47 protein-coding genes and 1 tRNA gene (1 of these 48 running past the window's edge) are annotated in these 57,671 nt (G+C 74.3%); 18 read left to right on the forward strand and 30 right to left on the reverse strand.

Going from position 1 to position 57,671, the window contains the following annotated elements; all coding sequences use genetic code 11:
• The 8 genes from ACI792_RS01085 to ACI792_RS01120 all read left to right on the forward strand — a co-directional run.
• Positions 1 to 54, forward strand: the 3' end of a protein-coding gene (locus ACI792_RS01085; protein ID WP_456600943.1) for a FliO/MopB family protein. The gene continues 375 nt to the left of window position 1, outside the view; only the last 54 of its 429 coding nucleotides appear in the window; its start codon lies beyond the left edge, outside the window; the stop codon is at positions 52 to 54.
• On the forward strand, positions 51 to 884 hold the full coding sequence (gene fliP / locus ACI792_RS01090; protein ID WP_456600944.1) for a flagellar type III secretion system pore protein FliP: 834 nt from the start codon (positions 51 to 53) through the stop codon (positions 882 to 884). The genes ACI792_RS01085 and fliP overlap by 4 nt, the downstream gene beginning before the upstream one ends.
• Before the next feature lie 2 nt (positions 885 to 886).
• Positions 887 to 1,162, forward strand: a complete 276-nt coding sequence (gene fliQ, locus ACI792_RS01095) for a flagellar biosynthesis protein FliQ (protein ID WP_456579337.1) — start codon at positions 887 to 889, stop codon at positions 1,160 to 1,162.
• A gap of 5 nt (positions 1,163 to 1,167) precedes the next feature.
• Entirely contained in the window at positions 1,168 to 1,932 is a 765-nt protein-coding gene (gene fliR, locus ACI792_RS01100; protein WP_456579338.1) for a flagellar biosynthetic protein FliR, read from the forward strand.
• 11 nt (positions 1,933 to 1,943) lie between these two features.
• Positions 1,944 to 3,095, forward strand: a complete 1,152-nt coding sequence (locus ACI792_RS01105) for an EscU/YscU/HrcU family type III secretion system export apparatus switch protein (protein WP_456600945.1) — start codon at positions 1,944 to 1,946, stop codon at positions 3,093 to 3,095.
• A gap of 187 nt (positions 3,096 to 3,282) precedes the next feature.
• Positions 3,283 to 5,328 carry a flagellar biosynthesis protein FlhA gene (gene flhA, locus ACI792_RS01110; RefSeq protein WP_456600946.1) on the forward strand — a complete coding sequence of 682 codons (2,046 nt, stop codon included), beginning with the start codon at positions 3,283 to 3,285 and terminating at the stop codon, positions 5,326 to 5,328.
• Positions 5,315 to 7,996 (forward strand): hypothetical protein, encoded by a 2,682-nt coding sequence (locus ACI792_RS01115; protein WP_456600947.1) that lies wholly within the window; start codon positions 5,315 to 5,317, stop codon positions 7,994 to 7,996. Before flhA ends, ACI792_RS01115 begins: the two co-directional genes overlap by 14 nt.
• Positions 7,993 to 8,241 (forward strand): hypothetical protein, encoded by a 249-nt coding sequence (locus tag ACI792_RS01120; RefSeq protein WP_456600948.1) that lies wholly within the window; start codon positions 7,993 to 7,995, stop codon positions 8,239 to 8,241. Before ACI792_RS01115 ends, ACI792_RS01120 begins: the two co-directional genes overlap by 4 nt.
• A gap of 39 nt (positions 8,242 to 8,280) precedes the next feature.
• Here ACI792_RS01120 and ACI792_RS01125 read toward each other — a convergent pair whose 3' ends face one another.
• The 6 genes from ACI792_RS01125 to ACI792_RS01150 form a co-directional block, all read right to left on the reverse strand.
• Entirely contained in the window at positions 8,281 to 9,576 is a 1,296-nt protein-coding gene (locus ACI792_RS01125; RefSeq protein WP_456600949.1) for a PhoH family protein, read from the reverse strand.
• A 265-nt stretch (positions 9,577 to 9,841) separates the two neighbouring features.
• A complete protein-coding gene (locus ACI792_RS01130) occupies positions 9,842 to 10,600 on the reverse strand; it encodes an ABC transporter permease (RefSeq protein ID WP_456600950.1) in 759 nt (252 codons plus the stop codon).
• Positions 10,597 to 11,583, reverse strand: coding sequence for an ATP-binding cassette domain-containing protein (locus ACI792_RS01135; RefSeq protein ID WP_456600951.1), 987 nt, complete (start codon positions 11,581 to 11,583; stop codon positions 10,597 to 10,599). Before ACI792_RS01135 ends, ACI792_RS01130 begins: the two co-directional genes overlap by 4 nt.
• Positions 11,584 to 11,651: 68 nt before the next feature.
• Complete coding sequence (locus ACI792_RS01140; protein ID WP_456600952.1) at positions 11,652 to 12,074, reverse strand: hypothetical protein; 423 nt, start codon at positions 12,072 to 12,074, stop codon at positions 11,652 to 11,654.
• Positions 12,075 to 12,077: 3 nt separating this feature from the next.
• Positions 12,078 to 13,295 carry a DUF885 domain-containing protein gene (locus ACI792_RS01145; RefSeq protein WP_456600953.1) on the reverse strand — a complete coding sequence of 406 codons (1,218 nt, stop codon included), beginning with the start codon at positions 13,293 to 13,295 and terminating at the stop codon, positions 12,078 to 12,080.
• Positions 13,296 to 13,318: 23 nt separating this feature from the next.
• Positions 13,319 to 14,107: an isoprenyl transferase gene (locus tag ACI792_RS01150; RefSeq protein ID WP_456600954.1), complete on the reverse strand. Its 789-nt coding sequence runs from the start codon at positions 14,105 to 14,107 to the stop codon at positions 13,319 to 13,321.
• Positions 14,108 to 14,227: 120 nt separating this feature from the next.
• Here ACI792_RS01150 and trhA point away from each other — a divergent pair, with 120 nt between their 5' ends.
• Complete coding sequence (trhA, locus tag ACI792_RS01155; protein ID WP_456600955.1) at positions 14,228 to 15,040, forward strand: PAQR family membrane homeostasis protein TrhA; 813 nt, start codon at positions 14,228 to 14,230, stop codon at positions 15,038 to 15,040.
• A 200-nt stretch (positions 15,041 to 15,240) separates the two neighbouring features.
• On the opposite strand, the gene ACI792_RS01160 is transcribed toward trhA, so the two are convergent.
• Positions 15,241 to 16,491: a geranylgeranyl reductase family protein gene (locus ACI792_RS01160; protein WP_456600956.1), complete on the reverse strand. Its 1,251-nt coding sequence runs from the start codon at positions 16,489 to 16,491 to the stop codon at positions 15,241 to 15,243.
• A gap of 19 nt (positions 16,492 to 16,510) precedes the next feature.
• Positions 16,511 to 17,005, reverse strand: coding sequence for a hypothetical protein (locus ACI792_RS01165; protein ID WP_456579351.1), 495 nt, complete (start codon positions 17,003 to 17,005; stop codon positions 16,511 to 16,513).
• A 270-nt stretch (positions 17,006 to 17,275) separates the two neighbouring features.
• Between ACI792_RS01165 and ACI792_RS01170 the strand changes: the two genes are divergently transcribed.
• Positions 17,276 to 17,740 carry a Fur family transcriptional regulator gene (locus tag ACI792_RS01170; RefSeq protein WP_456600957.1) on the forward strand — a complete coding sequence of 155 codons (465 nt, stop codon included), beginning with the start codon at positions 17,276 to 17,278 and terminating at the stop codon, positions 17,738 to 17,740.
• Complete coding sequence (katG, locus tag ACI792_RS01175; RefSeq protein ID WP_456600958.1) at positions 17,737 to 19,959, forward strand: catalase/peroxidase HPI; 2,223 nt, start codon at positions 17,737 to 17,739, stop codon at positions 19,957 to 19,959. Before ACI792_RS01170 ends, katG begins: the two co-directional genes overlap by 4 nt.
• A gap of 59 nt (positions 19,960 to 20,018) precedes the next feature.
• Here the strand turns inward: katG and ACI792_RS01180 are convergent, their stop codons facing one another.
• The 3 genes from ACI792_RS01180 to mca are packed head-to-tail and all read right to left on the reverse strand — an operon-like array spanning position 20,019 to position 22,080.
• A complete protein-coding gene (locus tag ACI792_RS01180) occupies positions 20,019 to 20,837 on the reverse strand; it encodes a discoidin domain-containing protein (RefSeq protein ID WP_456600959.1) in 819 nt (272 codons plus the stop codon).
• A gap of 47 nt (positions 20,838 to 20,884) precedes the next feature.
• The gene (locus ACI792_RS01185) at positions 20,885 to 21,196 is read right to left on the reverse strand and encodes a hypothetical protein (RefSeq protein ID WP_456600960.1); all 312 of its coding nucleotides are present in this window, start codon (positions 21,194 to 21,196) and stop codon (positions 20,885 to 20,887) included.
• The gene (gene mca, locus ACI792_RS01190; protein ID WP_456600961.1) at positions 21,193 to 22,080 is read right to left on the reverse strand and encodes a mycothiol conjugate amidase Mca; all 888 of its coding nucleotides are present in this window, start codon (positions 22,078 to 22,080) and stop codon (positions 21,193 to 21,195) included. The genes ACI792_RS01185 and mca overlap by 4 nt, the downstream gene beginning before the upstream one ends.
• 246 nt (positions 22,081 to 22,326) lie before the next feature.
• Between mca and greA the strand changes: the two genes are divergently transcribed.
• Together greA and ACI792_RS01200 are read left to right on the forward strand one after the other, a co-directional pair.
• Entirely contained in the window at positions 22,327 to 22,830 is a 504-nt protein-coding gene (greA, locus tag ACI792_RS01195; RefSeq protein WP_456579357.1) for a transcription elongation factor GreA, read from the forward strand.
• Positions 22,831 to 22,837: 7 nt separating this feature from the next.
• Positions 22,838 to 23,170, forward strand: a complete 333-nt coding sequence (locus ACI792_RS01200; protein ID WP_456579358.1) for an RNHCP domain-containing protein — start codon at positions 22,838 to 22,840, stop codon at positions 23,168 to 23,170.
• Positions 23,171 to 23,174: 4 nt separating this feature from the next.
• Here the strand turns inward: ACI792_RS01200 and ACI792_RS01205 are convergent, their stop codons facing one another.
• The 5 genes from ACI792_RS01205 to ilvA all read right to left on the reverse strand — a co-directional run bounded on the left by ACI792_RS01205 (position 23,175) and on the right by ilvA (position 29,623).
• Positions 23,175 to 24,101 carry a DUF5996 family protein gene (locus ACI792_RS01205; RefSeq protein WP_456600962.1) on the reverse strand — a complete coding sequence of 309 codons (927 nt, stop codon included), beginning with the start codon at positions 24,099 to 24,101 and terminating at the stop codon, positions 23,175 to 23,177.
• 115 nt (positions 24,102 to 24,216) lie between these two features.
• Positions 24,217 to 26,280, reverse strand: coding sequence for a M3 family metallopeptidase (locus tag ACI792_RS01210; RefSeq protein ID WP_456600963.1), 2,064 nt, complete (start codon positions 26,278 to 26,280; stop codon positions 24,217 to 24,219).
• A gap of 180 nt (positions 26,281 to 26,460) precedes the next feature.
• The gene (locus ACI792_RS01215) at positions 26,461 to 27,267 is read right to left on the reverse strand and encodes an ABC transporter permease (protein WP_456600964.1); all 807 of its coding nucleotides are present in this window, start codon (positions 27,265 to 27,267) and stop codon (positions 26,461 to 26,463) included.
• Positions 27,264 to 28,262 (reverse strand): ATP-binding cassette domain-containing protein, encoded by a 999-nt coding sequence (locus ACI792_RS01220; RefSeq protein WP_456600965.1) that lies wholly within the window; start codon positions 28,260 to 28,262, stop codon positions 27,264 to 27,266. The genes ACI792_RS01215 and ACI792_RS01220 overlap by 4 nt, the downstream gene beginning before the upstream one ends.
• A gap of 146 nt (positions 28,263 to 28,408) precedes the next feature.
• Positions 28,409 to 29,623, reverse strand: coding sequence for a threonine ammonia-lyase (gene ilvA, locus ACI792_RS01225; protein WP_456600966.1), 1,215 nt, complete (start codon positions 29,621 to 29,623; stop codon positions 28,409 to 28,411).
• A 319-nt stretch (positions 29,624 to 29,942) separates the two neighbouring features.
• Between ilvA and ACI792_RS01230 the strand changes: the two genes are divergently transcribed.
• The gene (locus ACI792_RS01230) at positions 29,943 to 31,406 is read left to right on the forward strand and encodes a sigma 54-interacting transcriptional regulator (RefSeq protein WP_456600967.1); all 1,464 of its coding nucleotides are present in this window, start codon (positions 29,943 to 29,945) and stop codon (positions 31,404 to 31,406) included.
• 1 nt (position 31,407) lies between these two features.
• Positions 31,408 to 33,393 (forward strand): VWA domain-containing protein, encoded by a 1,986-nt coding sequence (locus ACI792_RS01235; protein WP_456600968.1) that lies wholly within the window; start codon positions 31,408 to 31,410, stop codon positions 33,391 to 33,393.
• Positions 33,394 to 33,499: 106 nt separating this feature from the next.
• Here ACI792_RS01235 and ACI792_RS01240 read toward each other — a convergent pair whose 3' ends face one another.
• Positions 33,500 to 34,825 carry a DUF2252 domain-containing protein gene (locus ACI792_RS01240; RefSeq protein WP_456600969.1) on the reverse strand — a complete coding sequence of 442 codons (1,326 nt, stop codon included), beginning with the start codon at positions 34,823 to 34,825 and terminating at the stop codon, positions 33,500 to 33,502.
• Positions 34,826 to 34,919: 94 nt separating this feature from the next.
• On the opposite strand from ACI792_RS01240, the gene ACI792_RS01245 reads away from it, so the two are divergent.
• Both ACI792_RS01245 and ACI792_RS01250 read left to right on the forward strand, forming a co-directional pair.
• Positions 34,920 to 35,960 (forward strand): SGNH/GDSL hydrolase family protein, encoded by a 1,041-nt coding sequence (locus tag ACI792_RS01245; RefSeq protein WP_456600970.1) that lies wholly within the window; start codon positions 34,920 to 34,922, stop codon positions 35,958 to 35,960.
• Between the two features lie 123 nt (positions 35,961 to 36,083).
• The gene (locus tag ACI792_RS01250) at positions 36,084 to 37,304 is read left to right on the forward strand and encodes an acetyl-CoA C-acetyltransferase (protein WP_456600971.1); all 1,221 of its coding nucleotides are present in this window, start codon (positions 36,084 to 36,086) and stop codon (positions 37,302 to 37,304) included.
• Between the two features lie 176 nt (positions 37,305 to 37,480).
• On the opposite strand, the gene ACI792_RS01255 is transcribed toward ACI792_RS01250, so the two are convergent.
• The gene (locus tag ACI792_RS01255) at positions 37,481 to 38,329 is read right to left on the reverse strand and encodes a Bax inhibitor-1/YccA family membrane protein (RefSeq protein ID WP_456600972.1); all 849 of its coding nucleotides are present in this window, start codon (positions 38,327 to 38,329) and stop codon (positions 37,481 to 37,483) included.
• Between the two features lie 214 nt (positions 38,330 to 38,543).
• Between ACI792_RS01255 and ACI792_RS01260 the strand changes: the two genes are divergently transcribed.
• On the forward strand, positions 38,544 to 39,779 hold the full coding sequence (locus ACI792_RS01260) for a MalY/PatB family protein (protein WP_456600973.1): 1,236 nt from the start codon (positions 38,544 to 38,546) through the stop codon (positions 39,777 to 39,779).
• Between the two features lie 6 nt (positions 39,780 to 39,785).
• On the opposite strand, the gene ACI792_RS01265 is transcribed toward ACI792_RS01260, so the two are convergent.
• The 12 genes from ACI792_RS01265 to ACI792_RS01320 all read right to left on the reverse strand — a co-directional run bounded on the left by ACI792_RS01265 (position 39,786) and on the right by ACI792_RS01320 (position 57,435).
• Positions 39,786 to 39,859 (reverse strand) — tRNA-Leu (locus ACI792_RS01265).
• Positions 39,860 to 40,095: 236 nt separating this feature from the next.
• Positions 40,096 to 40,860, reverse strand: a complete 765-nt coding sequence (locus tag ACI792_RS01270; protein WP_456600974.1) for a uracil-DNA glycosylase — start codon at positions 40,858 to 40,860, stop codon at positions 40,096 to 40,098.
• 62 nt (positions 40,861 to 40,922) lie between these two features.
• Entirely contained in the window at positions 40,923 to 41,870 is a 948-nt protein-coding gene (locus ACI792_RS01275; RefSeq protein ID WP_456600975.1) for a Ppx/GppA phosphatase family protein, read from the reverse strand.
• Positions 41,867 to 42,427 carry a DUF501 domain-containing protein gene (locus ACI792_RS01280; RefSeq protein WP_456600976.1) on the reverse strand — a complete coding sequence of 187 codons (561 nt, stop codon included), beginning with the start codon at positions 42,425 to 42,427 and terminating at the stop codon, positions 41,867 to 41,869. The genes ACI792_RS01275 and ACI792_RS01280 overlap by 4 nt, the downstream gene beginning before the upstream one ends.
• 1 nt (position 42,428) lies before the next feature.
• On the reverse strand, positions 42,429 to 43,019 hold the full coding sequence (locus ACI792_RS01285) for a septum formation initiator family protein (RefSeq protein WP_456600977.1): 591 nt from the start codon (positions 43,017 to 43,019) through the stop codon (positions 42,429 to 42,431).
• 10 nt (positions 43,020 to 43,029) lie between these two features.
• Entirely contained in the window at positions 43,030 to 44,307 is a 1,278-nt protein-coding gene (eno, locus tag ACI792_RS01290) for a phosphopyruvate hydratase (RefSeq protein ID WP_456600978.1), read from the reverse strand.
• A gap of 63 nt (positions 44,308 to 44,370) precedes the next feature.
• Positions 44,371 to 45,657, reverse strand: a complete 1,287-nt coding sequence (locus ACI792_RS01295) for a mechanosensitive ion channel family protein (protein ID WP_456579383.1) — start codon at positions 45,655 to 45,657, stop codon at positions 44,371 to 44,373.
• A 126-nt stretch (positions 45,658 to 45,783) separates the two neighbouring features.
• The gene (locus ACI792_RS01300; RefSeq protein ID WP_456600979.1) at positions 45,784 to 46,716 is read right to left on the reverse strand and encodes a MazG family protein; all 933 of its coding nucleotides are present in this window, start codon (positions 46,714 to 46,716) and stop codon (positions 45,784 to 45,786) included.
• 31 nt (positions 46,717 to 46,747) lie between these two features.
• Positions 46,748 to 47,716, reverse strand: a complete 969-nt coding sequence (locus tag ACI792_RS01305; RefSeq protein WP_456601167.1) for a peptidylprolyl isomerase — start codon at positions 47,714 to 47,716, stop codon at positions 46,748 to 46,750.
• Positions 47,717 to 47,773: 57 nt separating this feature from the next.
• Positions 47,774 to 51,328 carry a transcription-repair coupling factor gene (gene mfd / locus ACI792_RS01310; RefSeq protein ID WP_456600980.1) on the reverse strand — a complete coding sequence of 1,185 codons (3,555 nt, stop codon included), beginning with the start codon at positions 51,326 to 51,328 and terminating at the stop codon, positions 47,774 to 47,776.
• Between the two features lie 187 nt (positions 51,329 to 51,515).
• Positions 51,516 to 56,282 carry a PKD domain-containing protein gene (locus ACI792_RS01315; protein ID WP_456600981.1) on the reverse strand — a complete coding sequence of 1,589 codons (4,767 nt, stop codon included), beginning with the start codon at positions 56,280 to 56,282 and terminating at the stop codon, positions 51,516 to 51,518.
• A gap of 205 nt (positions 56,283 to 56,487) precedes the next feature.
• Positions 56,488 to 57,435 (reverse strand): hypothetical protein, encoded by a 948-nt coding sequence (locus tag ACI792_RS01320; protein WP_456600982.1) that lies wholly within the window; start codon positions 57,433 to 57,435, stop codon positions 56,488 to 56,490.
• Between the last annotated feature and the right edge of the window lie 236 nt (positions 57,436 to 57,671).

The following is a 57,671-nucleotide window of genomic DNA, read 5'->3' on the forward strand; positions in this document are numbered from 1 at the left end:
GGCTGGGGCACGCTGGTCGACGAGCTCCGCGAGCGCACGGTCCGCCGGTCATGACGGCCGCCGTGCGCCTGCCGGGCCACCGGACGCGGGGCCGCGCGCTCGTCGTCCTGGTGGCGCTGCTGGTCGCCGCGGTGGCGGCGGTCGTCCTCGCCGGCCCGGCCACGGCCGCACCGACCGCGCCCACCGCCCCGACGGCGCCCACGGCGCCCGAGGTCGGCGGGGCCGTGGACATCTCCATCGGCGACGGCTCCCCCAGCAGCTCGATCACCCTGATCCTGGCGATCACGGTGCTGTCGGTCGCGCCGTCGGTGCTGCTGCTGGCCACCTCGTTCACCAAGATCATCGTGGTGCTGGGGCTGACCCGGAACGCGCTCGGCATGGCGACCTCGCCGCCGAACCAGGTGCTCACCGGCATCGCGCTGTTCCTGACGCTCTTCGTCATGGGCCCGGTGTTCTCCGACATCAACGAGATCGCCGTCCAGCCGTACATGGACGGCGCGATGTCGGTGTCCCAGGCCTACGACGCCGGCGTCGTGCCGCTGCGCGAGTTCCTGCTCGCGAACACCCGCGAGGACGAGCTGAAGCTGATGATCGGGCTCTCCGGCGAGGAGGCCCCGGCGGATCCGACGCAGGTCAGCATGACGACGCTGATCCCGGCGTTCGTCCTGTCGGAGCTGAAGAGCGCCTTCATCATCGGGCTGGTCATCTTCATCCCGTTCCTGGTGCTCGACATGCTCGTCAGCGCCGCGCTCATGGCGCTCGGCATGATGATGGTCCCGCCGACCATCGTGTCGCTGCCGTTCAAGCTGCTGCTCTTCGTCGTCGTCGACGGCTGGGCGCTGATCACCACGGCCCTCGTGGGCTCCTACGTGGGGGCGGGGTAGCGATGAGCGACGCCGACGTCACCGAGATCGCCGCCCAGACCATGATGGTGGCGGCCAAGGTCGCCGCCCCGATCCTGTTGACCGCCCTGCTGGTCGGCTTCCTGATCTCGCTGTTCCAGGCGGCGACCCAGATCCAGGAGGCCACGCTCTCCTTCGTCCCGAAGATGATCGCGGTCGCGATCGCCATGCTGGTCACCGGCAACTGGGTGCTCTCCGAGCTGGTCACCTTCACCCACACGCTCTTCGACCAGCTGCCGGCACTGCTCGACCGGACGTAGCCGGCATGGACCTCTCGGTCCCGGCGGTCACGCTCGCGGCCCTGCTCCTCGGCACCGCGCGGGCCGCCGGCTTCATCCTGCTCGCGCCGCCGTTCAACTCCCGGGTGATCCCCGGCCCGGTCAAGGGCGCCCTCGCCCTCGCCCTGGCGGTGCTGCTGTCCACCCAGATCGCGCCCACGCTGCCCGAGCCGACGGCGGGGTTCCTGCTCGTCACCGCCGTCACCGAGGTCGTCATCGGCGCGGCGCTGGGCTTCGTCGTCCAGGTGCTGTTCACCGCGGTGCAGATGGCCGGCGACGTGCTCGACCTCGCGGGCGGCTTCTCGCTGCAGCCCGGTTACGACCCCATGGCGATGACGCAGAACAGCTCCCTGGGCAAGCTGCACTACCTGCTGGCCACGACCCTGCTGTTCACCAGCGGCGGGCACCTGCTGATGGTCAAGGGGTTCGCCACCTCCTACGAGGGGCTCCCCGTGGGCGGGGACGTGCCCACCGACCAGATCGCGGCGGTGCTGATCACCGCGTTCTCCATGATGTTCCTGGCCGCGCTGCAGATCGCCGGCCCGATGGTCGCCGTGCTCCTGCTCGCCGACGTGGCGCTGGCCCTCCTCAGCCGCGCCGCCCCCGCGCTCAACGTCTTCTCCCTGGGTTTCCCGGTGAAGATCATGCTCACCCTGGCGATGCTGGGGCTGACCTTCCCCCTGCTGCCGCCGGCCCTCGACCAGCTGCTCGAGCACGGCGCCCGCGCCATGACCTCGCTGCGCGGCGGCTGAGGGGGTGGGACATGGCCAAGGACGGACCGGGTGGTGAGAAGACCGAGGCGCCGACTCCCCAGCGCCTCAAGAAGGCGCGCAAGGACGGGCAGATCCCGAGGACCCAGGAGCTGGGGACCTGGCTGGGGGTGGCGGCGGCGAGCTTCCTGCTGCCGATGCTCGTGGGAGACGCGTACGACGCGGTGCGCCAGCTGTTCGTGCACGTCGGGACGGTGGTGAAGAACCCCGAGGTCAGCACGGTGACCGCGCTGCTCGGCACGGCGCTGATCGCCTTCCTGACGACGCTGCTGCCGACCGCGATCGCGCTCATGCTCGTGGGCGTGGCCTCGTCGGCGGCGCAGGGCGGGGTGCACGTGACGAGCAAGCCCCTGCAGCCCAAGCTGAAGAAGTTCAACCCGCTCCCGGGGCTCAAGCGCATGTTCGGCACCCAGGGGCTGTGGGAGATGTCGAAGGCGCTGATCAAGACGGCGGCCCTGGGCACCGTCGTGATCATCACCAGCGAGCGGGCCCAGGTGCTGGTCTCCTCGGCAGGTGCCCTGCCCCTGTCGGCCGTCGCCGCCGCCTTCACCGACTCGGCCGTGCTGATGTTCCGCGTCGTCGCGGTCACCGGCCTCGTCATCGCCGTCGCCGACTACGTCGTCGTGCGGAAGAAGATGATGAAGGAGCTGAAGATGAGCAAGTACGAGATCCAGCAGGAGCACAAGCAGGCCGAGGGCGACCCGTACATGAAGGCCCACCGCCGCGGGGTGCAGATGGCGATGTCGCGCAACCGGATGATGAGCGAGGTCGCCGAGGCCGACGTCCTGCTGGTCAACCCGACCCACGTCGCCGTCGCGCTGAAGTACGACGCCGCCAGGGGCGCACCGCGGGTGGTGGCCAAGGGCGCCGGCGAGGTCGCGGCGAAGCTGCGCGAGAAGGCCGCCGAGGCCCGGGTGCCGATGGTCCAGGACATCCCGCTGGCCCGGGCGCTGCACGCCTCCTGCGAGCTCGGCCAGGAGGTGCCGGCGCAGCTGTTCACCGCCGTCGCGCGGGTGCTCGCCTTCGTCATGCACCTGGGCGCGCGGGGCGTGCGCGGCGGCTTCCACCGTCCGGGCTTCGAGGCGCCCGACGTGACGGACCTGCCCAAGGCCGGTCGCCGCCGTCCCCCCGTCGCCGCCGCCTGAGAGAGGACCCCGGGTGGGCCATGATCAGGTTCCCTGATCGTGGCGCGTCCTCCCTCACGGTGGGCGGTGAGGGAGGACGCGGTACGGCGAGGGAGGACGGCCTCGGTGGCGCGGTACCGGGTGCCCGTCGGCCCGCCGATGAGGGAGGGGTGAGCCAGCGTCCCTCGTGCGAGCCCGGAGCGGGCGAGTGAAAGGCCTGGGCAAGGCCGCCGTCCCGATCGGCGTCGTCGCCATCGTGCTCATGCTGGTGGTGCCGCTGCCCGCGGGGCTGATGGACATGCTGATCGGGCTCAACCTGACCATCTCGCTCCTGGTGCTGCTGGTCGCGATGCAGATCAGGCGGCCGCTGGACTTCGCCATCTTCCCGTCGCTGCTGCTCATCGCGACGCTCTTCCGCCTCGCGCTCAACGTCTCCTCGACGCGGCTCGTGCTCACCGACGGCTACGCCGGCAAGGTGATCGAGGCCTTCGGTCACATCGTCATCGGCGGCTCGCTCATCGTCGGCCTGGTCATCTTCCTGATCCTCACGATCGTGCAGTTCGTGGTCATCACGAACGGTGCGGGGCGCGTGGCCGAGGTCGGCGCCCGCTTCACCCTCGACGCCATGCCCGGCAAGCAGATGGCGATCGACGCCGACCTCAACGCCGGCCTCATCAACGAGGCGCAGGCCCGCAAGCGGCGGCACGAGGTCACCGCCGAGGCCGACTTCTACGGCTCGATGGACGGCGCCTCGAAGTTCGTCAAGGGCGACGCCATCGCGGGCATCGTCGTCACCCTGGTGAACCTCATCGGCGGGTTCGCGATCGGCATGATGCAGCGCGGCATGGCGCCCGCCGAGGCGGTCAGCACCTACTCCCTGCTGACGGTCGGCGACGGGCTCGTCTCGATGATCCCGGCGCTGCTCATGTCCACCGCGACCGGCATCATCGTGACCCGGTCGGCCACCGAGGGCGACATGGGCACCGACCTGATCGCCCAGCTCGGCCGCTTCCGCCAGCCGGTCCGCATCGCCGGCGGCGCCGCCCTCGCCCTCTGCCTCATCCCGGGCCTGCCCAAGCTGCCCTTCCTGCTCGTCGGCGTGGTCTTCCTCGTCATGGCCAGCCGCATGACCGAGCCGGAGGAGGTCGACGAGGAGGCCGAGGCCGCCGCGGCCGCCGCCGAGCTGGAGCCGGCTCCGGACTCGCCCGAGGCGATCGCCGAGAAGATGCGGGTCGACCCGCTCGAGCTGGAGGTCGCCTTCGACCTGGTCGACCTCGTCGACGCCTCCCGCGGCGGCGACCTGCTGGACCGGGTCAAGGCGCTGCGGCGGAAGGTCGCCATGGAGACCGGCCTGGTGATCCCGCTGGTGCGCACCCGGGACAACCTCGACCTGCCGTCCTCGCAGTACGTCATCTGGCTCAACGGCGTCCCGGTCGCCAAGGGCAGCTCCCCCGCCGGCACGGTGCTCGCCATCGGCGACGCCCTGGACGGGCTGCCCGGCAAGCCCACCCGCGAGCCGGTGTTCGGCCTCGCCGCCAAGTGGGTGCCCGCGGAGCTGCAGCGCGCCGCCGAGATGGCCGGGGCCACCGTCGTCGACCGCTCGTCGGTCATCACCACGCACCTGGCCGAGGTCGTCCGGCAGAACGCCGCGGACCTGCTCGGGCGCGAGGACGTGCGCCTGCTCGTGGAGATGGTTCGCCGGTCGCACCCGGTCGTCGTCGAGGAGCTGACCCCCGCGCTGCTCACCCTGGGAGAGGTGCAGCGCGTGTTGCACGCGTTGCTCGCCGAGGGCGTGTCGATCCGGGACCTGGTCCGCATCTTCGAGGCACTCTCTGTGCGTGCCAAGCACTCGACCGAACTCGACGGTCTCGTCGAGGCGGCGCGGTCGGCGCTGGGGTCGGCGATCAGCCAGCCCTACGTCACGCCGGACGAGCGCCTGCACGTGTTCACGCTGGAGCCGGGGTTCGAGCAGCGCCTGCTCGAGTCGGTCCGCCAGACCGAGATGGGCGCCGTCCTGGCCCTCGACGCCGGCGCGGTGGACGCCCTCGTCCACGGCTGCACCGGCATGCTCGAGGACGCCGAGCGGCAGGGCCTGTCCCCCGTCCTCGTCTGCTCGCCTCAGGTCCGCGCGGCCCTCGCGCGGCTGATGCGCCAGATCCTGCCCCGGCTGCCGGTCATCTCCTACTCGGAGGTCTCCCGGACGGCCCAGATCGAGTCGCTGGGAGTGGTGAGCGGTGCCGTTGCGATCCGTTGAGGCCGCCACGCGCGACGACGCGATCGCGGCCGCGCGCGAGCAGTTCGGGCCGCACGCCCGGGTCGTCGGCGTGCGCCGCGTCCGGTCCGGCGGCGTGCTCGGCTTCTTCGCCACCGAGCGCTACGTCGCCGAGGTGGCACCGGACCAGTTCGCCCGCCCGGGCGTCCCCGCGCCGTCGACGGGCCCCGTCCAGGCGACGCCCGCCGCCGCGTACGACTCCCCGCTGGCCGCGGCTGCTCCGGCCCGTGCGCGCAGCACGGCGCCGGCCCGCAACGGCGCGGCCGCCTGGGCCGCCGAGGCCGCCCGCCCGGGCACGGCCGCGCCGACCGCCCCTTCCCGGTCGCCCGCGCCCCGCCCCGCGGAGGACGACGAGCGGATCGACGAGCTGGCCGGCCTGCTGGGGGGCGCCCCGGGAGGCGCTCCCGCCCCGGCCGGGCCTGCCCACGGGCGGCCCACCCCGACCCGCGCCACCTTCCCGAAGGCGACCCGCGAGCCCTCGCCTGCCTCGCGCCCGCAGCACGCCGCGGCTCCGTCCGCTCCGGTGGAGCAGACGCCCGCGGCCCGCGACGAGGCGGCCGTCGCCCCGTCCCCGTTCACGGCGGCGCTGGCCCGCATGGTCTCCGGGGACCGCGACGTGCGCCAGGCCGTCGACCAGGCGCTTGCCCGGCCGACCGAGCCCGCGAAGGCCTCCGCCCCCGTCTCGGCCGCGCCGGCCGGTGCGGCGGCGGCCCGGCCGTCGTTGGCCGCGGCCATCCGTTCAGCAGATCCGTCGATGCGGTCCCAGGCCGTGCAGCAGGAGGAGTCCACGGTGAGAGATCAGGCCACCGCGCCGCCCTCCACGTCGACGACCGGCGCCGAGGAGCTGCCCACCTGGGCGGCCGAGCCGCACCAGCCGGCCGCGACAGGCCCGTCCGCGCGCCAGGAGGAGATCGCGGAGGCGCTCCGCGACGCCCTCGCCCAGGGCCACTCCGACGAGGCGCTCGCCGGGATCCTGCGCAAGATGCTCGCCGGCGACTCCCCTCGCGAGGCGCTGGCCGAGCCGGAGCTCCCCCTCGCGGTGGCCGACGAGCCGGCCCTGCCGGTGCTCGACTCGCCGGTCCTCCCCATCGCAATGGTCGACGAGCCGGGCATCCCGGCCGAGCCGACCGCTCCGGTCGTCGACGTCCCCGTCCTCGATGCGGTGCACCCGAACGAGCCGGTGGTCGCCGACCTGCTCTTCGCGCCGGCCACCACGCTGGCCGCCGCGCCGGAGCCGGTCGTCCCCGCCCCGTCGTTCCCGCTCTTCGACGTCCCCGCTGCTCCCGCGCCGGTCTCCGCCGGCCTCGTCTGGGGCGGCTCCCCCGCCGACATCCCGCTGTGGGGCGAGCCGGTGCCCGCTCCCCCGGTCGCCGACGACGCCCCCGTCTGGGCCGACGTGCTCAGCCCGGCTCCCGCGCCGGTGCAGGAGCCCGTGGCCGAGAAGGCCGTGGCCGAGGAGCCCGTGGCCGAGGAGGCCGTGCTCGAGGAGGCCGTCGCCGACGAGCCCGTGCCCGACGAGGTGCCGGCCCAGGCAACCGCCGTCGAGGAGGCCCCCGTCGAGGAGCCGGGCATCCTGCTGGCCGAGGCCGCTCCGCTGCTGGCCCGCACCGCCAGCGACCCCGCCCCGCTCGCCATGTCGCTGGACGCCACCACCGTCATGCCCCGGATCTCCCTGCTGCCGCCGATGCCGGGCGCGCGGGGCCGCGGGCTGCCGCCCGTGCCGCCGTCTTCGGGCCGCCCGGCGGTCCCGCCGTCGCGGACGGACGCCTCGGGCCCGCGCGACGACGTCGCCCCCGCGGCTCCCGAGGTGGACGCTGCGCCGGCCACCCCCGCCGGCCGCGCCCTCGCAACGGTCACGCGGCTGCCGGTCGGCCCGCTGATGGGCGGGGACGACCACACCGAGATTCCCGAGCTCGGGAACCGCGTCTCCGAGCCGGCCGCCGACGCCCCCGCGCCCCGGACCGGGCGTCCCGGTAGCCCGCAGGAGGTCGTCGCCCGGCTGACCGAGCTGGGCGTGCCCGCGGAGCTGCTCGGCGGGGACATCGCCGACCGGATCGAGGCCGACGGCACCTACGCCGCGCTCACCCACGCGCTCGCCGCCCGGTTGCCCGAGGCGCCCCGGCTGCCCACCGGCGCCGGTGAGGTGCTCTTCGTGGTCGGCCCGGGCGTCGAGACGCTCCGCGCCGCCCGCGCGCTGGCCGCCTCCCTGCGGCTGGATCCCGACCGCGTGCAGTGGGCGACGCGCGGCGACCTGGCCGGCCTCGCGCCCAAGGGCAGCCGCATGACGACCATCGACGCCGCCGTCGACCGCCGGCAGGAGGCCGCCGACGCCGGCACCCTCACCGTCGTCGCCGTCGACGCGCCGCTGCGGAGCGACGTCTACTGGATGTCGCAGATGCTGGCGATCTGGTCGCCGGTCGCGGTGTGGGCCGTCGTGGAGGCGACCCGCAAGCCCGAGGACCTCGAGCTCTGGCTCGACGGCCTCGCCCGCGTCGACGCCCTCGTCGTCCAGGACACCGACCTCAGCGCCGACCCCGCCGCGGTGCTGCAGCGGCTGACCGTGCCCGTGGCCCTCCTCGACGGCGTCCGGGCGACCCCGCACCGCTGGGCCTCGCTGCTCTGCGAACGCCTGGACAGCCCGCAGGCATGAGCCCGTTCCGCTGGGACGTCCTCCTCGTCGGGTTCGTGCTGGCCGTCCCCGTGCTGGCCCTCGGGTTGCGTGGTGACTTCACCACCGAGGAGACGATCGGCCGGCTGCCGTGGTGCCTGCTCGCCGGCTGGGTGGTCGTGGTGCTCGTGCGCGCCGTCGCCGCCCCGCCCAAGCCCGCCCCCAAGGAGCGACGCCGGCCCGCTGCCCGGCCGCAGCCGGTGGACGAGCCGGCCGACGCCAGCTGACCGCTCCGGGGGCCGAAGCCCCCGGAGCGGCCGCCGCGGTCAGAGCGGCAGGTCCTCCAGCATCTCGGTCACCAGCGCGGCGATCGGCGAGCGCTCGGAGCGGGTGAGCGTCACGTGCGCGAACAGCACGTGGCCCTTGAGCTTCTCGATCACCGCCGTGACGCCGTCGTGCCGGCCGACGCGCAGGTTGTCGCGCTGGGCGACGTCATGGGTGAGCACCACCCGCGAGTTGCTGCCCAGCCGGGAGAGCACGGTCAGGAGCACGCCCCGCTCCAGCGACTGCGCCTCGTCGACGATCACGAAGGAGTCGTGCAGCGAGCGCCCGCGGATGTGGGTCAGCGGCAGCACCTCGATGAGGTCGCGCGCGGCGATCTCCTCGAGCACCTCCTTCGACACCAGCGCGCCGAGGGTGTCGTAGACCGCCTGCGCCCAGGGCGACATCTTCTCGCCCTCGCTGCCCGGCAGGTACCCGAGCTCCTGCCCGCCCACGGCGTACAGCGGCCGGAAGATGACCACCTTCTTGTGCGCCCGCCGCTCCATCACCGACTCCAGCCCCGCGCACAGCGCCAGCGCCGACTTGCCGGTGCCCGCGCGCCCGCCGAGGGAGACGATGCCGATCTCCGGGTCCAGCAGCAGGTCCAGCGCGACCCGCTGCTCGGCCGAGCGGCCGTGCAGGCCGAAGGCCTCCCGGTCGCCACGCACCAGGCGCACCCTCTTGTCGGGCAGCACCCGGCCCAGCGCCGACCCGCGGGAGGACAGCAGCACCATGCCGGTGTGGGTCGGGAGCTCGGCCGCCGCCGGCAGGAACGCCTCGCCGGTCTCGTAGAGCTCGTCGAGGTCGGCGTCGTCGAGGCTGAGCTCGGTCATGCCGGTCCAGCCGGCGTCCACGGCGTCGAGCACGCGGTACTCGTCGGTCTCCAGCCCGACCGCCGCGGCCTTGACCCGCAGCGGGACGTCCTTGGTGACCAGGCAGACGTCCCGGCCCTCGGCCCGCAGGTTCAGCGCGACGACCATGATGCGGCTGTCGTTGCTGTCGTTGCGGAAGCCGGCCGGGAGGGCGGACGGGTCGCTGTGGTTCAGCTCGACGTGCAGCGTGCCGCCCTGCTCCCCCACGGGAACGGGAGCGTCGAGCCGGCCGTGGGTGACCCGGAGGTCGTCCAGGATGCGCAGCGTCTGGCGGGCGAACCAGCCCAGCTCCGGGTGGTTGCGCTTGTCCTCGAGCTCCCCGATGACGACGAGCGGCAGCACCACGTCGGCGTCCCCGAAACGCAGCAGCGCAGCGGGGTCGGAGAGCAGGACCGAGGTGTCGAGGACGAACGTGCGGCGAGTGTTCACGAGTCGGCTCCCGTGGGGCGCCACCTGCGGTGGCAGGCGCACCCCGGCTCGAAGGTGACCGGGCCCCGGCGCAGAGGCCGGGTACCGGCCCCTCTGGACGACGAACGCTCTCGCGCCAACCGGGCCTCCCGTGGACGGCGAGGGCAGCTCGCCTTCCACTGCGGACGCTAGGCCCGGCCAGTGACATCCGCGTGACGTACACCCCACGAGGAGGGGGCGATGTCACCCGGAAGTACCACCGGCACCAGCCGTCCCGCGCGCACGTTCAGCTGGACTCGCGGCGGAACCGGCGCACCCCGAACACCCAGCCGAGGACCGCCAGCACCAGGGTGAGCACGACGCCCCACCAGGCGGTCGCCGTGCCGTAGCCGCCGACGAAGAACTCCCGGGCGGCCTCGACGATGTGCTTGAACGGGTTGACGTCGCTGAGGGTCTGCAGCCAGCCCGGGGCCAGCGACATCGGCAGCAGGATGCCCGAGAGCAGCACGACCGGGAACACCACCGCGTTCAGGAGCGGCGCGAACGCGTCCTCGCTCTTGAGGGTCAGCGCCAGGGCGTAGGACACCGCGGCGAGCGCGGCGCCGAGCAGCGCCACCACCACGAGGGTCAGGGCGACGCCGGCCACCGGTGCCCGCAGCCCGAGCGGGATCGCGACCAGCACGAGCAGCACCCCCTGCGTGAGCAGGACGACGACGTCGCGCAGCACCCGCCCCAGCAGCAGCGCCGTGCGGCTGGCCGGGGTGACCCGCTGGCTCTCGATGACCCCGGCCCGCCACTCCGCGATCAGCCCGAAGCCGACGAACAGCGCCCCGAACATGCCCAGCTGCACCAGGATGCCGGGCACGAAGATCTGGTAGGCGTCCCCCGGGCCGAGCTGCTCGGCCAGCGGCTCCAGCAGCGGCCCGAACAGCACGATGTAGAGGATCGGCTGCATCAGGCTGATCACCAGCCAGGTCGGGTTGCGCAGCGACATGCGCATGGCGCGGACGAAGACGGTGCCGGTGTCGCGCAGCAGGGTCCTCATCGCGCCGCCGCCGGGACCTCGGCCGGTGCGCCGCCGGACTCGCGCAGGGACCGGCCGGTCAGGCCGAGGAAGACGTCGTCCAGGCTGGGCCGGCGGCTCTCGATCCCGCTGACGACGACGTCGGCGGCGTCCAGCGCGCGCACCAGCTCGACCAGCGCGCGGCCCCCGTTGGGCACCCGGCCCACGACCCGGTCGGGCAGCAGCTGCGGCGGCTCGGCGCCGGGGAGCGCGCCCACCAGGTGGGCCACCTGGGCCAGCTGGTCCGGGCGCTCCGCCGTCACGGTGAGCACGTCGCCGCCGACCTGGGACTTCAGCTGGTCAGGGGTGCCCTCGGCGACGATCGCGCCGTGGTCGATGACCAGGATCCGGTCGCACAGCGCGTCGGCCTCGTCGAGGTAGTGGGTGGTGAGGAAAACGGTCGTCCCGCGGTCCTCGCGCAGGCTCCGGATGTGCTCCCACAGGTTCGCCCGCGCCTGCGGGTCCAGCCCCGTCGTCGGCTCGTCGAGGAAGACCAGCTCCGGTACGTGGACGAGCCCCACCGCGATGTCGAGGCGGCGGCGCTGGCCCCCCGACATCGACTTGGGCTGCCGCTCCCACAGGCCGTCGAGGTCGAGCTCGGCGAAGAGCCGGCGCCCGCGCTCGGTGGCCTCGGCGGTGCTCATGCCGTAGAGCCGGGCGTGGTCGACCACCTCCTCGCCCGCTCGCGCCTCCGGGGCGGTGGCGCCGCTCTGCGAGACGTACCCGATGCGGCGGCGCACCCCGACGGGGTCGGTGCGCAGGTCGCAGCCGGCCACCGTAGCCGTCCCGGCCGTGGGCTCGAGCAGCGTGGTGAGCATGCGCAGCGTCGTCGTCTTGCCGGCGCCGTTGGGACCGAGGAAGCCGACGATCTCACCGGGGGCGACGTCGAGGTCGACACCGACGACGGCGTGGACCTCCTGCTTCCGCTTGCGGAAGGTGCGGGCGAGACCGCGGGCGTGGATCACGCGCGACAGCATCCACCGGTCCACCGACGGCTTCCACCGGTTTCACCGAGGGCGTCAGCGCCGGCCGGTCACCACCGGTGGTCGGTGCCCTCGGGCCGCCGGCGCAGGGCCGGGCGCTCGACGGTGTCGGTCCGCTCCCCCAGCGGCGGCCGGTGCCGCGGACCCTGCCGGCGCCGCCGCTCGTGCGCCCAGCCGTCGTCCTCGGGCCACCCGTCCTGCCCGGACCAGCGGTCGTCCGCCCACCTGTCGTCCTCGGGCCAGCGGTCGTCGGCCCGCTCCTCCTCCGGCCACTCGGCCGCCGCCCGCCGCCCGGCCCGCCCGCCGCGGCGGGGCCGCAGCGCCACCAGCGCCCAGAGGACCGGGACGACCAGCACCGGCCACTGCACCGCGGGGTCGCCGAACCGCACCATGCCCAGCACCAGGAGCAGGGCGAGCCAGCCCGCGGTCCACAGCCCGAGGAACCGGGCCTGCGACGGCGAGCGGGCGGCCACGGGTCAGGCGGCCGGGATCTCGGCGGCGATCCGCTGCGGGGTCAGCGGCTCGTCGAGCAGGCGGACGAAGCGGTCGGCGACCGGCTGCCCGGCCGGGCGGGCGTCGAGCCAGCGCGTGAGGAGGTCGAAGCCCTCGACGTAGGTGGAGATGTAGGCCCGCCACAGCGGATCGGTGAGGAAGCGGATCTGCTGCCGGGCGCGTTCCGGGCTCACCAGCGCCCAGCGCTGCAGGTAGGCCGCCACCTCGTCGGCGTCGGCGCCCCGGTCGTGCAGGAGCACCGCGGCGTCCTGCCGGACCCGGTTGAGCGGCCCGGCCGCGACGGCGATCCGCTCGGCCAGCGCACCGTCGAACCGCAGGCCGAGGTCCCCGAGGATCTCCTCCGACCACACCCCCCAGCCCTCGCCGATCGCCGCCGGGACGCCGAGGTCGGCCAGCCCCTCGGCCATGAGGCACTCGGGGGTGTTGACCAGGAACACGGTGTGCTCGGTGTGACCGGACCGCTCGACGAGCCCCTGCTCCTTGCGGCAGTGCTCCGTGTGGTGCCCTGGGTAGGACTCGTGGGCGACCAGGTGGGCGAGCTGCGAGAGCCGGTGCGGCAGGTCGGCGTTGATGGCGACCCGGGAGCGGTAGCCGCCCTCGTAGTAGTTGAAGCCCGACCACGGCTTGTCGGTGACCACCTCGTACCGGACGGTCTCGACCTCGGGGAGCCCGTACTGCCCGCGCACCCGGTCGCGGAGGGCGCTCGACAGCGCCTGCACCGCGCGCTCGAGCCGGTCCGGCGGGCACTCCTCGCGGCGGCGGTGGGCGGCGTACCGATCGGCCAGGGTGCCGTCGCCGGGCAGCAGCCGGTCCAGCTCCGCGTGGGCGGCGGCGTAGGTGGCCTCGTCACCCAGCTCGACGTCGACCTGGAAGTAGGCGCGCACCTCCTCGACGAAGCCCACCGGCTCGCCGCTCATCTTCCGCGCGCTGCACTCCAGGCCGGTCAGCTGGCCGCGCAGGAAGGCGGCGCGCTCGTCGGGGAGGCCGGCCGCGTCGAGCTCGCCCAGCAGCTCCCGGGCGCGGTCACGCAGCTGCCGCGGGGTCGGCGCCGGCTCGTCCTGGACCTGCGCCCGGATGCGCGGGTCACCGGTGTAGGCGTCGACGAAGCCGGCCTCCAGGCGGTCGAAGCGCAGCCCGAGCCGCACGTACTCCAGGGCGACGTCGAGGGCTCCCGCGGTCATGGCGGCCAGTCTCGCAGCCGCCGTCACCCGCCGAAGCGGCGGTGCCGGGCCGAGTAGTCGCGCAGCGCGCGCAGGAAGTCCACCCGGCGGAAGTCCGGCCAGTAGACGTCGGTGAAGTGGAACTCGGCGTTCGCCGTCTGCCACAGCAGGAACCCCGACATGCGCTGCTCACCGCTGGTGCGGATCACCAGGTCGGGGTCGGGCTGGCCGCGCGTGTAGAGGTGCTCGGCGATGTGCTCGACGTCCAGCACCTCGACCAGCTCCTCCAGCGAGGTGCCGCGAGCGGCGTGCTCGCTCAGCAGCGAGCGGACGGCGTCGGCGATCTCCCGCCGCCCGCCGTAGCCGACGGCCAGGTTGACCGTCGCCCCCGGGCGGTGGCAGGTGTCGCTTTCGGCCTGCTCGAGGACGGCGACGGTGCGCGCCGGCAGCACCTCGCGCGCGCCCATGCTGCGGATGCGCCAACGCCGGCCCGGCCGCGACAGGTCCACGGCGACGTCCTCGATGATCGCCAGGAGCGCGTCGAGCTCGGACGCGGGCCGGCGCAGGTTGTCGGTGGAGAGCATGAACAGGGTGACCACCTGGACGCCGGCGTCGTCGCACCAGCCGAGCAGGTCGGCGATCTTGTCGGCGCCCCGGCGGTGCCCGTGCGCGACGTCCTCGAGCCCGATGGCCCGGGCCCACCGCCGGTTGCCGTCCATGATCACGCCCACGTGGCGCGGCACGTCCGCGCCGACCAGCGCCCGCGCCAACCGCCGCTCGTACACCTGGATGAGCGCCTCACGGACCCGCCGGCGCACCCCCACGACGGTCACCCTAGTTAACGGAGCGCGTCCTGCTCGCCACGCGCAGGCCGCGGCGAGCCTCGGGCCGGGGACGTGCACGTCACAGCCGCAGCGGATGCCGCCACCGCCGCGCGTCCGTAGCCTCGGAGCATGACTGTCCCTCCCTCCGATCGACGAGCAGTACGGGTGGAGGCCGACGGTGCGGAGCTCGAGGCCCCCGCCGGGCAGGCGGTCGCGACCGTCGTCGCCGAGGGCGAACAGGTCCAGCAGACCTGGGACGCCAGCCACTTCGCCGACGCCGACTGGGAGCACCCCGACACCCGTCCCCGCGCACGCGGCTGGATCCACCTGTTCTCGTTCTTCGGTGCCATCGTGGCCGGCGCGGTGCTCGTCCCGCTGGCCTCCGCCCAGGGCGCCCGCGCGGGGTGGTCGGTGGCGGTCTACTGCCTGACCATCTGCGGGCTGTTCGGCATCAGCGCGCTCTACCACCGCCGGCGCTGGTCACCGCGCGGCTGGAAGATCATGAAGCGGCTCGACCACTCGATGATCTTCCTCTTCATCGCCGGTACCTACACGCCGTTCGCGCTGCTGGCCGTCGACCAGCCCACCGGCTTCTGGGTGCTCGGCCTCGTGTGGGCCGGGGCGCTGGCCGGTGTCACGCTCAAGATGACCTGGCCGACGGCGCCGCGCTGGGTGGGCGTGCCGCTCTACATCGGCCTGGGCTGGGTCGCGGTGTTCGTGCTCACCGACATCCTGCACATCGCCGGGGTCGCCTCGATGGTGCTGCTCGCCGTCGGCGGCGTGCTCTACACCCTGGGTGGCATCGCCTACGGCATCAAGAAGCCCAACCCGTGGCCGGAGACGTTCGGCTACCACGAGGTCTTCCACGCGATGACCGTCGTCGCGGCGCTCTGCCACTACATCGCGGTGTACTTCGCGGTGTTCAACTCACCTTTTGTCTGACTCCGTCGGACGACCGCGTCCACTGTCCGTCCCGGCCATGACATCGCGGTCCTCCGGACCGCACCGCGACCACGTGCCGTTCCCCCGTCGCACCGAGCGCGTCCCGTCGCCACTCGGGGGAGCCTCCGGCCCCCTGCTCCTGACGACCGACAAGCCGCACCCGCCCTCGGGGGCCCTCCGGGCCCCGCTCGGCCGGGCGATCAGGAGAAGGGCTTGCGGTCGTCCAGGCGGACGGAGAGCTTTCCTGCCGTTCGCCAGAGCCGGGCGACGAGGTCGCGGTCCTCGTCGGTGACCAGGTTGCCCATGACCCGCAGCGCCACCGTCATCAGCGGCCGCGAACGCATGCCGACCGGGCCCGCCAGGGGCAGGAACCGCGGCACGGTGAGCAGCCCCGCCAGGCGCCGCGCGATGGAGAACGCCTCCCCGTACTGCCGACGCAGGGACGCCGGCCACGCCGACGCCCAGTCGTCCTCGTCCAGCAGCCCCGCCAGCGTCCGGCCGGTCTCCAGCCCGTAGTCGATCCCCTCGCCGTTGAGCGGGTTCACGCAGCCGGCCGCATCCCCCACGAGCGCCCAGTTCCGCCCGGCCACACCCGACACGGCACCACCCATGGGCAGCAGCGCTGAGGTCACCTCCCGGACCGGCCCGTCCAGCTGCCACTCCGCGCGCCGCGACTCGGCGTAGAACTCCAGCAGCGCCTTGAGCTGCACCCCCGCGGGGCGGCGGGCGGTCGCGAGCGTGCCCACGCCCAGGTTGACCTCGCCCGCCTCCCGGCCCAGGGGGAAGACCCACCCGTAGCCCGACAGCAGCTCCCCCTCGGTGCCGCGCAGCTCCAGGTGGGAGCTGATCCACTCGTCGTCGCTGCGACCGGAGCGCACGTAGCTGCGCGCCGCCACCCCGTACGCGGTGTCGCGGTGCCACTCCCGGCCCAGCATGCGGCCCAGCGGCGAGCGGACGCCGTCGGCCACGACCAGCCGCCGGCAGCCGATCGTCCGCGTCGCGCCGTCGGCGCCCTCGAGCACCACCGCGCGCACCCGGTCGCCGTCGCGCTCGACGTCCACGGCCCGGGCGTCGTCCACCGGGAGGGCCCCGGCGTCGACCGCGACCTGGCGGATGCGCGCGTCCAGCTCGGTGCGGGGCACGGCGCTGCCGTGGTCGGGGAACGCGCCCCCGGGCCAGGGCAGCTCCCACTCCCGGCCGAAACCGGCGGCCCGCAGACCGCGGTTGCGCGCCTTCGACCGCGCCCAGACCCCCAGGCCCAGGTGGTCCAGCTCGGCGATCGCCCGCGGGGTCAGCCCGTCACCGCAGGTCTTGTCCCGCGGGAAGACGGCGGCGTCCGCGAGGACGACGTCACGACCGGCCCGCGCCGCCCAGGCGGCGGCCGCGGAGCCGGCCGGGCCCGCTCCCACCACGAGGACGTCGGTGGCTGCGGGCAGGGCGTCGACGGGCACGGGGCCCAGTGTCCCCGAGCTACTGGGGCCCCCGGCGGCGGACCTCCTCGACCGAGGCCATCGCGTCGCGGAGCTCGGTCAGCCAGTCGTCGGCGTGCCGGCCCACGAGGCGGACCGCCCACGCCAGCGCCTCCGAGCGCGACCGGGCGACCCCGGCGTCGACGAGCGTGTCGAGCACCAGCCGCTCGGGCTGCCGGAGGCGGGTCATGACCGGCACGGACGCGTGGGTGAACAGCTGCCGGGTGTCCCCGCACACCGCTCCCCAGGCGACCGATCGGCCGTAGCGCTCCTGCGCGGCGTCGGCGATCGCCATCCGGCGGCCCCGCGTCTCCTCGCGGAAGCGCTCGATCCGTCCTGCGCGGGCGGCGCCGGCGTCACCCTCCCCGGCCGCCGGCTCCTCCAGCGTGCCGACGACGGTGATCTCGTCGCGGTCCACGGTCAGCTCGACGGGGCCGGTGAACCAGTCGTCGGGCAGCCGTCCGGCGAACCAGCCGGCGACCTCCGTCCGGTCCACCGGAGGTGGGACGTCCTGGCCCCGCCCGCGGGGCCCGCGACCCCGGCCGCGACCGAAGCCGGGACCCAGCGGTGCGTCGGCGAAACGGTGTCCGTGCATGGCGACCTCCCGGTGCGCGTTGATTACACCGTTACACGGTAAGTCGGGTCGTTGTCCGCCGGTAGGGCGCGCGTTGCGCCGTGAGCGGACACCGCGCGCCCCCGTCGACACCCGTCCGAGATCACGTCCGGAAGACTGGATCGGATCAAGGAAAGCCGACAGGATGACCCGGTGCCCGACTCGGTGGAACTCGCGCACGACCTCCGGGCCGTGGGTCTGCGGGTGACCCGTCCGCGGCTGGCGGTGCTGGACGCCGTCCACGCGCACCCGCACCTCGACACCGACGCGCTGATCGCCGCGGCCCGCGCCCGGCTGGGGGCCGTCTCGCACCAGGCGGTCTACGACGTCCTGCGAGCCCTGACCGACAGCGGCCTCGTGCGGCGGATCCAGCCGCAGGGGTCGCTCGCCCGGTACGAGGCCCGCGTGGGCGACAACCACCACCACCTGGTCTGCCGCGACTGCGGCGCGATCGTCGACGTCGACTGCACCGTCGGCGCCGCCCCGTGCCTGGCCCCGTCCGACGACGCCGGTTTCGTCGTCGACGAGGCCGAGGTCGTCTTCTGGGGCCGCTGCCCCGCCTGCACCACCGCCCGACCCGCTCCCCGTTCCGCCCACCCCCAGGAAGGCACACCGTGAAGGACGAGACCAACAAGGTCGTCACCGACAGCACCAGCGAGAGCGAGAACCCGGCGATCCCCTCGCCGACGCAGGTCACCAACCGCCGTCCGCAGAGCAACCGGGACTGGTGGCCCAACCAGGTCGACCTGTCGGTGCTGAACAAGCCCTCGAAGGACTCCGACCCGCTGGGCGAGGACTTCGACTACCAGGCCGCCTTCGCCACGCTCGACGTCGAGGAGCTCAAGCGCGACGTCGCCCAGGTCATGCGCACGTCGCAGGACTGGTGGCCGGCCGACTGGGGCCACTACGGGCCGCTGTTCATCCGCATGTCGTGGCACGCGGCCGGTACCTACCGCATCGCCGACGGCCGCGGTGGTGGCGGCCAGGGCGCGCAGCGGTTCGCCCCGCTCAACAGCTGGCCGGACAACGCCAACCTGGACAAGGCCCGCCGCCTGCTGCTGCCGATCAAGCAGAAGTACGGCCGAAAGCTCTCCTGGGCCGACCTGCTGGTCTTGGCCGGCAACGTGGCCCACGACGACATGGGCCTGAAGACCTTCGGCTTCGCCTTCGGCCGCGAGGACAGCTGGCAGCCGCAGGAGGTCTTCTGGGGCCCGGAGGACACCTGGCTGGGCGACGAGCGCTACGCCGACAACGCCCCCCTCGACCTCGACGAGGGCCACCTCGCCGCCGTCACCATGGGGCTGATCTACGTCAACCCGGAGGGGCCGAAGGGCCAGCCCGACCCGGTCGCCTCCGCGCACGACATCCGCGTGACCTTCAACCGCATGGGCATGACCGACGAGGAGACCGTCGCCCTCATCGCCGGCGGCCACACGTTCGGCAAGACCCACGGCGCCGGCAACCCCGAGCTCGTCGGCCCGGAGCCGGAGGGCTGCCCGGTCCACGGCAACGGCCTGGGCTGGATCAGCCAGCACGGCACCGGCAAGGGCGCCGACACCATCACCAGCGGTCTCGAGGGCGCCTGGACCCCGACGCCGACCACGTGGGACAACACCTACTTCGAGATGCTCTTCAGCTACGACTGGGAGCTCACCGAGAGCCCGGCGGGCGCCAAGCAGTGGCAGCCGTCGAACCCCGAGGCGCAGGAGCTCGTCCCCGACGCGCACATCGAGGGCAAGAAGAACCCGCCGATGATGGCGACCACCGACCTCGCCCTCATCAAGGACCCGGCCTTCCGCGAGATCTCGGAGCGCTTCTACCGCGACCCCGAGTACTTCGCCGACCAGTACGCCCGCGCCTGGTTCAAGCTGCTGCACCGCGACCTGGGCCCCAAGACCCGCTACCTCGGCCCTGACGTGCCCGCCGAGGACCTCATCTGGCAGGACCCGGTGCCCGCGGTCGACCACGAGCTGGTCGGTGAGGCCGAGATCGCCGACCTCAAGCAGCGCCTGCTCTCCTCCGGGCTGACCGTGTCGCAGCTGGTGCACACCGCCTGGTCCGCGGCCGCCTCCTACCGGGGCACGGACAAGCGCGGCGGTGCCAACGGCGCCCGGCTGCGGCTCGAGCCGCAGATCGGCTGGGCGGTCAACGAGGGCGTCCGCGACGTCCTCCCGGTGCTCGAGCAGGTCAAGGCCGACTTCGAGCAGCAGACGGGCAGGAAGGTCTCGCTCGCCGACCTCATCGTCCTCGGCGGCAGCGCCGCCGTGGAGAAGGGGGCCGCGGACGCCGGCGTGCAGGTGACGGTGCCCTTCCACCCGGGTCGCACCGACGCCTCGCAGGAGCAGACGGACGTCGACAACTTCCGCTGGCTCGAGCCGCGGGCCGACGGCTTCCGCAACTGGATCGCACCGGGCAGCAAGCTGCAGCCGGAGACGCTCCTGGTCGACCGGGCGTACATGCTCGAGCTGACCGCCAAGGAGATGACCCTGCTCGTCGGTGGCCTCCGGGTCCTCGGCGCCACCACCGGCGGCGTCGGGCACGGCGTCTTCACCGACCGGCCGGGCGTGCTGTCGCAGGACTTCTTCCGCAACCTGCTCGACCTGGGCATCCAGTGGCGGACGTCGGTCGACACCGAGGGCGTCTACGAGGGTCTCGACGCCGACGGCAACGTGGTGCGCACCGCCACCGCCGCCGACCTGGTCTTCAACTCGAACTCGATCCTGCGCGGGATCGTCGAGGTCTACTCGGCCGACGACGCGCAGGAGAAGTTCGTGCAGGACTTCGTCGCCGCGTGGGTGAAGGTCATGGAGCTCGACCGCTTCGACCTGCACGCCTGATCGGCCCCGCCGGACGCCCCGGTCCCCTTCGCGGGTGCCGGGGCGTCCGCGCGTGCGCGTCAGGGAGCCTCGTAGACCTCGATCTCCGCCGCACCGGTGTTGCCCCCGCTGGTCGTCCCGGCGTCGATCCGGAGGACCTGCCCGGTGAAGGCGGTCTCGTTCACGACGACGGCGGTGCCTGCCTCGAAGGGCCCGTAGGTGCGCCCGTCGTCGACGGTGACGGTGAACGTCTCGACGACCGCAGTGCCGTCGCTCATCGAGCGACTGCGCAGGGCCAGCCCCACGACGTCGACCGGCCGTCCCAGGTCCAGGGTGAGGGAGGCGTCGTCGCCGTCGCCGTCGCTGGACCACTCGGTGCCGAGGTCGCCGTCGACGGCGTTGGCCGCGGCGAAGGCCTCGGAGAACTCGGAGCTCACGTCCACGACCTCGGCGCCGAGGGCGGCGTTCGCGCCGGGCGCGGCGGCGACCTCCGCGGACGGCGTCCGGAAGCCCATCAGCTCGCTGCGGTAGAGGTTGCCGTCGGCGCCGGAGCCCTGGACCCGGTAGAAGTACTCGGTGCCGGGCTCGAGGCCGCGCATGACCGCCCGGTGGTCGGCGTGGGCGCCACCGCCCATGTCGGTGTCCGTGGCGATCCCGTCGCCGAGCGACTCGTCACGCCCGAACACCACCGCGCAGGCCATGTCGAGCGTCGTCGACACCTCCAGGGTCGCCGACGTGCCGGACGGGTCGGGAACCACGACCGGCGCCTCGACGAACACCTCCTCCGCCGCGCGCACCTCGGTGCCGGGGGACGCCGGAGCGCCGCAGCCGGCCAGGACGAGGACGGCGAGGGCCGCCAGGAGCAGCCGGCGCAGGGCGGGGGTCACATCCTGCGTCAACGGCCCGTCCGGGGTGCACGTTCCACCACCCCGGACGGGCCGACGGGTCAGCGCGGGTCGCCGTCCTCGCGCCGGGGCGGCTCGATCGCCAGCGGCGCGCGGCGCAGCGTGTCCAGGAGCTCCTGCCCCGGCTCGCCGTCCTCGTCCAGCCCGGCGGGCGAGTCGGGGACGACGACGCGGTCGGCCTCGTCGAAGCTGCGCGGCAGGCGCTTGAGGTGGCCGGTCATCGACTTCACCAGCAGGGCCGACGCGATCAGCAGCAGCACCAGCAGCAACAGGCCGAACGGGCCGGCCTTGCCGACGTCCTGGGGAGCCTGCTGCTGGGCGGCGGCGAGCACGCTCAGGGTCATCGCGGTCATCGGGCGGTCACCTCGCTGCGGATACCGGCGAACAGATCGTCCTCCGGGGTGGGCGTGTCGACCAGCGAGCGGGCCAGTTCGTAGTCCTCGGTGGGCCACACCTGCTGCTGGGTCTCCACCGGGCACGCGAACCAGCGGCCCAGCGGGTCGATCTGGGTGGCGTGCGCGATCAGCGCCGCGTCGCGCACCGGGAAGTACTCACCGCACGGGACGCGGGTGGTGACCCGGTGGGAGATGTCGTGCGCCGGGTCCCACTTCGCCAGCCACTCGGCGTACGGGGACTCCGAGCCGGTCGCCACGATGGCCTCGTGCAGCGCCTTCGTGCGCGGCAGGGTGAAGCTCATGTGGTAGTAGAGCTTGCTCACCTGCCAGGGCTCGCCCAGCTCGGGGTAGCGGTCGGGGTCGCCGGCGGCCTCGAAGGCGTGCACCGAGATCTCGTGGGTCTTGATGTGGTCGGGGTGCGGGTAGCCGCCGCGCTCGTCGTAGGTGGTCATCACCTGCGGCTTGAACCGCCGGATGAGCGCGACCAGCGGGGCCGCGGCCTCCTCCACCGGCACGAGGGCGAAGCAGCCGTCGGGCAGCGGGGGCAGCGGGTCGCCCTCGGGCAGCCCGGAGTCGACGAAGCCCAGGAACTCCTGCTCGATCCCGAGGATCTCGCGGGCCCGCGCCATCTCCTCGACCCGGATCTGCGGGAGCCGCTCCCACACCTCGGGCCGGTCCAGCGCCGGGTTGAGCACCGAGCCGCGTTCGCCACCGGTGGCCGTCGCCACCATCACGCGGACGCCCTCGGCGACGTACTTCGCCATCGTGGCGGCGCCCTTGCTCGACTCGTCGTCCGGGTGGGCGTGCACGGCGAGCAGCCGCAACTGGTCGGGTTCGGTCACGCGCACAGTGTCCCTCGCCCGGCGGCGGTGGTGGCGGACGCCCACCGGATGTGGCCGACGACTCGCAGGTCAGCCACCCGTCCGGGCGGAACGTGTCGTCGGTCACGCCCCGGTCGGTTACCGTTCCGCACCAGCCACGACCGCCGCAGCGGTGCACCGGCCCGCGCCGCGGTGTTAGCTTGGCCGTTCGACCAGCGGCCGCTCCCACACGGGGGCGGCCTCCCGAGTTTTTCAGGAGTACCTCACGTGTCCACCCCCACTGACGAGCAGGACCAGGGCATCTGGCTGACCCAGGAGGCCCACGACCGGCTCAAGGCCGAGCTCGACCAGCTGGTGGCGAACCGCCCGGCGATGTCCGCCGAGATCAACGCCCGCCGCGAGGAGGGCGACCTCAAGGAGAACGGCGGCTACCACGCCGCCAAGGAGGAGCAGGGCAAGCAGGAGGGCCGGATCCGCCAGCTCACCGACCTGCTGCGCAAGGCCCGCGTCGGGGACGCCCCCAAGACGGCCACGAACGCCGCCCTGGGCACGGTCATCACCATCCGCTTCGCCGGCGACGACGACACCGAGAAGTTCCTGCTGGGCTCGCGGGAGATCGCCGGCACCACGGAGCTCACCGTCTACTCCCCCGAGTCGGCGCTCGGCTCGGCGATCATGGGCGCGGCGCCCGGCACCTCGGTGACGTACCAGACGCCGAACGGCAAGGACATCACCGTCGAGGTCGTCGCGGTCGAGCCGTTCGTCCCCTGACCGACCGGTGAGCACGCCGCGCGCCCGCTCCCGGCGGGCGGAGAACACCGGCTTCCCGTGCGTGCACTGCAGCGCGCCGGTGCCGGCCAACACCGACGGGCACTACCGCAACCACTGCCCGTACTGCCTGTGGTCGCTGCACGTCGACGACCTGCCCGGCGACCGCGCGAGCGAGTGCCGGCAACCCATGGAGCCCATCGGGCTGGTGGAGAAGTCTGGCAAGGGCTGGCAGGTGGTGCACCGCTGCACGGCGTGCGGCCACCGCCAGCCCAACCGCCTCGTGCGCGACGGTGCGGCCCCCGACGACCTGGACCTGGTCCTGTCGCTGCCCTGGCTGTGAGCGTTCAGCCGGCGAGGAGGGGGTCGGTGATCCCGTTCCGGCAGGCGAGGCCCTCGACGTCCCACCCCGCGCGGGTCGCGCCGGACCGGTACGCCGCCTCGAGGAACGCCAGCACCGCCGCCTTCGGGTCGTCGGCCGAGCGCGCGGCGGCGTAGGGCAGCACGGCCAGGTGGCTGCCGTTGCGCTCGAGCCAGTACGCGCCCCCGGGCAGCTCGGCCTCGGCCAGCCCGGCGGGCTCCGGCGCGGTGTAGGAGTAGAACGCCGGCTCGGGGAAGGTCGGGTCGCCGAACCAGAACCCGGAGCTGACCACCTCGCGGGAGTACGCCTCCCGGGTGACCGGGTCGGCGCCGTCGGCCGGTGTGACGACGCGGTCGGAGAACCGGGTGACGGCGATGTCGAACGTGTGCCAGAAGTGGTGGACCGGGCTGGTCTTGCCGGAGAACCGGCCGGCGAACTCCTCGAGGACGAGGTTCACCTGGCCGAGGACCTGCCAGTACCGGGTCACCGCGGCCGGGTCGTAGCTCGCGTGCTCGGTGTCCTGGGCGAAGGGCCGGTCGGAGTCGGGCAGGTCGAACGGACGGGCCTCGGCGATGTCGACGCCGCGCACCCCGACGGCGGCGAGGGCGTCCTGCAGCTCCCGGTGGAAGGACGCCACCGAGCGCCCGGCCATGCCGAAGGATGCCCGCCGCCCCTCGACCGTGGTGACGTCGACGCGGTGGTCGAGCAGGTCGAGGTCGACGGTGAATGTCGGGTCGAGCCCCATCGGCCGCGTCGTGATCCCGCGGCCGGCGAGGTGGAAAGGGACGTGCCACCAGTGGTTGCGCCGCGGGCTCGCCAGCAGCCGGACCCGGCCGACCACCTGGGCGAACCGGTGCACCGTCGCCAGGGTGTCCGACCACCCGGCGTAGGGGATCGGCGGGAAGAGCTCCATCGGGTACCTCCAGGGACGGGCCGGGGCCCCGGCGGCAGCAGTCTGGCGCAGACCACGGCCCGGCACGACGTCGTGGACGACGGCGCCGGGCGCGCGGCCGTCCCGCGCACAGCGATCAGCCCACCGGGGCCAGCCCGCGCCGGCGCAGCAGCGGCGCCGGGTCGGCGTCCCGGCCCCGGACGGCGCGGAACGCGTCCAGCGGGTCCACCGAGCCGCCGACCGCGAGCAGCCGCTGCCGGAAGGCGTCGCCGTTCTCCCGGCGCAGGCCACCGTTCTCCTTGAACCACTCGACCGTGTCGGCGTCGAGGACCTCCGACCAGATGTAGGAGTAGTAGCCGGCCGAGTAACCGCCGGCGAAGACGTGCTGGAAGTAGGTGGTCCGGTAGCGCGGGGGCACGAGCGCCGATGAGACGCCGGCCGCCGCCAGGGCGGCCTGCTCGAACTCGACCGGATCACCCACCTCGGTCTCCGGGGTGAGGCGGTGCCAGGCCTGGTCCAGGAGTGTGGCGGCCAGGTATTCGAGGGTCGCGAAGCCCTCGCCCCACAGCCGGGCGGCGTCGATCGCCTCGACGACCGACGCCGGCAGCGGCTCGCCGGTGTCCACGTGCCGGGCGTAGTGGGCGAGCACCTCGGGCCAGAGCGCCCACATCTCGTTGACCTGGCTGGGGAACTCGACGAAGTCCCGCGGCACCGCGGTGCCGGCGAAGCGCGGGTAGGTGACGGCCGAGCTCAACCCGTGCAGGGCGTGGCCGAACTCGTGGAAGAGCGTGTTGACCTCGTCCAGGGTCAGCAGCGTCGGGCGGCCGGTCGGCGCCCGGGTGATGTTGAGGTTGTTGACGACGACCGGGCGGGTGCCCAGCAGCCGAGACTGGCGCACGAAGGAGCTCATCCACGCCCCGCCGCGCTTGCCCTCGCGGGCGAAGAAGTCACCCAGGTAGAGCCCCACCTCCGCGCCCTCGGCGTCGCTGACCTCCCAGACGCGGACGTCGGGGTGGTAGCCGGCGAGGTCCGGCCGCGGGCTGAAGCGGTACCCGTACAACAGCTCGGCCGCCCGGAAGACGCCGTCGACCAGCACCCGGTCCAGCTCGAACCACGGCCGCAGCGCGGTGGTGTCGACGGCGTACCGCTCGGCGCGCACCCGCTCGCTGTAGAACGCCCAGTCCCAGGCGGCGAGCTCGACCCCGTCACGACCGGCCAGCTCGCGCAGCACCTCGGCCTCGGCCCCGGCGTTGGCCACCGACGCCGGGACCATGGAGGCGAGCATCCCGTCGACCGCCGCGGTGGTGCGCGCGGTGGAGTCGGCGAGCACCAGGTCGGCGTGGGTGTCGAAGCCGAGCAGCCGGGCCCGCTCGGCGCGCAGCCGGGCGATGCGCTCGGCGACCGGCCGGTTGTCGTGCTCGCCCGCCGACGCCCGGCCGACCGAGGCCTCGAACACCCGGCGCCGCAGCTCCCGGTTCCGCAGCTTGGCCAGGACCGGCTGACCGGTCGGCAGCACGAGGGTCAGCAGGTAGCCGTCGAGGCCGCGATCGGTGGCCGCACGCGCCGCGGCGGCGACCTCCTCCTCGCTCAGCCCGTCGAGCTCGGCGGCGTCCGCCACCCGTACCGCCGCCGCCTCGGTGGCCAGCTGCAGGTTCTGCCCGAACGTCGTCGACAGCCCGGAGAGCTGCTGGTTGAGCTCCCCGAGCCGCGCCCGGCCCGCCTCGTCCAGGCGGGCACCGGCGAGCACGAAGTCGAGGTGGTACCGCTCCACGAGCCGTACCGACTCCGCATCGAGGCCGGCGGTCTCCCGCGCGCCGTGCACGGCGTCGATGCGGGCGAAGAGCGCCGGATCCAGCCGGAGCGCGTCGTCGTGGGCAGCGGCGAGCGGGGCGATCTCCCGCTCGATCTCCCGCAGCCGGGGCGTCGCGACCGAGGAGGAGAGGTTGCCGAACACCGACCAGGCACGGTCCAGCAGCGCCCCGGAGCACTCCAGGGCCACGACGGTGTTCTCGAAGGTCGGCTCCTCGGCCGAGGCCAGCAGCGCGTCCACCTCCCGGCGCTGCTCGGCCATCCCCACCAGCAGCCCCTCCCGGCAGTGCTCGAGGGTCAGGTCGGCGAACGGGGGCAGCCGGAACGGCAGCTCGGACGGCGCGGCGAGCGCGTTGTCGACGGACAGGGCGGGGGTGGGCTCGGCGCTCATCGCTCGCCATTACATCGCGATCCTCCGGATCGCACCGCGGCGTCGAACGCGATCCTCCGGATCGCACCGCGGCCAGGTGCCGTCCCCGACCGGCGCTGAGCCGTTCCGTCGCACCTGCGCGGAGCCCTCCGGGCCCCACTCGGCGCGACCAGGCAGACGCGGGCCGAACCAGCGGCTGCGTCAACGGCCGGCGGCGTGGCGGTAGGCGCGCACCGACAGCGGCACGAAGACCGCCAGGATGAGCGCCACCCAGATCAGCGTGTAGAGGACCGGGTTCTGCAGCGACCAGGCGTCCGGCGACGGCGCGACCGGCGAGGTGTTGCCGAACAGGTCGCGCGCGGCCTGGACCACCGCCGACACCGGGTTCCACTCCGCGAAGGTGCGCAGCACGGCGGGGAAGGTCTCCAGCGGCACGAAGGTGTTGGCCACGAAGGTCAGCGGGAAGATGACGATGAAGCTGGCGTTGTTCACCACCTCCGGCGTCCGGACGAGCAGCCCGACCATCGCCATGAGCCAGGAGATGGCGTAGGCGAACAGCAGCAGCACCAAGAAACCGAGGACCGCCTCCCCCACGGAGGAGTTGATCCGCCAGCCGACCACCAGGCCGGTCAGGGCCATCACCGTGATCGAGATGACGTTCAGCCCGGCGTCGGCCACCGTGCGGCCGATCAGCACCGCGGACCGCGACATGGGCAGCGACCGGAACCGGTCGATGAGCCCCTTCTGCAGGTCCTCCGCCAGGCTCGCGCCCGTGGTCGTGCTCCCCAGCACGATCGTCTGGGCGAAGATGCCGGGCAGCAGGAACTCCCCGTAGCTCGTGCCCGGCGGCAACTGGATCGCGCCGCCGAAGACGTAGCGGAACAGCAGCACGAACATGATCGGCGAGAGCGTCGCGAACACGATCAGGTCGGGCACCCGCTTGACCTTGATCAGGTTGCGCTTGGTGATGACCACGCTGTCGGACAGCGTCGCGGCCATGCTGCTCATCGGGCACCTCCGGTCGTGGCCGGCTCGACCGTCGGGTCGTCGTCGGTGGCGACCTCCTCGGCCGCGCGGCCGGTGAGGGCGAGGAAGACGTCGTCCAGGTCGGGCCTGCGGAGGCCGACGTCGAAGATCTGCGCCGTCGCGCCGTCCAGCCGGCGGAGCGCCTCGGCGAGGACCTCCGCGCCGCCGCTGACCGGCAGCGACAGCCGCCGGGCCTGCGCGTCGACGACCGGGGCGTCGACGGCGAGGGGGCGCAGCCGCTCCACCATGCCGGGCAGCACGGCGGCGTCGGTGACCGTGAACTCCAGCCGCTGACCGCCCACCTGTGCCTTGAGCTCGTCGGACGTGCCGCGGGCGATGACCCGCCCGCGGTCGATGACGACCATCCGGTCGGCCAGGCGGTCGGCCTCCTCCAGGTACTGCGTGGTGAGCAGGATCGTCGTACCGCCGTCGGCGAGGTCGGCGATGAACTCCCACATGGCCAGCCGGCTGCGCGGGTCCAGCCCGGTCGTCGGCTCGTCGAGGAAGAGGACCCGCGGCCGGGCGATCAGCGAGGCCGCGATGTCCAGCCGGCGGCGCATGCCGCCGGAGTAGGTCTTCGCCGGCCGGTTGGCCGCGCCGGCGAGGTCGAACCGCTCCAGCAGCTCACCGGCCCGCCTCCGCGACTCGGCGCGGCCGAGCCGGTACAACCGGCCCACCATCTCCAGGTTCTCGAACCCGGTGAGGTACTCGTCGACCGCCGCGTACTGGCCGGTGAGCCCGATCGCGGCCCGCACCCGGTCGGCGTCCCGGACCACGTCGAGGCCCACCACCTGCACCCGGCCCGCGTCGGCCTCGAGCAGGGTGGTCAGGATGCGCACCACCGTCGTCTTGCCCGCGCCGTTCGGGCCCAGCAGCCCGAGCACCGACCCCTCGGCCACGGTGAGGTCCACCCCGTCGAGCGCGGTGGTGGCGCCGAAGCGCTTGACCAGCCCCTCGACCACGATCGCGTCGGTCATGCCACGGACGCTAGGCCCGCCCACCGACACTTCCCCGCCGCTCTTCTCCGTCGCGTACACGCGCACGCCCTCCGTCCCCGCCCCGCGAGGTGCGGGACAGGGCTGAGACCGCGATCGGCCGCCGGACTCATCGGTCCGGCCGGCGGCTACTCCGGCGTGACGGCGTACCCGGCCCCGCGCAGGGCCGCGATGACCTCGCCGGCGTGCACCGGCCCGCGGGTCTCGACGACGACGAAGACCTCCACCTCGCCGATGCCCAGCCGCGTCGAGGTCCGCTCGTGCTCGACCTCCTGCACGTTGGCGCCGGCCGCCGCGAGCTCGGCCAGGACGGCGGCCAGCGACCCCGGACGGTCGGGGACGCGCAGCCGCAGCGAGAGGTACCGGCCGGCCGCCGCCATGCCGTGCTGCACGACCTTGAGCAGCAGCACCGGGTCGATGTTGCCGCCGGAGACGACGGCGACCAGCGGCGGCTCGAAGGCCCGCGGGTCGGCCAGCACGGCGGCGACCGCGGCCACCCCGGCCGGCTCGACGACCATCTTCGCGCGCTCCAGGCAGAACAGCAGGGCCCGCGACAGGTCCTCCTCGCTGACCGTGCACACCTCGTCGACCAGGCCCTTCACGTGGGCGAAGGTCAGGTCGGTGGGGCGGGGGACGGCGATCCCGTCGGCCATCGTCGACATGCTCTCCAGCTCGACCGGCCGGCCGGCGGCCAGCGAGCCCGGGAAGGCGGCGGCCTCCTCGGCCTGCACGGCCACCACCCGGACGTCGGGGCGGCGCTCCTTGACCACGGCCGCGATGCCGGAGACCAGCCCGCCGCCGCCGGCGCAGACCAGCACGGTCGCGGCCTCGGGGCACTCCTCGAGGACCTCGAGCCCGACGGTGCCCTGCCCGGCGATCACGTCCGGGTGGTCGAAGGGGTGGATGAAGACCGCGCCGGTGCGCTCGGCGTGCTGGGCGGCGGCCAGCAGCGGCTCGGCCAGCGACTGCCCGAGCATCTCGATGTGGGCGCCGTAGGCCCGGGTGGCCGCCACCTTGGGCAGCGGCGCGCTCTCGGGCATGTACACCGTCGCCCGCGCGCCGAGCAGCCGGGCGGCCAGCGCCACCCCCTGGGCGTGGTTGCCCGCGCTGGCGGCGACGACGCCGCGGGCCCGCTCCTCGTCGGTGAGCCGCGCGATCCGGGTGTAGGCGCCCCGGATCTTGAACGAGCCGGTGCGCTGGAGGTTCTCGCACTTCAGCCAGACCGGGCCGCCCACCAGGTCGGCCAGGCCGCGCGAGTGCTCCAGCGGGGTGCGGCGGACGACGCCGGCGAGCAACTCCGCCGCCGCCGCGACGTCGGCAGCGGTGACCAGGGGGACCGACATGGGCGAGATCATCGCAGTGCCAGGACTCGGCGAGGTCACGGCGGAGGGGGCCGCGCAGGCGTGACGGAGCGGCTCCGCGAGAGTCGGGACGGCAACTGGCCGCGGTGTCGCGCCGAGTGGGCCCCGGAGGGGTCCGCGCAGGCGTGACGGAGCGGCTCCGCGAGAGTCGGGACGGCAACTGGCCGCGGTGTCGCGCCGAGTGGGCCCCGGAGGGGTCCGCGCAGGCGTGACGGAGCGGCTCCGCGAAAGTCGGGACGGCAACTGGCCACGGTGTCGTCCGGAGGACGACAAATGGACTCGGCGTCGTACCGTGGCTGAGGTGACGGACACCCCCGCACCGGCATCCCCCTCCCCCGCACCCACGACCCTCGGCGAGCTCCGGGCGACCGGCGTCACCGCCCGTCCCGTCAAGGCCGAGATCCGCGCCAACCTGCTCGCCCGCCTGGCCGCCGGGGAGCCCTCCCTGCCCGGCATGGTCGGCTTCGAGGACACCGTCCTGCCCGAGGTGGAGCGGGCCCTCATCGCCGGGCACGACCTCGTCCTGCTGGGTGAGCGGGGCCAGGGCAAGACCCGGCTGATCCGCACACTCGTCGGCCTGCTCGACGAGTGGACCCCGGTGCTGGTCGGCAGCGAGTTGAACGAGCACCCGCTGCACCCGATCAGCGTGTGGGCGCACCGGCAGATCGCCGAGCACGGGGACGCGACCCCGGTCGGCTGGCTGCACCGCAGCGAGCGGTTCGGCGAGAAGCTGGCGACGCCGGACACCAGCGTCGGCGACCTCATCGGCGACGTCGACCCGATCAAGGTCGCCGAGGGCCGCACGCTGGGAGACCCCGAGACCGTGCACTACGGCCTCGTCCCCCGCACCAACCGCGGCATCTTCAGCGTCAACGAGCTGCCCGACCTCGCCGAGCGCATCCAGGTCGCGCTGCTCAACGTGCTGGAGGAGCGCGACATCCAGATCCGCGGCTACCGCGTCCGGCTGCCGCTGGACCTGCTGCTCGTCGCCAGCGCCAACCCCGAGGACTACACGAACCGCGGCCGGATCATCACCCCGCTGAAGGACCGCTTCGGCGCCGAGGTGCGCACCCACTACCCGGTCGAGCTCGCCGACGAGATCCGGCTGCTCGAGCAGGAGGCCGAGGTCAGCTGGCCGACGGCGTTCGGCGCGGACCACCTCGCCCGGCCCGTCGTCCCGGCGCACCTGGTCGAGATCGTCGCGCGGTTCACCCGGCTGGTCCGCGAGTCCAGCCACGTCGACCAGCGCTCCGGCGTCAGCGCGCGGTTCGCCATCGCCGGGCTGGAGACGGTCGCGGCCTCCGCCGTCCGCCGGGCCGCCGTCGCCGGGGAGACCCGGCCGGTGGCGCGGGTCGTCGACCTGCCGAGCATCGTCCCGGCCAGCCGCGGCAAGGTCGAGTTCGCCGACGCGGGCAGCGACCCGGACGACGACCGCGAGCTCGAGATCCTCGAGCACCTGCTGCGCCAGGCCACCGCCCAGACCTTCCGCGCGCGCTGCGCGGGTCTGGACCTCACCGGCCTGCAGGAGCACTTCACCGGTGGGGAGACCGTCGAGTCCGGCGACCTCGTCCCGGCCCCGGCCCTGCTGGGGCAGCTGGGGACCGTGCCCCGCCTGGCCGAGCTGCTCGGCCGGCTGGGGGTTCCCGAGGGCGACCAGTCCGCCGAGCAGGCCGCGGCCGCCGTGGAGTTCGCCCTCGAGGGGCTCCACCTGACCCGCCGGCTGGCGAAGGACACCGACGGCGGCCGCACCGTGTACGGGGCCTGAGGTGGGCACGCGCCGCCCCCGCGGCTACCGGTACGGCGAGTGGCGGGGCGGCCCCGACCCGCTGGCCCCGCCCTACGACCTCGGCGACGCCGTCGACGAGATCGGCGACTCGGTGCTCGACGGCAGCGGCGTCCGGGAGGCGCTGCGGGAGCTGCTGCGCCGCGGCACCCAGGGCCGGCGCGGCCTCGACGAACTGCGCCGGCAGGTGCGCGACCGGCTCCGGCAGGCCCGCACGGCCGGCCGGATGGACGGCACGCTGCAGGAGGTGCGGGAGCTGCTCGACCGCGCCGTGCAGGCCGAGCGGCGGGAGCTGTTCCCCGACCCGGACGACATGGCCCGGCTCAAGGAGGCCGAGCTGGACGCGCTGCCCGAGGACACCGCCGGCGCCGTCCGCGCGCTCAAGGACTACGACTGGCGCTCCGAGGAGGGCCGGCAGGCCTACGAGCAGATCCAGGACCTGCTCCGCCGCGAGGTGCTCGACAGCTCCTTCGCGTCGATGAAGCAGGCGCTGGAGAACGCCACCGAGCAGGACATGCAGGCGGTCAAGGACATGGTCGCCGACCTCTCCCGGCTGGTCGACGCGCACAACCGCGGCGAGGACACCGACCAGCAGTTCGCCGACTTCATGGAGAAGCACGGCCAGTTCTTCCCCGAGAACCCGGGGTCGGTCGAGGAGCTGATCGACTCGCTGGCCCGCCGGGCCGCCGCGCAGCAGCGGATGATGGCCGGGCTCTCCCCCGATCAGCGGGCCGAGCTCGCCGGCCTCATGGCCCAGACGATGGAGGACATGGGTCTGGCCAGCGAGATGGCCCACCTCTCCGACGCGCTGCGCCAGGCCCGCCCCGACCTGCCGTGGGGCCAGCGCGGCCAGGTGCCCGACGGCGAGCAGTCGCTCGGGATGGGCGACGCCACCACCGCCGTCGCGGAGCTGGCGGACCTGGAGGCGCTGTCCAACCAGCTCTCGCAGGGGTACGCCGGGGCGTCGCTGGCCGACGTCGACGAGGAGCTGCTGGAGCGCGCGCTGGGCCGCTCGGCCGCCGACGACCTGGCCGCGATGCGCCAGCTGGAGCGGGAGCTGGAGCGGCAGGGCTACCTCAACCGGTCCGGCGGCACGCTGGAGCTCTCGCCGAAGGCGGTCCGCCGGCTGGGTGCCACCGCGCTGCGCCGGGTGTTCGCGAAGCTCGACGCCACCGGCCGCGGGGAGCACGACGTCGCCGACGCCGGGGCGGCCGGGGAGCTCACCGGCGCCTCGCGGGACTGGCGCTTCGGCGACGAGCAGCCGCTGGACGTCGTCCGCACGGTCCGCAACGCCGTGCTGCGGACGGCGGGCGTCCCCCGCCCCGGCGGCGAGCGCCGGGTGCGCATCGCCGTCGAGGACTTCGAGGTGGTGGAGACCGAGCGGCGGACCGGCGCCGCGGTCGCCCTCCTGGTCGACCTCTCCTACTCCATGGCGCTGCGCGGCACATGGGGTGCGGCGAAGTCGACGGCGATGGCGCTCCACTCGCTGGTGACCACCCGGTTCCCGCAGGACGCCATCGAGATCATCGGCTTCTCCTCCACCGCGCAGGTGCTGCGGCCCGAGACGCTCGCGGAGCTCTCCGTCGACACCCTGCAGGGCACCAACCTGCAGCACGGGCTCATGCTGGCCCGGCGGTTCCTCGCCCGGCACCGGGACGCCGAGCCGGTGGTCCTGGTGGTCACCGACGGCGAGCCGACCGCCCACCTGGAGGACGACGGGACGCCGTTCTTCTGCTGGCCGCCGATGCCCGAGACGATCGCCCGCACCGTCGCCGAGGTGGAGCGCGTCGCCCGGTCGGGGGCCACGGTGAACGTCTTCGCCCTCGACCCCGACCCGGGGCTGGTCCACTTCGTGCACGACCTGACCCAGCGCGCGGGGGGGCGGGTGTTCGAGCCGGACGCGGACCGGCTGGGCGAGTACGTCGTGGCCGACTACCTGCGCACCCGGCGGGGACGACGCGTCCGCTAGCTGGTGGTGACGTGCTGGAACGGCCCCGAGAAGGACCCCGTCCCCCTCACCCCTCGCAGGCTCGGGGCGAGCCTCCGGACGGAGCCGCAGGGGGCGGGGTCCTCTTTCAGCCGCTGGAGCTGATCCCCGGGATGCGCCCGGCCCGGAAGGCGTTGACGAACAGCCGGTGGTCCTCCTGCGTCCGGTGCGCGTAGTCGTGCGCGAACGCGACCAGGTCGGCCACGAACTCCTCGCGGCGGCCGCCGAGCATGGCGGTGATGGCCTCCTCCGTCTGGAACGGGACGAGGGTGTGGTCGCTGTCGGCGTCGCCCACGCAGTGCAGCTTCGCCGTCGCCCGCCCGAGCTGCTCCAGCACCGGGCGGATGTCGGCGGGCTCGGTGAGGTCCTCCCACTCCAGGTCCAGCTCGTAGGGCGAGAGCTCCGCGACGACGAACCCGGTGCCGCGGATGTCGGTGTAGCCCAGGAACTGGGAGGCGTGCGACTGCAGCGCGCGGCGGCTCACCGCCGTCCGGTGGCCTTCGTGCTCGAAGTACCCGCGGATCTCCGGGTCGTCGACGACCCGGCTCGGGGCCGGCACGTTGCCCTGCTTCACCGACAGGACGACGTCGTTCTCCAGCGCCTGGTCGTACCCCTCCAGCAGCACGTTGTAGGCCGGCAGCCCCGCGCTGCCGATCCCGAAGCCCCCGGTGCCGATGAGGTCCTTGACGTCGTAGGCGACCTCCCGCCGCCACGGCCGGGGTGGGAGCGTCGCCTTGTACCGCTCCAGCGCCGCGAGCACCTCCTCGCGCTCGGCGTCGCCCAGGCGCCGGTTGCGCGGGGATTCGGCGAAGCGGCGCTCGTGGTCCTCGACCACGGTCATCCGCTGCAGCAGGCCCAGCCGGGTGCGGGTCGCCGTCCGGCGGATCAGGTCCCGCACCGCGCCGCCGGTGTTGCCGGCGACCAGGGCGAACTCCCGGTCGGCGTCCGAGCGGGTGAAGGCCGCCACCTGGTCGAGCCAGGCGTGCAGGTAGACGGTGAGTAGCTCGCCGATCACCTCGTCGGAGAACGCCTTCCGCCACGCCATGAGGGCGAAGCTGGCGACGAAGCGGCGCAGGTCCCAGCTGACGTGCCCCAGGTAGGCCTCGTCGAAGTCGTTGACGTCGAAGACGATGCGGCCGTTGGCGTCCATGTAGGTGCCGAAGTTCTCGGCGTGCAGGTCACCGTGGATCCACACCCGGGCCGTCTTCTCGTCACACCAGGGGTCCTCGGCCGTCGCCATGTCCGCGTAGAACAGGGGCGCACTGCCCCGGTAGAAGGCGAACGGGTCGGCGGCCATCTTGCGGAACTTGGTGCGGAAGGCCTCGGCGTCGGCATCCATGAGGTCGCCGAAGGCCTCGACCAGGACGTCGACGATCTGCCGCGTCCGCTCGTCGGAGCCGGGGGACGCGGTCACACCAGGGAGGGATGGGGGCACAGGTTGCACCGTAGGGGCCGATAACGTCGGTGGTGCCCCGACGACGCAGGCACCGAGCAGGGACGGAGGGACCATGACCCGGACGGACACGGCCCGACGGCTGGCCACGGGTGCCGTCTACGGCGGCGGCGGGGTCGGTCTGGCCGGAGCCGCCCTGGTCGCCCTGCTCCGCGAGGAGGCGCGGTCGGCCCGCCGCAAGGTCGAGGCCCGCAACCTCAAGCAGGACCCGCCGTCGGGTGACGGCGTCTACGGCCGGGGCGGCGGCATGCCGATCGTGCTCACGGTCCTGGGCGACTCCAGCGCCGTCGGGCTGGGTGTCCAGCGCGCCGCGGAGACCCCCGGCGTGCTGGTCGCCGCCGGGCTGGCCGAGCTCGCCGAGCGCCCCGTCCGGCTGGTGCGCCTGGCCCGCTCCGGCGCCCGCGCCGCCGACCTCGACGAGCAGGTCGACCGCGCGCTGGCCGAGCACCCCACGGTCGCGGTCATCATGATCGGCGCCAACGACGTGACGGCGCGGACGGCGACGTCGGTCTCCGTCGGTCACCTCACCGACGCGGTCCGCCGGCTCACCGCGGCCGGCTGCGAGGTCGTCGTCGGCACCTGCCCCGACCTGGGCACCATCCGCCCGATCGCCCAGCCGCTGCGCACGCTGGCCCGGCGGTGGAGCCGGCAGATGGCCGCGGCGCAGACGATCGCCGTCGTCGAGGCCGGGGGCCGCACGGTCTCCCTCGGCTCGCTGCTGGGCCCGGCGTTCGCCTCCGACGCCGGCATGTTCAGCGCCGACGAGTTCCACCCCAGCGCCGCCGGCTACGCCGCGGCGGCGGCGGTGCTGCTCCCCTCGGTCGCCGACGCCCTCGGCGTCTGGCCGGCCAGGGCCGACCGCGGGCTGCGCACTTTGCGCCGCGACACCGCGCGTCCCGTCGCCCGGGCGGCGGCCCGGGCCGTCAACCGTCCCGGGACCGAGGTCCAGCCGGCCGAGGTGGGCGGCTCGGACACCGGCCCGTGGGGCCCGTGGGCGCTGCTGCGCCGGCGCCGGCCGACGGAGATGCCCACGCCCGAGGAGGCCCAGCACGCCGGGGACGACGAGGGCAGCCCGCTCGCCGGCCGCTCGGGGTGACCCCGGCCACACCCGCGTCCTCCTGACCTGCGGCCCGTCCATCCGGCCGCGGCGCGGGGGTAGTTTCCGAGATGACCGACGTCCGGCGAACTGCGCCCGGACCGCCCTCACCGTGGAGGAACCATGCCAGAAGCCGTCATCGTCTCGACCGCGCGCTCGCCGATCGGGCGCGCGTTCAAGGGGTCGCTCAAGGACATGCGGCCCGACGACCTCGCCGCCGCGGTCATCCGGGCCGCGCTCGACAAGGTGCCCGCCCTCGACCCGCGCGACATCGACGACCTGATGCTGGGCTGCGGCCTCCCCGGCGGCGAGCAGGGCTTCAACATGGGCCGCGTCGTTAGCGTGCTGCTCGGCATGGACCACCTGCCGGGCACCACCATCACCCGCTACTGCTCCTCCTCGCTGCAGACCACCCGCATGGCCATGCACGCCATCAAGGCCGGCGAGGGCGACGTCTTCGTCTCGGCCGGTGTCGAGACGGTGTCCCGGTTCGTGAAGGGCAACAGCGACGCGATCCCCGACACCAAGAACCCGGTGTTCGCCGACGCCGAGGCCCGGGTGGCCAAGGTGGCCGAGAGCGGCGCCGACTCCTGGAGCGACCCGCGGGAGAACGGCGACGTCCCGGACGTCTACATCGCCATGGGGCAGACGGCGGAGAACCTGGCGCTGCTCAAGGGCGTCACCCGCCAGGAGATGGACGAGTTCGCCGTCCGCAGCCAAAACCTCGCCGAGGAGTCGATCAACAACGGCTTCTGGGAGCGCGAGATCGTCCCGATCACGCTCCCCGACGGCACCGTCGTCACCAAGGACGACGGCCCGCGGCCGGGCACCACCCTCGAGGGCATCTCCGGCCTCAAGCCGGTGTTCCGCCCCGACGGCCGGGTCACCGCCGGCAACGCCTGCCCGCTCAACGACGGCGCCTCGGCCGTGGTGGTCATGAGCGACACCAAGGCTCGCGAGCTCGGCCTCACCCCGCTGGCCCGCGTGGTCTCCACCGCGGTCACCGGGCTCTCGCCGGAGATCATGGGCTACGGGCCCGTCGACGCCTCGCGCCTGGCCCTGCAGCGGGCCGGCATGACCATCGACGACATCGACCTCGTCGAGATCAACGAGGCGTTCGCCGCGCAGGTCATCCCGAGCTACCGCGACCTGGACATCCCGATCGAGAAGCTGAACGTGCACGGTGGTGCCATCGCCGTCGGACACCCGTTCGGCAGCACCGGCGCCCGCATCACCGGGACGCTGATCAACGGGCTCCAGACCAAGGACAAGACGTTCGGCCTGGAGACCATGTGCGTCGGTGGCGGCATGGGCATGGCGATGGTGCTCGAGCGCCTGTCCTGAGGTAGCCCCCTCGGCCGCGATCATGGCGCGGTGACCACCCCGGCCCCCGGGGACCTGGTCCCGACGCCATGATCGCGGCGGGAAGGCACCGCACACGGCAGCGGCCCGGCCCCCTCACGGGGACCGGGCCGCTGTCGTGTGTGCGCCCCGCCGCCCTGCGGCGGCGGGGCACCGGCTCACTCGTCCTGGAAGTAGGAGAGCAGGCGCAGGATCTCGAGGTACAGCCAGATGACCGTGATCAGCAGGCCGAAGGCGACGTACCAGGCGAACTTCGCCGGGGCGCCGCGGCGGATGGCCTCGTCGGCCATGTCGAAGTCGAGCAGCAGCGAGAACGCCGCCACACCGATCACGACGAGGCTGAAGATGATGGCCAGCGGGCCACCGTCACGCAGGCCCAGGCCGCCCTCGATGAAGAAGCCGGCGACCAGGTTCACGACCACCAGGACCAGGACACCGATGAGGGCGCCGACGATCCAGCGGGTGAGCTTCGGGGTGACCCGGATGGCACCGGTCTTGTAGATGACCAGCATGCCGGCGAAGACGCCGAAGGTGCCGATCAGCGCCTGCACCACGATGCCGGGGTAGAGGTCGTTGAACGCCTCGCTGATCGCCCCCAGGGCGATGCCGTACAGACCGCCGTAGGTCAGCGTGGCGACCGGGTTGGCGATCTGCTTGAAGGCGATCACCAGGCCGAGCACCAGCGCGACGAGCACGGCCGGGATGGCCAGGCCCCACGCCAGCTCCTGCGGCAGCACCGCCCAGGTGACCGCCGCCGAGACGACGGTGACCAGGAAGGCCAGGCCGGTCTTCTGGACGACGTCGTCCATCGTCATGTAGCGCGTGGCCTCGCTCGTCCCGTACGGGGACGGCGCGGCGTACGGGTCCTGCTGCGGCGCCGGGGCGCCGTACTGCGGGGCCCCGTACTGGGGGGCGCCGTACTGGGGCTGGTTGCCCCAACCGGCGTACTGCTGGCCGGGGCCCGCGTTGCCGAACCCACGGCTGAACGCCGGGTTCCTACTGGCCATCGTCATCTCCTCGAGGTGACTCGTCGGTCGTGGAGCCTGATCGCGCACTCCACTCGGTCAGGTCAACGCCCGACACGGCCATAGCGTTCCACAGCTCCGGGCAATCCGGATCACCCCCGCGGGTGCTGCCGGATCCGCTCGCCGAGCGGGCTCCGCCGGGGCTGGTCGATGCTGTCCTGGCACCGGCCCACCGGCAGCACCGATCGGAGCCCCCATGACCGCCGACGCATCCCGCCCCGCGGGCGAGGAGCAACCGGCCAACCCGTTCCTGCAGGTCACCCTCGAGGACCTGCGCCGCAGGACGAGCAGCAAGTGGCGCACCCACCCGGCCGACGTGCTGCCGCTGTGGGTGGCCGAGATGGACGTCCGGCTCGCACCCCCCGTCCGGGAGGTGCTGCACCGCGCGGTCGAGACCGGGGACACCGGCTACCACGCGGGCAAGGAGTATCCCGAGGCGATCGCCGCCTTCGCGGCCGACCGGTGGGGCTGGACCGGCGTCGATCCGGCACGCACGGCCGTCGTACCGGACGTGATGATGGGCGTCGTCGAGGTCCTCCGCCTGATCACCGACCCCGGCGACGTCGTGGTGGTGACCCCGCCGGTGTACGCGCCCTTCTACGCCTTCGTCGAGAGCGCGGGCCGCGCGGTCGCCGAAGCCCCGCTGGATGCGGACGGCCGCCTGGACCTCGAGACCCTGGAGGCCGCCTTCGCGGGAGCCCGCGCCCGCCGCACGCGTCCGGCGTTCCTGCTGAGCAACCCGCACAACCCCACCGGCGCCGTGCACACCCGCACCGAGCTGGAGGCGGTCGCCGCACTCGCCCGGCGGCACGGCGTGCGCGTCGTCTCCGACGAGATCCACGCACCGCTCGTCCTCCCCGGCGCCCGCTTCGTGCCCTACCTCAGCGTCACCGACGACGGCTTCGCCCTGGTGTCGGCATCCAAGGCGTGGAACCTCGCCGGTCTCAAGGCGGCCGTGGTGATAGCCGGGCCGGAGGCGGCCGGTGATCTGGCCCGCCTGCCCGAGGAGGTGGGCCACGGGGCCAGCCACCTCGGCGTCATCGCGCACACCACGGCCTTCCGCGAGGGGGGCGGATGGCTGGACGCGCTGCTCGCAGCCCTCGACGAGAACCGGCGACTGCTGCAGCAGCTGGTGGCCGAGCACCTGCCGACGACGACGCTGCGCATTCCGGAGGGGACCTACCTGGCCTGGCTGGACTGCCGGCCGCTGGGCCTCCCGCCCGAGCCGCCCAGCCGCGGCCCCGCCGTCGTCAGCGACCTCGAGGGGCCGGCCCGGTTCTTCCTGGACCACGCCCGGGTGGCGCTGAGCTCGGGCCACGTGTTCGGCACCGGGGGCGCCGGGCACGTGCGCATCAACTTCGCCACCTCCCCCACGGTGCTGACCGAGGCGCTGGCGCGCATGGGCAGGGCCGTCGCGGCGAGGGAGGGGTAGGCCTCGTGCCCCCGGTCGGGTTCGAACCGACACTGGGACCCTTTTAAGGGGCCTGCCTCTGCCAGTTGGGCTACGGGGGCGCGGAAGGCACGGTAGCGGGCCGGGCCCGCTCCGGTCGGGTGCCCGTACGGCGGTCCGCACCCTGGTGCGCCCGGCGCTGGGGCCGCGCGTGCCGGCGGGCGCGCAGCGGCGCCGGCTGGACGCCGTCAGCGCGACGACGCCACCGGCCGGCACGTGGAGGTCCGCCGGCCAGCTGGGTGACCGGCCCGCCGAGGTGCTGGTGCCGACGACGCCGTCGACCGGTGAGGTGCCCCGATCAGCTCGCGGCGAGCTCGGTCGCCCGGGTGAGGACGGCGTCCAGCATCGGCTCGGTCAGCTTGCCGGTGAAGGTGTTCTGCTGGCTGACGTGGTAGCTGCCCAGCAGGGTCAGCGGGCCGCGGGAGCCGGCCAGCGCGACCTCGACGCCGTGCCCGAACGCCGGCCTCGGGCGGGGCAGCACGTACCCCGCGGCGGCGAGCACCGGCCACAGCGCGGTCCAGCCGAAGCCGCCCAGCACCACGACCACCCGCAGCCGGGGCAGGAGCTCCAGCTCGCGGGCCAGCCACGGCGAGCAGGTGTCCCGCTCCTCGGGCGTGGGCGCATTCGCCGGTGGGGCGCAGCGCACCGCGGCGGCCACCCGCACGTCGGTGAGCTCGAGCCCGTCGCCGATGTGCGTCGACGTCGGTTGGTTCGCCAGCCCGGCGCGCCAGAGCGCGGCGAAGATCCAGTCGCCGCTGCGGTCGCCGGTGAAGACCCGGCCGGTGCGGTTGCCCCCGTGGGCGGCCGGGGCGAGGCCGACGACGGCGATCCGCGCGTCGGCCGGGCCCAGCCCCGGCACCGGCCGGCCCCAGTACTCCTCGTCGCGGAAGGAGGCGCGCTTGACCCGGGCCACCTCCTCCCGCCACGCCACCAGCCGCGGGCAGGCGTAGCAACCGGAGATGCGGTCGTCGAGGACGGGCAGCTCGCGGGCGGCCCGCGCGCTGCGCACCACGCCCGCCGGCGTCCGCGTGACGGGGAACCCGCCGTCGTCCCGCGAGGTCATGGAACGGCCCCGGTGCAGGGGCCCGCGACGAGCGTGCGAGTCGTGGGGGGCACCGGGGTCCTTCAACGGGCGAGGCGCAGGGCGATGCCGTCGAGGATGTCGTGCTCGCTGACGGTGACCTCGGGCAGCCCGAACTCGTCCATGAGCACGCGCAGGATGAGCGCCCCGGCGCCGATGACGTCGACCCGGCCCGGGTGCATGACCGGCTCGGCGGCACGACGCGCCCGCGTCGCGGCCAGCAGGTCCGCCGAGACCTGCCGGACGTCGGCCACCGGGATGCGCGACCCGTGGATCGCCGTCGAGTCGTAGGCGGGCAGCCCCATCGCGAGCGCGGCCACGGTGGTGACCGACCCGGCCAGCCCGACCAGGCTCGCCGCCTTCTCCACCGGCACCTCGGCGGTGGCGGAGACGAGCGCGGCGCGGATGTCGCGCTCCGTCCGTGCGACCTGCTCCGCGGTGGGCGGGTCCTCGTGCAGGTGCCGCTCGGTGAGCCGCACGCAGCCGATGTCGACCGAGCGGGCGGCGAGCACGCCGTCGTCGTCGCCGAGCACGAACTCGGTGGAGCCACCGCCGATGTCGACGACGAGCCAGGGGGCGGGCGCCGGGTCCAGCCCGTGGGCGGCGGCCGCCGCCGCGATCGACCCGGTCGCCCCGAGGAAGGACAGCTCCGCCTCCTCCCGGCCGGTCACGACGTCGGGCGTCCGGCCGAGGGTGGCCCGCACCATGCCCTCGAAGTCGGCGCGGTTGGCGGCGTCCCGGGTGGCGCTGGTGGCGACCATCCGGACGTCGGTGGCGCCCAGGTCGCGGGCCTGCGCGGCGTACTCGGCCAGCACCACGCGGGTGCGCTCGATCGCCTCCGGGGCGAGCCGGCCGGTGGCGTCGACCCCCTGGCCGAGCCGCACGACCTCCATCCGCCGCAGCAGGTCGGTGTGGCCGCCCTGCACCGGGACGTCGGCGACGAGCAGGCGGATGGAGTTGGTGCCGCAGTCGATGGCGGCCACCCGCGTCATGCGTCGTCCTCGGGCCGGGCGCACGGCCCCTTGGCCCACCACTCCCCCATCTCGGCGACCGCGCGGTCCCCGATCGGGTTGACGCCCGGCCCGGCGGCCAGCGCGTGGCCGGCCAGCGCGTGCAGGCACTTCACGCGGTCGGGCATGCCGCCGGCGGTCGCGCGCGTGGGCAGCACGTCCTCGGCGTCGCGCGTGGCGAGGTAGGCCTCGTGCGCGGCGCGGTACCCGGCGGCGAGCTCCGGGTCGGTGGCGAGCTCGTCCTGCCACTCCCGCATGCGCCCGGTGGACTCCAGCCGGCTCGCGGCGGCCGAGGCGCGCGGGCAGGTCAGGTAGTACAGCGTCGGGAACGGGGTGCCGTCCTCCAGCCGCGGCGAGGTCTCGACGACGTCCGGCTGGCCGCAGGGGCACCGGTGCGCGACGCCGACCAGCGCCCGGGGCGGGCGGCCGAGCTGCCGGCCGACGACCTCCCGGTCCTCCTCGCTGACCGGGCTGGAACGGCCGCGCCGCAGGGGCCCGGGCGGAGCGTGCGAGGGCTGGGGGCTAGCGGGGTCGTTCATCTCACTCCGCCGTCCCGTCGTCGTCCTGCGTGCCGTCGCCGCCGTCGGCGTCGGCCAGCGAGCGCATCAGCCCCTCGTACCAGGGCAGCTGCCCCGGCTCCGCGGCGGCCGCCGCCAGCGTGCCGGCATCGCCCTCCACGGCCTCGCCGTCGACGACCAGCACCAGCCGGTCACCCGGAAGCACGTAGGACAGCCGCTCGCGCGCCTGCCGCTGGGCGTAGACCGGGTCGGCCTGCAGCTCGAGCTGCCCCTGCAGCGCGGTGACCCGCTCGTCGAGCTGCCGGCCCTCCGCGGCCAGCCGGGTGAGCTCGGCCTGACCGGCCAGGTACTGCCGGATCGGCCCGGCGAGGGTGAGGGCCAGCAGCAGCACCAGCCCGACGAGCACCACCGCACGGCCGGTGAACGGGGGGCGCCGCCGGGCCGCCGCGGCCGGCCGTCGCTCCGGACGGCGGTTGGGGCGCCGCTGCGCGGGCCGGCTGGACGCCCCCGACCGCAGCCCGGTGCGGACCGGCCGCGAGTGGTGCACGCGGGGCGCCCGGCCCGTCGCGCGCCGCCCCTCGCTCCCGCCCCGCCGGCCGCGGACGCTGCTCATCGCCCTCCGCTCAGCCGTTCAGCCGCGGGAAGGCCGACGCACCGGCATAGCGGGCGGCGTCGTCGAGCTCCTCCTCGATGCGGAGCAGCTGGTTGTACTTGGCCACGCGCTCGCTGCGGGCCGGGGCACCGGTCTTGATCTGCCCGCAGTCGGTGGCGACGGCGAGGTCGGCGATCGTGGTGTCCTCGGTCTCGCCCGAGCGGTGGCTCATCATGCAGCGGTAGCCGTTGCGGTGGGCCAGGTTGACCGCGTCGAGGGTCTCGGTGAGCGTGCCGATCTGGTTGACCTTGACCAGCAGGGCGTTGGCCGCGCCGCGGGCGATGCCGTCGGCCAGCCGCGTCGGGTTGGTGACGAAGAGGTCGTCGCCGACGATCTGCACGCGGTCGCCGAGGGCGGCGGTCATCGCGATCCAGCCGTCCCAGTCCTCCTCGTCGAGCGGGTCCTCGATGGAGACGATGGGGTAGGCGTCGACCAGGCCGCGGTAGTAGTCCACCAGGTACTCCGCCGAGCGGGTCTGGCCCTCGAAGTCGTAGCCGCCCTCGGTGTGGAACTCGGTGGCGGCGACGTCGAGCGCGAAGGCGATGTCGGTCCCGACGGTGTAGCCGGCCTTGTCGACGGCCTCGGCGATGAGATCCAGGGCGTCGCGGTTGCTCGGCAGGTCGGGCGCGAAGCCGCCCTCGTCGCCCAGGCCGGTGGAGAGGCCGCGGCCCTTCAGCACCGCCTTGAGCGCGTGGTAGGTCTCGGTGCCCATCGCCAGCCCCTCGGCGAAGGTGGCCGCCCCGATGGGGGCGATCATGAACTCCTGCACGTCGACGTTGCTGTCGGCGTGCGCGCCGCCGTTGAGGATGTTCATCATCGGCACCGGCAGCATGTGCGCCGAGGGCCCGCCGACGTAGCGGAACAGCGACAGGCCGGTGGAGTCGGCGGCGGCCCGCGCGACGGCGAGGCTCACGCCGAGGATCGCGTTGGCGCCCAGGCGCGACTTGTCCGGCGTGCCGTCGAGGTCGAGCAGGCGCTGGTCGACCAGCCGCTGCTCGGTGGCCTCGTAGCCGACGAGCTCGGGGCCGATGACGTCGAGGACTCCGTCGACGGCCTTGGTGACACCCTTCCCGCCGTAGCGGTCACCCCCGTCCCGCAGCTCGACCGCCTCGAAGGCGCCCGTGGAGGCGCCGCTGGGCACGGCGGCCCGGGCGATCGTCCCGTCGTCGAGGGCGACCTCGACCTCCACGGTGGGGTTTCCGCGCGAGTCGAGGATCTCCCGCGCGCCTACGGCATCGATGCTCGGCACGGGGAGCAGCCTAGCCAGGCGAACCGCCCGGTGTGGTGCTCCCCCGGCTTCGCCCCGCCCGGATCAGCGCGCCGGCGGTACCGGCCGCTGCTCCGCGGTGCCGCCGTCGGCGGCCGCCCGGTCGTGGCGGGCCCGCTCGGCCTGGTCCTCCTCGCTCGGCCCGCTGAACGCCTGCGAGCGCTTCCGGGCCTCCAGGCTGCCGGTGAACAGCCCCTCGTTGGTGGTCGGCCCCCGGTCGGCCGGCCTCGCCGGCCGCGGGGCGGTGCGGGGGTCGGGCGCCGGCCGCGGTCCGCGCCGCTCCGGCGCCTCGTACCCGGCGGCGCCCTCGTTGCGGACCCGCGGCAGGGCGTGCGGCGCCTCCCGCTGCAGCCAGCCGACGAGCCCCTCGCGGACGGCGCAGCGCAGGTCGAACAGCGTCCCCGCGTCCTGTGCGCTGACCAGTACCCGCACCCGCACCAGCGAGCCGACGGCGTCCGTCACCTGCAGGACCTTGACCCGCTGGTCCCAGTTCTCGTCGTCGGCGACCAGCCGGTCGAGCTCCTCGCGCATCCGGTCGAACGGCGTCGTCCAGTCCACGTCGAGCTCGACGGCGCCGAGGACGGCGGACTCCTTGCGGGTCCAGTTCTCGAACGGCGTGGTGGTGAAGTACGTCGAGGGCAGCACCAGGCGCCGGTCGTCCCAGATGTGCACGACGACGTAGGTCAGGGTGATCTCCTCGATCCGCCCCCACTCGTCCTCCACGACGACGACGTCGTCGACCCGGATCGCGTCGGTGAAGGCCAGCTGCAGGCCGGCGAAGACGTTGGCCAGCGAGGTCTGGGCGGCCAGGCCGGCGACGATGGATATGACGCCCGCGCTGGCCAGGATGCTGGCCCCGGCGGCGCGGGCGCCGGGGAAGGTCAGCAGCATCGCCGCGACGGTGAGCACGGCGACGAGGACGGCGGCCAGCCGGCGCAGCAGCGAGATCTGCGTACGCACCCGCCGGGCGTGCCGGTTGTCCGCGACGTCGACGTCGTACCGGGCCAGCCAGGCGTCGGCCGCGACGAAGACGGCGACCGCGACCAGCCAGCCGATGGTCGCGATCACCGCGAGCACCAGCACGTGGACGACGACCTCCGACCAGTCGCCCAGCTCGTTCGCCGCCTCCAGCACGACGGTCACCGCGCCCAGCACCAGCAGCGCACGCAGCGGGGTGCGGCCCCGGCGGGAGAGGTCGGCGGTCACCGGCGAGCCGCGGCCCACGCGCCGGACCACCACGCCGATGAGGACGCCGAGCAGCCAGGCCACCAGGGCGGCGCCGGCGAGGACCAGCAGGACCTGCCAGGTCTCCGACGGCAGCAGGCCGGACACGCCCTCGACGGCCTCGTCGGGGCCGACGGGGTCGGTCGCGGGGGCGGACAGCGTGGCGGGCAGCGGACCGGCTCCTCTCGAGGCAACGGCGCAGGTGCACCACGCTAGCCAGCCGGGGGCCCTCCGTCAGGCCGGCGTCCCCGCATCGGGTCGGTCCGCGGCGGCGGCGTCCAGCTCCCCGGCGTACCGGCGCACCGCCTCCCGCAGGGCGTCCTCCACGTCCCACCCCCGGGCCTCGGCGGCGGCGACGACGCCCAGCAGCCGCTCGCCGAGCGCCTCCGGGCTCGTGTCCGGCAGCTCGGCCGGCTCCGGCGTGGGCAGACCCACCCGCCCGGCCCGGCGCACGAGGGCCGCGCCCCACGAGGCGGCGGGCTGCGAGCGGGAGACGCCCTCGGTGGGCGAGCGGCGCTGCTTCTCCGCCTTCTTGATCTCCTCCCAGCCGGCCTCGACCTGCGCGACATCGCGCGGCCCGGCGTCCCCGAACACGTGCGGGTGCCGGCGCACCAGCTTGTCGACCAGGTCGCCGGCGACGTCGTCGACGTCGAAGCCGCGCCCGTCGTCCTCCTGCGCCACCCGGGCGTGGAAGACGACCTGGAGCAGCACGTCGCCGAGCTCCTCCCGCATGGCCGGGTAGTCGTCGTCGACGATCGCGTCGTAGGCCTCGTGCGCCTCCTCCAGCAGGTAGCCGCGCAGTGAGGCGTGGGTCTGCTCGGCGTCCCACGGGCACCCGCCGGGCGAGCGCAGCCGGTCCATGACGGCGACGACGTCCAGCAGCCGCGCGCCGGGCGGCGCCGGCGCCCCGGCCACCGCGGGGACCCCGGGGAGCGCGGTCGCCTCGTCCGGCGACGCCAGGCAGACGACGTCGTCCTCGCGGGCGCTCGCGGCCTCGGCGCCGGGCAGCTCCTCGACCGCGACGCCGGCGGCCCGCAGCATCGCGGTCCCCGCGGCAGCGCCGGGCAGCGCGACGACGGGCCGGGGGCCGGTCACCGCCGTCCAGCCGTCCGCGCCCAGCAGCGCGGGGAGACGGGGGTCGACGGTGACGACGAGGGCGACGGGCACCCGCCCAGTCTCCGGGTACCGGACGCCGGGGCTACTCGACGGGGGTCGTCCCGTCCTCGAGGATCTCGACGACCCCCGTGCCGCCCGGCAGCAGCCGCCCGTCCTCGTAGACCGCGTAGCGGGGGTTGACCGTGATGTCGAGGTCGGCCCGCACCTCCTCGAGGAGCGGTGCGGCCGCCGCCTCCACCTCCTCGCCGGCCGCCTGGACCAGCTGCGGCCGGAGCTCCTCGAACGACGGGTAGACCGTGCCGGCGCGGAAGGCGACGACGACCCCGCCGGCCTGGGGCACCGGCACCGCGACCGCCGTCCCCGGCGCCGCAGAGGCCAGTGGCTCGGCGAGCGGGGCGGGCAGCTCGCCCGGTGCCGAGCGGGTGAGTTCCGGCAGCGTGAACTGGCCGGGGAACCGGGCGGCCACCGCGGGATAGCTCGCCGGATCGGCCGCCAGCTCCGCGCCGACCGCGTCGGCCGTCGCCTGGTCGGGCACGGTGACGACGCCGTACTCGACCTGGCCCACCTGCTCCCGGACCTCCTCGTAGCGGGCGCGCAGCGCGGCCTCGTCCACGGGTTCCGCCGCACCCTCGCCGATGGCGATCTCCTGGCGCACCAGCTGCTGGCGCACGCTCTCGCGGACGTCGGCCGGGGAGATGCCCTGCGGGGCGAGCCGGGCGTAGACGGCCTCGGGGTCGCCGAACAGCTCCTCGATCCGGCGGGTCAGCTCGGCGTCCGTGATCTGCACGTCGAACCGCTGCGCCGCGGCGTCGTGCACCTCGCCCTCGAGGAGCAGGCCGAGCACCTGGACGGTGAAGTCGTCCTCCCGGCCCGCGACGGCGGCGGCGATCTCGGGGTCCTCCAGGCGGTCGTCGACCTGGGCCTGCAGCTCGTCGACGGTGATCTGCTCGTCGCCCACGTAGGCCGCGACGTCCGGCGCCGACCGGCACCCGGCCAGGGCGAGGACGGCCAGGAGCGCGGCGGTGCCGGCACGAACGGCGCGGTGCTGCATCACGCGGCGAGACTGCCACACCGCATGTGACCTGGACCGCAGGCCGCCCCGGCCCGGCTACGCGGCGACGGGCTGTTCGAGCACGGCCCGCAGGACCGAGTGCAGGTTCTCCAGCAGGGCGACGTCCCGCAGCGGGGTCCGGCGGTCGGGGCCGACCGGCACCTTGAGCGAGATCATCCGCACGGCCGCCTTGTACGAGGCGCCGTCGGCCAGCCGGGCCAGCCGCATCTGCTTGGACTCCGGCAGGTCGACCGGGCCCACCCGGACCGTGCGGCCCTGCAGCGAGACCTCGGTGATGCCCAGCGCCCGCATCGCGACCCGGAACCGGGCGACCGCGAGCAGGTTCAGGACGGGTGCCGGCGGGGCGCCGTACCGGTCGGTGAGCTCGTCGAGCACCGCCTGCGCCTGATCCTCGTCCTGGATGGCGGCGACCTTGCGGTAGGCCTCCATGCGCAGCCGCTCGCCCGGCACGTAGTCGTGCGGCAGGTGCGCGTCCACCGGCAGGTCCACCCGCACCTCCACCGGCTCGGCGGGCGCCTCCTCGCCGGTCACCTGCGCCCGGTAGTCGGCCACCGCCTCCCCGACCAGCCGCACGTACAGGTCGAAGCCGACGCCGGCGATGTGCCCGGACTGCTCGCCGCCGAGCAGGTTGCCCGAGCCGCGGATCTCCAGGTCCTTCATCGCCACCGCCATGCCGGCGCCGAGGTCGGTGTTGTTCGCGATCGTGGTGAGCCGGTCCACCGAGGTCTCGGTCAGCGTGCGGGTGGGGTCGTACGTGAAGTACGCGTAGGCCCGCTCCCGCCCACGCCCGACCCGGCCGCGGATCTGGTGCAGCTGGGAGAGCCCGAAGGTGTCGGCGCGGTCGACGATCAGCGTGTTGGCGTTCGGGATGTCCAGGCCCGACTCGACGATCGTCGTCGCCACCAGGACGTCGTACTCCTTCTCCCAGAAGCCGACCATGATCCGCTCGAGCTCGTGCTCCTTCATCTGGCCGTGCCCGACGGCGATGCGGGCCTCGGGCACCAGGTGGCGGATCTTCGCCGCGGCCTTGTCGATCGACTGCACCCGGTTGTGGATGACGAACACCTGGCCGTCGCGCAGCAGCTCGCGGCGGATCGCCGCGGCCATCTGCTTGTCGCTCCACGCACCCACGTAGGTCAGCACCGGGTGCCGCTCCTCGGGCGGGGTGAGGATCGTCGACATCTCGCGGATGCCGGTGAGGCTCATCTCCAGGGTGCGCGGGATCGGGGTGGCCGACATCGACAGGACGTCGACCGCCGTCCGCATCGTCTTCAGGTACTCCTTGTGCTCGACGCCGAAGCGCTGCTCCTCGTCGACGACGACCAGGCCGAGGTCCTTCCACCGCGTGGTCGGCTGCAGCAGCCGGTGGGTGCCCACCAGGATGTCGATCTCGCCGGCGGCGAGCTGCCGGAGGATCTCGGTGGTCTCGCGGTCGGACTGGAACCGGGAGAGCACCTTCACCGTCACCGGGAACTGCGCGACCCGCTCGGAGAAGGTCTTGAAGTGCTGGTTGGCCAGCAGCGTCGTCGGCACCAGGACGGCGACCTGCTTGCCGTCCTGGACCGCCTTGAACGCGGCCCGGATGGCGATCTCGGTCTTCCCGTAGCCGACGTCGCCGCAGATGATCCGGTCCATCGGCACGGTCTGCTGCATGTCGGCCTTGACCTCGTCGATCGCGGCCAGCTGGTCGGGCGTCTCCTGGAACGGGAAGGCGTCCTCCAGCTCGCGCTGCCAGACGGTGTCGGGGCCGAAGGCGTGGCCCTGGGTGGCCATGCGCGCCGAGTACAGGCGGATGAGCTCACCGGCGATCTGCTTGACCGCCTTGCGGGCCGAGCTCTTCGTCTTCTGCCAGTCGGCGCCGCCGAGCTTGGACAGCGCCGGGGCCTCCCCGCCGACGTACCGGGTGAGCTGGTCGAGGGCGTCGGTGGGCACGAACAGCCGGTCCGGCGGCTGGTTCCGCCGCGACGGCGCGTACTCGACGATCAGGTAGTCCCGCTGCCCGCCGTTGACGGTGCGGCTGATCATCTCGATGTAGCGGCCGACGCCGTGCTGCTCGTGCACCACCAGGTCGCCCGGCTGCAGCTGCACCAGGTCGACGGCGTTGCGCCGGCGGGCGGGCATCTTCACCGCGTCGCGCATCGTCGTGCCGCGCTGGCCGGTCAGGTCGTGCTCGGTGACCAGCGCCAGCCCGACGCCCGGGAAGGCGAACCCCGCCTCGAGGTTGCCCTGGGTGACGTGGGTGAGCCCGGCGTCGGGGGCGGTGGCGAGATCGGGCACCAACCGGACGCCGAGCTCGGCCTCGGTGAGCTGGTCGGCGGCGCGCTCGGCGGGGCCGGGGCCGGCGAAGGTGACGACCACCCGCCACCCGTCGCGGTGCCAGCCGCGCATGCGCTCGACGGCGGCGCCCTGGTCGCCGTGGAAGCGCTCGACGGGCGTCGCGTCGAGGGTGACCTGCCGCTCGTCGGCCGTGTCCTCGTCCCCCAGGCCACCCCCGAGCGCGAACACCCCGGTGGTCCACCAGGGCAGCCCGCGCGTGCGGGCGGCGGTCTCCACGTCGGCGAGGTCGCGGAAGGAGGACGCCCCCAGGTCGAGCGGGGCCTCCCCCGCCTCCGCGGCGGTCGCCCACGAGGCGGCGAGGAACTCGTCCGCGGTGCGCACCAGGTCGGCCGCGCGGCTGCGCACCCGCTCGGGGTCGCAGACGAGGACGTGGGTGCCCGCGGGCACCAGGTCGGTGAGCAGCTGCATGGCGGCGTCCCCGATGAGGGCCGGGGTCAGCGACTCCATGCCCTCGACGGCGATGCCCTCGGCCAGCTTGCCCAGGACCTCGATCAGGCCGGGGTGCTCGACGGCGAGTGCAGCGGCGCGGGCCCGCACCTCCCCGGTGAGCAGCAGCTCGCGGCACGGCGGCGCCCACAGCCGGTCCGGCCGCTCGTCCAGCGAGCGCTGGTCGGCGGCGGAGAAGTACCGCAGCTCGTCGACCTCGTCACCCCAGAACTCCACGCGCACCGGGTGCGGCTCGGTCGGCGGGAAGACGTCGAGCAGCCCGCCGCGGACGGCGAACTCGCCGCGCTTCTCGACCAGCTCGACGCGGCTGTAGGCGGCGTCGGAGAGCGCCTGGGCGATGTCGTCCAGCCCGGCGGAGTCACCGGGCTTCAGCTCGACGGGCACCAGGTCGCCGAGCCCCGGCGCCAGCGGCTGCAGCACGCTCCGCACCGGGGCGACCAGCACGTCGATCGTGCCGTTCTGACCGGGGTGGGTGAGGTCGCGCAGGATCGCGAGGCGCCGGCCGACGGTGTCCGCCCGCGGGCTGAGCCGCTCGTGTGGCAGCGTCTCCCAGGCGGGGAAGGTCTCGACCCGGCGGTCGGGCAGGAAGCAGCGGAGCAGATCGGCCGCCGCGTCGGCGTCGCGCTCCCCCGCCGTCACCAGGAGGACGGGTACCCCCGCGCCGCCACGCGCGGCGAGCGCAGCGGCCACCAGCGGCTGCACGGGCGGCGGTGCGGTGACCGCCAGCTCGGCGTTCCCGGCCGCGGCCACGACGCGGGCCATGCCCGGGTCGGCGAGGACGACGTCGAGCACGCCGCGCAAGGTCACGTCTGTTCTCCCGGGGGTCCTTCGATCACGGAGGTCGGCCGCGTGCAGCACAGCGGTCCGCCACCGACCAGGCTAATCCGCCGAGGGATGTGTCCCGGCCCGCGGCCGGTGACCCCTGGAGACGCCGAACGGCCGGCCGGCGGGATCGATTCCCACCGGCCGGCCGCCCGAGCGCCGCGCCGCCCCGTCAGACCGCGGGGGCGAGCACCACGGTCAGCATCACCGCGCGGCTGCTGGGCGCCGACACGGTGGCCGTGAGCCCCCCGACCGGGCCACCGCCCACCGGAGCGCCGCTGTCGGCCACCAGCGTGGCGACGTCACCGTTGCCGGCACCGGCGATGTTGCTGCGCTCGCTCAGCTCCGCCGGCGGCGTGAACTGCCGCCCCTCTGGCCCCTTGTCCGACCAGATCGACAGCACCCAGCTACCCGCCGCCGCCTCGGCCACCGGCGTCGTGTGGGCCGTCCCCGGCGACCACCCGCCGGCGGCGCCCGCCACCGACGCCACCGGGCCCGTGGCGGCCGTCCCCGAGTAGGCCAGCAGCTGGAGCGTGACCGCCGACGACGTCCCCCCCAGACTCACCGTCACCACGGACCCGGCATCACCGGCCGCCGCCACCCGGGAGAAGACCTGGGTGGTCATCGCGGTGGCGTCGGCCTGCTGACCGCTCAGGGCCCAGCCGGCCGGAGGGGTCCCCGTCACCGCCGAGTTCGTCGACAGCACCAGGACCAGCCCGTCGCCGGGCCGCACCGCCGCAGGCACCTCCACCGCGACCTCCGTCACCGGACGTGCCGCGACACCGGCCGAACCACGCAAGCCGATGCCGGCGCCGACCGGGGCGGGGGCCACCGTCACGGTCGCCTCCGCCGTACCGATGCCCCCGGAGGCGTCGGTCACCGTCAAGGACACCAGGTAGTCCCCGGCCGCGGCGTACGCGTGCTCCACCACCGGGCCGGTCGCCGTGGTCCCGTCACCCAGGTCCCACGCCCACGAGGTCACCGGCCCGTCCGCGTCCGACGACGCCGACCCGTCGAACTCGCACGTCAACCCGGCACACGTGGAGGTGAGCACCGCCTCCGGCGCGGACCCGACCGGCTCGGCCGGATCGCCGGGGTCGGCCGGGTCGACCGGCTCGGCGGGCGGAGCCACCTCGTCCGCCGCCAGCACCACCGTCAGCATCACCGCGCGGCTGCTGGGCGCCGACACGGTGGCCGTCAGCCCCCCGACCGGCCCACCGCCCACCGGAGCGCCGCTGTCGGCCACCAGCGTGGCGACGTCACCGTTGCCGGCACCGGCGATGTTGCTGCGCTCGCTCAGCTCCGCCGGCGGCGTGAACTGCCGCCCCTCCGGCCCCTTGTCCGACCAGATCGACAGCACCCAGCTACCCGCCGCCGCCTCGGCCACCGGCGTGGTGTGCGCCGTGAGGCCCGCCCCGTCGGCCGCACCCGTGACCGAGGCCACCGGCCCCGAGACGGCGGTGCCCGAGTACGCCATCAGCTGCAGCGTGAGCGCCGACCAGGTGCCGACCGAGACCTCGACGGTGGAGCCGGCGTCGCTCGCCGTGGCCACGCGGGTGAAGACCTGCGTGGTCATGGCGGTGCCGGCGGCCTGGCCACCGGCCGGCGTCCAGCCCTCCGGCGCGGTCCCGGTCGCCGCGGAGTTGGTGGAGAGGACCAGCACCAGGCCGTCGCCGGCGCGCACGGAGTCCGGGACGTCCACCGACGCCGCCGTCACCGGCCGTGCCGCCACACCGGCCGAACCGCGCAGGCCGATGCCGGTGCCCACCGGAGCAGCCGTCACCGTGACCGTCGCCGTCCCGCCGTCGGCTGCACCCTGGGCGTCGGTGACCGTCAGGGCCACCGTGTACTCACCGGCCGCCGCGTAGGTGTGCACCGGCGCCGCCTCGGTGCTGGTGGCACCGTCCCCGAAGTCCCACGCGTAGGAGAGCGGTCCACCGTCCGGGTCGGTCGACTCCGCGGCGTCGAACGAGCAGGTGAGCTCGGCGCACGAGGAGGAGATGACCGCGGCCGGCGCCTGGTTCGCCGTGCCGGAGGCGGGCTGCAGCAGGAGCGTCAGCATGGTGGCGCGACTGCTCGACGTGGGCACGGTCGCGGTGACCCCGCCCACCGGGCCCGCCGGCACGGGAGCGCCGCTGTCGGCCACCAACGTGGCCACGTCGCCCCGGCCCCCGCCGGCGAGGTTGCTGCGCTCCGTCACGCTCTGCGGGGCCGTGAACTGCCGCGCCGAGGGCCCCTTGTCCGACCAGACCGACAGGACCGTCTGGCCCTCGGCAGCCATGGCCGTGGGAGTCGTGTGCGAGGTTCCTCCGAGGTTCGCGGCCCCCACCACGGTCGCCACCGGCCCGGAGGCGGCGGTACCCGAGTACGCGAGGACCTGCAGCGACACCGCCGACCACTCGGGCAGCGACACCGTCACCGTCGAACCGGCGTCCCCGGAAGCGGCGACCCGGGTGAAGACCTGGGTGTTCATCCCGGTGCCCGCTGACTGCGCGCCGACCTGCGTCCACCCCTCGGGGGCCGTGCCGGCCGCGGCCGAGTTCGTCGACAGGACCAGCACCAGCCCGTTCCCGGCCTCCACGGCGGCCGGCACGGTCACCGAGGCCGCCCGCACCGGCCGCGCCGTCGTGGCGGCAGCGTCCACGAACGCGATGCCCGGCTCCTCGGCCGGGGCCACGACGAGCTGCTGCGCCGCCGACCCGGTGGCACCGTCGTCGTCGGTCACGGTGAGCGTCACGGTGTACGTGCCGGCCTCGGCGTAGGTCTTGGCCGGAGCCACCCCCGTGCCGCTCGTCCCGTCCCCGAAGTCCCACCGGTGCTCGACCACCGTGCCGTCGGCGTCCGTGGAACCCGACGCGTCCAGCGCGCAGGCGAGGCCCAGGCAGTCCGTGGCGATCGCGGCGACCGGCGCCTGGTTCGGCGTCGGACCGAGGAAGAGGGCCTTCACCCGCCAGTCCGCCCCGTCCCGGGACGGGCCGCTGACGACCGTCGCCTCCCCTCCGGGCACCCCCCCGGTGAACGCCGTACGACGCAGCTCACCGTTCGACGAGCTCGCCACGTACAGCTGGTCACCGTCGACGAGGAGCCCGGAGACGGACGAGAAGCCGCTGCCGGCCGCCGAGAACCGGGTCTCGGAGACGACCCCGCTGTCCGGCGAGAAGTACCGGTAGAACAGCTGGCTGCTGTTGGTGCGCGTGTAGTACAGCCGGCCGCCCTGGTAGGCCATCGCCGTCACCGAGGACAGTTCGCTGTAGAAGCTGGGGCGCGCACCCTGGAACGTGGTGCCCGAGCCGGAGTCGACGCTGCTCCAGACCGGGTCGAAGTAGGGGTCGACCTGCGTCGCGGGGCCGAACGTGGTCCCGTCGAAGCTCCGGCGGAAGAGGGAGAACGAGCCCCCGCTCGAGGCGCCGTAGTAGAGGCTGCCGTCGACGAGGAACGAGCCCTTGACCGACCGCCAGTCCAGGCCGCCCGTCGGCATGGAGCGGTCGGGTCCAGCGGTCGTGCCGTCGAAGCTCCGGCTCCGCAGGTCGTTGGTGACCTGGAGCCCGAGCATGGAGACGCTGCCCCCGAGGTAGACGTTCCCGGGGAGGGCGCCGGTGTCCTCGAGCGGCAGGGCGGCGCCGCCGGCGAGCGGGAACCAGCCCAGCCGCGGGCGGTAGTGCTCGCGGGCGCCGAAGAACTCGGTGTCCGAACCCACGTAGAGACCGGTGTCGGTCGCCAGCAGCGACTCCGCACCGATGCCGCGGGGGTGCCGCCCCGGGTTCCAGGACAGCGGGAGGCCCGTGCGCGGGTCCAGCGCGGCGATCCCGGGGCGCGGGACCGCACCGGCGAGCGCCTGATCGGAGCCGTGGGGGTTGTTGAGCCAGCGCTGGTGGCCGCCGACGTACACGGCCGCGCCGGTGACCGCGGTCGAGTGGAGCGTGTCGCCCCCGGTCTCGGCGACCCAGGCCGGCTGGACGTCGTCCCCGGTGGTCCCGACGTCCCAGCGCGCCGCGGTGTCGCACAGCGTGCCGCTGTACTCCCCGCCCGTGGTGACGACGACGAAGTAGGAGCCGTCGGGCGCGAAGTCCACCTCCCGCACGTAGGAGTCCATGTAGTCCTTGGCGCAGGCCGGCTCGTAGCGGCGGGTACGCCACCCCGGGTCCACCGTGGCGCCCTGGTCCTGCAGCAGCACCGCGACCGCCTGGTCCCGCGGCAACCCGTCGGCGATCTTGAAGTTGCCGATCGCCACGAGCCGGGTGCCGTCCGGGGAGACGGCGAGGTCCTTCACGCCCACCGAACCGCGGCTCGCGCCGCTGGGCCAGTTGTGGTTGACCGCGACGTCCACGCCCAGGTACTCGTCGGTCGCCCCGGTGGCGGGGTCGAGGGTGGCCAGACCACCGTGCGGCACCCCGCCGATGGCGTTGAAGTAGCCGCCGACGTACAGCCGGCCGCCCGCCAGCACGAGGTCGGTCACCGCGCCGTTGATGCCGGCGGGGCGGAAGCCGTCCACTCGTGCGCCCGACGCCAGGGAGACCTGGACGAGGTTGCGGGTCCCGGTCGCGCCGTTGACGGTCGCGAACGTGCCGCCGAGGTAGACGGTGCCCTCCGGGCCCGCCTCCACCGCCTGGACCATGCCGTTCAGCGCGGGGGCGAACGCGCGGTCGATGGCCCCGGTCCGCGCGTCGAAGGCGAAGACGTAGGGCTGGTCCCACGCGCCGCTGCCGTTCGCCGGGGAGTCCCGGACCGCGGTGAAGTCGCCGACCACCACGATGCGGTCACCGACCTGCGCCATGTCGAGCACCCGGTTGTCGAGCACGTACGGCGTCGACGCACCCGGCTGTGCCGAGACGACCCCGCCCTGGGCGGTGGCGGCCGATGCCGGCCCGACCCCCGTGACGAACGTCGACATGATCGCGACGACGATCGCCGCCCACAGCCCGCGCCAGATCCTTGCCATATCGCCCGTGCGTCCCTCCGCGACGGAGGGGCTCCCCCCGTGAAACCGAGCCCCAAGCCCGCCGAGGATCACAGTGCGTAGTGTCGATCTTCCACGCCGAGGCCGGTTTCTCGCCCGGACGGGTGGCGACGACGGGCGACGACCTCGCCATGCGGAGCAGGTCGATCACGGAGAGTGGTGATGCGGCCCCGAGGCGGCGTGCCTCTCAGGGACGGCAGCCGCTCTCGGCGACCTCCCGCCATGCCTGCCGGGACGGCTCGTCGCGCAACTGCCAGTCCCCGGTGGGCCCGGGTCCCTGCCAGTACATCCACATGGCCACCTGCGGGTGGTGGGCGATCCAGGCGGCGTCCTGCCTGATCGCCCGGGCACGGGCCCGTTCCATCGCCGGGTCCGACACCTCCCCCGGCCTCAGCTCGTACTGGCCGTACTCCACGACGAAGAGCGGTAGGCCGGTCGGTGCCATGAAGTCGTACCAGTGCCGGAAGGAGGGACTGGTCGTCATGGCCACCGGCTCGAAGGCGTACCAGTCCACGCCCACGAAGTCGGCGTAGGCAGCTCCCGGCCACCACGCCCGCGGGTCGCCCACGTAGTGGTCGGGCTCGGCCGGGTCCCACCAGTAGGCCATGTACACCGGCCCCCACCGGATGGACGGATTCGCCCCGGTGACCACCTCGTGCAGATGGCGGTGCAGGGCCACGAACTCCTCGGCCGACATGTCGTTCTCCGGCTCGTGGAAGGCGGTGGCGAAGACGCCCTCGGGCACGGTCCGGGCCCAGGCCCGCACCTCGTCGTCGTAGCGTCCCGCCGCGGCTCCCCGGACGTCACGACCGGGCGGCTTCCACGAGACGAACGACCGCAGGCCCGCGCTCGGGTCCTCCGCGGCCGCGGAGCGCTCGAAGCTCTCCGGGAGCGACGGGTTGAACGACCGCCGGATCGTCAACGGCCCCAGCTCGTCCGCGCTGGCCCGGAAGGCCTCCAGCGCCGGACCGGGCGCCGTGTCCGCCGAGACGACGTAGGCACCGACCGCCAGGCAGCGGTGGGCGTAGTCGGGGACGTTCGTGCGTGCGGACGTCCCCGCCGCGGAACCGGACACCGGCGTCACCAGCAGGACGGCGGCGACCAGGCACCAGGGGCGACGCCCCGTCCTCAGCATGTCCACCACCCCTCGGTCCGCCGTGGCCGGCCCGGTCTCCTCGGGAACCGGCCCTCCGGCCGGCCGACGCTACGGCGGCACGCCGGCCCCGTCCGGCGGATGCCGGCCGTCCCGCCCCATCGGATGACCGGTCCCTCCCCCATGGGGGGAGGGACGCGACGTCCGCAGGCCCCGCCGCCCTCCCCCGCACCTAGGTTCGGGAATCCGGGCGGTGGCATTCCCGGTCACGCACGGGT

Source organism: Blastococcus sp. SYSU DS0669 (assembly GCF_054050895.1).

Coding starts and splice junctions, on each gene's coding strand:
- fliP (WP_456600944.1), top strand. CDS start 51: ATGACGGCCGCCGTGCGCCTGCCGGGCCACCGGACGCGGGGCCGCGCG.
- fliQ (WP_456579337.1), top strand. CDS start 887: ATGAGCGACGCCGACGTCACCGAGATCGCCGCCCAGACCATGATGGTG.
- fliR (WP_456579338.1), top strand. CDS start 1,168: ATGGACCTCTCGGTCCCGGCGGTCACGCTCGCGGCCCTGCTCCTCGGC.
- ACI792_RS01105 (WP_456600945.1), top strand. CDS start 1,944: ATGGCCAAGGACGGACCGGGTGGTGAGAAGACCGAGGCGCCGACTCCC.
- ACI792_RS01120 (WP_456600948.1), top strand. CDS start 7,993: ATGAGCCCGTTCCGCTGGGACGTCCTCCTCGTCGGGTTCGTGCTGGCC.
- ACI792_RS01130 (WP_456600950.1), bottom strand. CDS start 10,600: ATGAGGACCCTGCTGCGCGACACCGGCACCGTCTTCGTCCGCGCCATG.
- ACI792_RS01145 (WP_456600953.1), bottom strand. CDS start 13,295: ATGACCGCGGGAGCCCTCGACGTCGCCCTGGAGTACGTGCGGCTCGGG.
- trhA (WP_456600955.1), top strand. CDS start 14,228: ATGACTGTCCCTCCCTCCGATCGACGAGCAGTACGGGTGGAGGCCGAC.
- ACI792_RS01185 (WP_456600960.1), bottom strand. CDS start 21,196: ATGACCGCGATGACCCTGAGCGTGCTCGCCGCCGCCCAGCAGCAGGCT.
- ACI792_RS01205 (WP_456600962.1), bottom strand. CDS start 24,101: ATGGAGCTCTTCCCGCCGATCCCCTACGCCGGGTGGTCGGACACCCTG.
- ACI792_RS01210 (WP_456600963.1), bottom strand. CDS start 26,280: ATGAGCGCCGAGCCCACCCCCGCCCTGTCCGTCGACAACGCGCTCGCC.
- ACI792_RS01215 (WP_456600964.1), bottom strand. CDS start 27,267: ATGAGCAGCATGGCCGCGACGCTGTCCGACAGCGTGGTCATCACCAAG.
- ACI792_RS01220 (WP_456600965.1), bottom strand. CDS start 28,262: ATGACCGACGCGATCGTGGTCGAGGGGCTGGTCAAGCGCTTCGGCGCC.
- ilvA (WP_456600966.1), bottom strand. CDS start 29,623: ATGTCGGTCCCCCTGGTCACCGCTGCCGACGTCGCGGCGGCGGCGGAG.
- ACI792_RS01245 (WP_456600970.1), top strand. CDS start 34,920: ATGACCCGGACGGACACGGCCCGACGGCTGGCCACGGGTGCCGTCTAC.
- ACI792_RS01250 (WP_456600971.1), top strand. CDS start 36,084: ATGCCAGAAGCCGTCATCGTCTCGACCGCGCGCTCGCCGATCGGGCGC.
- ACI792_RS01255 (WP_456600972.1), bottom strand. CDS start 38,329: ATGGCCAGTAGGAACCCGGCGTTCAGCCGTGGGTTCGGCAACGCGGGC.
- ACI792_RS01260 (WP_456600973.1), top strand. CDS start 38,544: ATGACCGCCGACGCATCCCGCCCCGCGGGCGAGGAGCAACCGGCCAAC.
- ACI792_RS01270 (WP_456600974.1), bottom strand. CDS start 40,860: ATGACCTCGCGGGACGACGGCGGGTTCCCCGTCACGCGGACGCCGGCG.
- ACI792_RS01275 (WP_456600975.1), bottom strand. CDS start 41,870: ATGACGCGGGTGGCCGCCATCGACTGCGGCACCAACTCCATCCGCCTG.
- ACI792_RS01280 (WP_456600976.1), bottom strand. CDS start 42,427: ATGAACGACCCCGCTAGCCCCCAGCCCTCGCACGCTCCGCCCGGGCCC.
- ACI792_RS01285 (WP_456600977.1), bottom strand. CDS start 43,019: ATGAGCAGCGTCCGCGGCCGGCGGGGCGGGAGCGAGGGGCGGCGCGCG.
- ACI792_RS01305 (WP_456601167.1), bottom strand. CDS start 47,716: ATGCAGCACCGCGCCGTTCGTGCCGGCACCGCCGCGCTCCTGGCCGTC.
- ACI792_RS01315 (WP_456600981.1), bottom strand. CDS start 56,282: ATGGCAAGGATCTGGCGCGGGCTGTGGGCGGCGATCGTCGTCGCGATC.
- ACI792_RS01320 (WP_456600982.1), bottom strand. CDS start 57,435: ATGCTGAGGACGGGGCGTCGCCCCTGGTGCCTGGTCGCCGCCGTCCTG.